General features: G+C 58.4%; 48 protein-coding genes and 2 tRNA genes (2 of these 50 only partly in view). 19 read left to right on the forward strand and 31 right to left on the reverse strand.

The annotated features are described in order from the left end of the window. Positions 1-1,819, reverse strand: partial view of a penicillin-binding protein 1B gene (gene mrcB / locus AC3IX4_RS24795; protein ID WP_489257971.1) — the 5' portion only. 503 nt of this gene lie to the left of the window's left edge; the window shows 1,819 of its 2,322 coding nt (coding positions 1-1,819); its start codon is at positions 1,817-1,819; its stop codon lies beyond the left edge, outside the window. A 116-nt stretch (positions 1,820-1,935) separates the two neighbouring features. Here mrcB and AC3IX4_RS24800 point away from each other — a divergent pair, with 116 nt between their 5' ends. Both AC3IX4_RS24800 and AC3IX4_RS24805 read left to right on the forward strand, forming a co-directional pair. Continuing rightward, entirely contained in the window at positions 1,936-3,498 is a 1,563-nt protein-coding gene (locus AC3IX4_RS24800) for a bifunctional aminoglycoside phosphotransferase/ATP-binding protein (RefSeq protein WP_489257972.1), read from the forward strand. A 229-nt stretch (positions 3,499-3,727) separates the two neighbouring features. Further along, on the forward strand, positions 3,728-4,000 hold the full coding sequence (locus AC3IX4_RS24805) for a TfoX/Sxy family protein (protein WP_489257973.1): 273 nt from the start codon (positions 3,728-3,730) through the stop codon (positions 3,998-4,000). A 192-nt stretch (positions 4,001-4,192) separates the two neighbouring features. Here AC3IX4_RS24805 and AC3IX4_RS24810 read toward each other — a convergent pair whose 3' ends face one another. From AC3IX4_RS24810 to AC3IX4_RS24825, 4 genes are read right to left on the reverse strand one after another with little or no spacing between them, the layout of a single operon-like run. Next, entirely contained in the window at positions 4,193-5,080 is an 888-nt protein-coding gene (locus AC3IX4_RS24810; protein WP_489257974.1) for a ChaN family lipoprotein, read from the reverse strand. 10 nt (positions 5,081-5,090) lie between these two features. Beyond that, positions 5,091-5,858, reverse strand: coding sequence for a heme ABC transporter ATP-binding protein (locus tag AC3IX4_RS24815; protein WP_489257975.1), 768 nt, complete (start codon positions 5,856-5,858; stop codon positions 5,091-5,093). Continuing rightward, positions 5,858-6,841 (reverse strand): FecCD family ABC transporter permease, encoded by a 984-nt coding sequence (locus tag AC3IX4_RS24820; RefSeq protein WP_489261360.1) that lies wholly within the window; start codon positions 6,839-6,841, stop codon positions 5,858-5,860. The genes AC3IX4_RS24815 and AC3IX4_RS24820 overlap by 1 nt, the downstream gene beginning before the upstream one ends. A 50-nt stretch (positions 6,842-6,891) precedes the next feature. Beyond that, positions 6,892-7,773 (reverse strand): heme/hemin ABC transporter substrate-binding protein, encoded by an 882-nt coding sequence (locus tag AC3IX4_RS24825; protein ID WP_489257976.1) that lies wholly within the window; start codon positions 7,771-7,773, stop codon positions 6,892-6,894. A gap of 159 nt (positions 7,774-7,932) precedes the next feature. On the opposite strand from AC3IX4_RS24825, the gene AC3IX4_RS24830 reads away from it, so the two are divergent. Further along, positions 7,933-8,262 (forward strand): Rieske (2Fe-2S) protein, encoded by a 330-nt coding sequence (locus AC3IX4_RS24830; RefSeq protein ID WP_489257977.1) that lies wholly within the window; start codon positions 7,933-7,935, stop codon positions 8,260-8,262. Here the strand turns inward: AC3IX4_RS24830 and sfsA are convergent. Further along, on the reverse strand, positions 8,248-8,958 hold the full coding sequence (gene sfsA, locus AC3IX4_RS24835) for a DNA/RNA nuclease SfsA (RefSeq protein ID WP_489257978.1): 711 nt from the start codon (positions 8,956-8,958) through the stop codon (positions 8,248-8,250). The two genes, AC3IX4_RS24830 and sfsA, sit on opposite strands and share 15 nt — an antisense overlap. After that, complete coding sequence (locus AC3IX4_RS24840; protein WP_489257979.1) at positions 8,958-10,130, reverse strand: pyridoxal phosphate-dependent aminotransferase; 1,173 nt, start codon at positions 10,128-10,130, stop codon at positions 8,958-8,960. The genes sfsA and AC3IX4_RS24840 overlap by 1 nt, the downstream gene beginning before the upstream one ends. Before the next feature lie 222 nt (positions 10,131-10,352). Between AC3IX4_RS24840 and dksA the strand changes: the two genes are divergently transcribed. From dksA to AC3IX4_RS24910, 14 genes are all read left to right on the forward strand, one after another. Beyond that, positions 10,353-10,793 carry an RNA polymerase-binding protein DksA gene (gene dksA, locus AC3IX4_RS24845; RefSeq protein ID WP_489257980.1) on the forward strand — a complete coding sequence of 147 codons (441 nt, stop codon included), beginning with the start codon at positions 10,353-10,355 and terminating at the stop codon, positions 10,791-10,793. A gap of 60 nt (positions 10,794-10,853) precedes the next feature. Next, positions 10,854-11,741, forward strand: coding sequence for a tRNA glutamyl-Q(34) synthetase GluQRS (gluQRS, locus tag AC3IX4_RS24850; protein WP_489257981.1), 888 nt, complete (start codon positions 10,854-10,856; stop codon positions 11,739-11,741). 154 nt (positions 11,742-11,895) lie between these two features. Next, the gene (locus AC3IX4_RS24855) at positions 11,896-12,072 is read left to right on the forward strand and encodes a hypothetical protein (RefSeq protein ID WP_003250005.1); all 177 of its coding nucleotides are present in this window, start codon (positions 11,896-11,898) and stop codon (positions 12,070-12,072) included. Next, positions 12,056-15,010, forward strand: coding sequence for a sensor histidine kinase (locus AC3IX4_RS24860; protein ID WP_489257982.1), 2,955 nt, complete (start codon positions 12,056-12,058; stop codon positions 15,008-15,010). The genes AC3IX4_RS24855 and AC3IX4_RS24860 overlap by 17 nt, the downstream gene beginning before the upstream one ends. Before the next feature lie 22 nt (positions 15,011-15,032). Beyond that, the gene (locus AC3IX4_RS24865; protein WP_489257983.1) at positions 15,033-16,478 is read left to right on the forward strand and encodes a sigma-54-dependent transcriptional regulator; all 1,446 of its coding nucleotides are present in this window, start codon (positions 15,033-15,035) and stop codon (positions 16,476-16,478) included. Positions 16,479-17,199: 721 nt separating this feature from the next. Further along, complete coding sequence (locus AC3IX4_RS24870; protein WP_489257984.1) at positions 17,200-18,591, forward strand: polynucleotide adenylyltransferase PcnB; 1,392 nt, start codon at positions 17,200-17,202, stop codon at positions 18,589-18,591. Continuing rightward, complete coding sequence (gene folK, locus AC3IX4_RS24875) at positions 18,591-19,073, forward strand: 2-amino-4-hydroxy-6-hydroxymethyldihydropteridine diphosphokinase (RefSeq protein ID WP_489257985.1); 483 nt, start codon at positions 18,591-18,593, stop codon at positions 19,071-19,073. Before AC3IX4_RS24870 ends, folK begins: the two co-directional genes overlap by 1 nt. 247 nt (positions 19,074-19,320) lie before the next feature. Next, positions 19,321-20,121: a 3-methyl-2-oxobutanoate hydroxymethyltransferase gene (panB, locus tag AC3IX4_RS24880; RefSeq protein ID WP_489257986.1), complete on the forward strand. Its 801-nt coding sequence runs from the start codon at positions 19,321-19,323 to the stop codon at positions 20,119-20,121. Next, positions 20,118-20,978: a pantoate--beta-alanine ligase gene (gene panC, locus AC3IX4_RS24885; protein ID WP_489257987.1), complete on the forward strand. Its 861-nt coding sequence runs from the start codon at positions 20,118-20,120 to the stop codon at positions 20,976-20,978. Before panB ends, panC begins: the two co-directional genes overlap by 4 nt. Before the next feature lie 102 nt (positions 20,979-21,080). Further along, positions 21,081-21,461 (forward strand): aspartate 1-decarboxylase, encoded by a 381-nt coding sequence (gene panD, locus AC3IX4_RS24890; protein WP_008153310.1) that lies wholly within the window; start codon positions 21,081-21,083, stop codon positions 21,459-21,461. Positions 21,462-21,540: 79 nt separating this feature from the next. Further along, complete coding sequence (gene pgi, locus AC3IX4_RS24895) at positions 21,541-23,205, forward strand: glucose-6-phosphate isomerase (RefSeq protein ID WP_489257988.1); 1,665 nt, start codon at positions 21,541-21,543, stop codon at positions 23,203-23,205. 105 nt (positions 23,206-23,310) lie between these two features. Continuing rightward, complete coding sequence (gene acs, locus AC3IX4_RS24900; protein ID WP_489257989.1) at positions 23,311-25,245, forward strand: acetate--CoA ligase; 1,935 nt, start codon at positions 23,311-23,313, stop codon at positions 25,243-25,245. Between the two features lie 47 nt (positions 25,246-25,292). Next, a complete protein-coding gene (locus AC3IX4_RS24905) occupies positions 25,293-26,159 on the forward strand; it encodes an oxygenase MpaB family protein (protein WP_489257990.1) in 867 nt (288 codons plus the stop codon). A 127-nt stretch (positions 26,160-26,286) separates the two neighbouring features. After that, a complete protein-coding gene (locus tag AC3IX4_RS24910; RefSeq protein WP_489257991.1) occupies positions 26,287-29,223 on the forward strand; it encodes a DUF748 domain-containing protein in 2,937 nt (978 codons plus the stop codon). 231 nt (positions 29,224-29,454) lie between these two features. Here the strand turns inward: AC3IX4_RS24910 and AC3IX4_RS24915 are convergent, their stop codons facing one another. The 16 genes from AC3IX4_RS24915 to rlmE form a co-directional block, all read right to left on the reverse strand. After that, positions 29,455-29,814, reverse strand: a complete 360-nt coding sequence (locus tag AC3IX4_RS24915) for a BON domain-containing protein (RefSeq protein WP_489257992.1) — start codon at positions 29,812-29,814, stop codon at positions 29,455-29,457. 370 nt (positions 29,815-30,184) lie between these two features. Beyond that, a complete protein-coding gene (pnp, locus tag AC3IX4_RS24920) occupies positions 30,185-32,290 on the reverse strand; it encodes a polyribonucleotide nucleotidyltransferase (protein ID WP_489257993.1) in 2,106 nt (701 codons plus the stop codon). Between the two features lie 251 nt (positions 32,291-32,541). Continuing rightward, on the reverse strand, positions 32,542-32,811 hold the full coding sequence (gene rpsO / locus AC3IX4_RS24925; RefSeq protein ID WP_489257994.1) for a 30S ribosomal protein S15: 270 nt from the start codon (positions 32,809-32,811) through the stop codon (positions 32,542-32,544). A gap of 114 nt (positions 32,812-32,925) precedes the next feature. Then, positions 32,926-33,843: a tRNA pseudouridine(55) synthase TruB gene (gene truB / locus AC3IX4_RS24930; RefSeq protein ID WP_489257995.1), complete on the reverse strand. Its 918-nt coding sequence runs from the start codon at positions 33,841-33,843 to the stop codon at positions 32,926-32,928. A gap of 3 nt (positions 33,844-33,846) precedes the next feature. Further along, positions 33,847-34,248 carry a 30S ribosome-binding factor RbfA gene (gene rbfA, locus AC3IX4_RS24935; protein ID WP_489257996.1) on the reverse strand — a complete coding sequence of 134 codons (402 nt, stop codon included), beginning with the start codon at positions 34,246-34,248 and terminating at the stop codon, positions 33,847-33,849. Positions 34,249-34,366: 118 nt separating this feature from the next. After that, the gene (gene infB / locus AC3IX4_RS24940) at positions 34,367-36,862 is read right to left on the reverse strand and encodes a translation initiation factor IF-2 (protein WP_489257997.1); all 2,496 of its coding nucleotides are present in this window, start codon (positions 36,860-36,862) and stop codon (positions 34,367-34,369) included. Between the two features lie 27 nt (positions 36,863-36,889). Next, positions 36,890-38,371 (reverse strand): transcription termination factor NusA, encoded by a 1,482-nt coding sequence (gene nusA, locus AC3IX4_RS24945; protein ID WP_489257998.1) that lies wholly within the window; start codon positions 38,369-38,371, stop codon positions 36,890-36,892. A gap of 59 nt (positions 38,372-38,430) precedes the next feature. Continuing rightward, positions 38,431-38,889 (reverse strand): ribosome maturation factor RimP, encoded by a 459-nt coding sequence (rimP, locus tag AC3IX4_RS24950; protein WP_489257999.1) that lies wholly within the window; start codon positions 38,887-38,889, stop codon positions 38,431-38,433. A 133-nt stretch (positions 38,890-39,022) separates the two neighbouring features. Next, positions 39,023-39,099: transfer RNA gene (locus AC3IX4_RS24955), tRNA-Met, on the reverse strand. Between the two features lie 96 nt (positions 39,100-39,195). Continuing rightward, positions 39,196-39,281, reverse strand: a tRNA-Leu gene (locus tag AC3IX4_RS24960). Between the two features lie 20 nt (positions 39,282-39,301). Next, positions 39,302-39,688 carry a preprotein translocase subunit SecG gene (secG, locus tag AC3IX4_RS24965; protein WP_489258000.1) on the reverse strand — a complete coding sequence of 129 codons (387 nt, stop codon included), beginning with the start codon at positions 39,686-39,688 and terminating at the stop codon, positions 39,302-39,304. A 4-nt stretch (positions 39,689-39,692) separates the two neighbouring features. Next, on the reverse strand, positions 39,693-40,445 hold the full coding sequence (tpiA, locus tag AC3IX4_RS24970; RefSeq protein ID WP_489258001.1) for a triose-phosphate isomerase: 753 nt from the start codon (positions 40,443-40,445) through the stop codon (positions 39,693-39,695). A 66-nt stretch (positions 40,446-40,511) separates the two neighbouring features. Then, the gene (gene glmM, locus AC3IX4_RS24975) at positions 40,512-41,849 is read right to left on the reverse strand and encodes a phosphoglucosamine mutase (RefSeq protein ID WP_489258002.1); all 1,338 of its coding nucleotides are present in this window, start codon (positions 41,847-41,849) and stop codon (positions 40,512-40,514) included. 16 nt (positions 41,850-41,865) lie between these two features. After that, positions 41,866-42,717, reverse strand: a complete 852-nt coding sequence (gene folP / locus AC3IX4_RS24980; RefSeq protein WP_489258003.1) for a dihydropteroate synthase — start codon at positions 42,715-42,717, stop codon at positions 41,866-41,868. A gap of 8 nt (positions 42,718-42,725) precedes the next feature. Continuing rightward, the gene (ftsH, locus tag AC3IX4_RS24985) at positions 42,726-44,636 is read right to left on the reverse strand and encodes an ATP-dependent zinc metalloprotease FtsH (protein ID WP_489258004.1); all 1,911 of its coding nucleotides are present in this window, start codon (positions 44,634-44,636) and stop codon (positions 42,726-42,728) included. 211 nt (positions 44,637-44,847) lie between these two features. Continuing rightward, on the reverse strand, positions 44,848-45,471 hold the full coding sequence (gene rlmE, locus AC3IX4_RS24990; protein ID WP_489258005.1) for a 23S rRNA (uridine(2552)-2'-O)-methyltransferase RlmE: 624 nt from the start codon (positions 45,469-45,471) through the stop codon (positions 44,848-44,850). A gap of 100 nt (positions 45,472-45,571) precedes the next feature. Between rlmE and AC3IX4_RS24995 the strand changes: the two genes are divergently transcribed. Beyond that, entirely contained in the window at positions 45,572-45,880 is a 309-nt protein-coding gene (locus AC3IX4_RS24995) for a YhbY family RNA-binding protein (protein WP_489258006.1), read from the forward strand. Positions 45,881-45,892: 12 nt separating this feature from the next. On the opposite strand, the gene AC3IX4_RS25000 is transcribed toward AC3IX4_RS24995, so the two are convergent. The 8 genes from AC3IX4_RS25000 to grpE all read right to left on the reverse strand — a co-directional run bounded on the left by AC3IX4_RS25000 (position 45,893) and on the right by grpE (position 56,274). After that, positions 45,893-46,339 carry an MFS transporter gene (locus tag AC3IX4_RS25000; RefSeq protein WP_489258007.1) on the reverse strand — a complete coding sequence of 149 codons (447 nt, stop codon included), beginning with the start codon at positions 46,337-46,339 and terminating at the stop codon, positions 45,893-45,895. Continuing rightward, positions 46,317-46,793 (reverse strand): transcription elongation factor GreA, encoded by a 477-nt coding sequence (gene greA, locus AC3IX4_RS25005; RefSeq protein WP_489258008.1) that lies wholly within the window; start codon positions 46,791-46,793, stop codon positions 46,317-46,319. Before greA ends, AC3IX4_RS25000 begins: the two co-directional genes overlap by 23 nt. Further along, positions 46,790-50,011: a carbamoyl-phosphate synthase large subunit gene (gene carB, locus AC3IX4_RS25010; RefSeq protein WP_489258009.1), complete on the reverse strand. Its 3,222-nt coding sequence runs from the start codon at positions 50,009-50,011 to the stop codon at positions 46,790-46,792. Before carB ends, greA begins: the two co-directional genes overlap by 4 nt. Positions 50,012-50,146: 135 nt before the next feature. After that, a complete protein-coding gene (carA, locus tag AC3IX4_RS25015) occupies positions 50,147-51,283 on the reverse strand; it encodes a glutamine-hydrolyzing carbamoyl-phosphate synthase small subunit (RefSeq protein ID WP_489258010.1) in 1,137 nt (378 codons plus the stop codon). Between the two features lie 264 nt (positions 51,284-51,547). Next, entirely contained in the window at positions 51,548-52,351 is an 804-nt protein-coding gene (gene dapB / locus AC3IX4_RS25020) for a 4-hydroxy-tetrahydrodipicolinate reductase (protein ID WP_489258011.1), read from the reverse strand. Positions 52,352-52,365: 14 nt separating this feature from the next. Then, the gene (gene dnaJ / locus AC3IX4_RS25025) at positions 52,366-53,490 is read right to left on the reverse strand and encodes a molecular chaperone DnaJ (protein ID WP_489258012.1); all 1,125 of its coding nucleotides are present in this window, start codon (positions 53,488-53,490) and stop codon (positions 52,366-52,368) included. Between the two features lie 193 nt (positions 53,491-53,683). Beyond that, on the reverse strand, positions 53,684-55,603 hold the full coding sequence (dnaK, locus tag AC3IX4_RS25030; RefSeq protein WP_489258013.1) for a molecular chaperone DnaK: 1,920 nt from the start codon (positions 55,601-55,603) through the stop codon (positions 53,684-53,686). A 101-nt stretch (positions 55,604-55,704) separates the two neighbouring features. After that, positions 55,705-56,274 carry a nucleotide exchange factor GrpE gene (gene grpE, locus AC3IX4_RS25035; RefSeq protein WP_489258014.1) on the reverse strand — a complete coding sequence of 190 codons (570 nt, stop codon included), beginning with the start codon at positions 56,272-56,274 and terminating at the stop codon, positions 55,705-55,707. Positions 56,275-56,504: 230 nt separating this feature from the next. On the opposite strand from grpE, the gene recN reads away from it, so the two are divergent. After that, a protein-coding gene (recN, locus tag AC3IX4_RS25040; RefSeq protein WP_489258015.1) for a DNA repair protein RecN crosses the window boundary here: on the forward strand, positions 56,505-57,671 show its 5' portion. Its footprint extends 507 nt past the window's final position; only the first 1,167 of its 1,674 coding nucleotides appear in the window; it begins with the start codon at positions 56,505-56,507; its stop codon lies off the right edge, out of view.

A 57,671-nucleotide genomic window follows, 5' to 3' on the forward strand; every position in this document is an offset into this window, starting at 1 on the left:
AACGCTTGAGCGGTTCGCCTTCTGCCGTCAACACACTGCGAATACCGCGCATCGGAGTGGTAAACCCGCCGTTGGCGAGCGTCTGATACATGGTTGCCACTTCCATCGGTGACAACCCGCCAGCCCCCAGCAACATGGACGGGAATGCCGGCCACTCACGCGTTACACCCAAACGGCCAAGCGTCTTGAGTACATTCGGCACGCCCAATTCAAGACCCAGCTTGGCAGTCGAAAGGTTGTAGGAATGCGCCAGCCCCTGATACAGGAAAACCGTGCCGTGAGCGCGGCGATCATAGTTCTGTGGCTTCCAGACTTGCCCATCGGCCCCTTTGACCGAGAAGGGTTCATCCTGGACCCAACTGGTGAGCGTGTACTGGCTAGGCTTTTCCAGAGCCGTCAGATACACCGCAGGCTTGATCAACGAGCCGATCGGCCGCACAGCATCAATTGCACGGTTGAAACCTGCATAACCCGCCTGGCGACTGCCGATCAGCGCTTGAACCTCCCCTGTTTCCGGGTTGGTCACAACCATTGCCGCCTCGACATCGTCGGCGCCTTTTCGAGTGCCCAAGCGCTTGAAGGTCTCGCTAAGGGCGGCTTCCGATTTCATCTGCAGGATCGGGTCGAAGCTGGTAAAGATTCGCAGGCCTTCTTCAGTCAAGTCCTCATCGCGATAGTCTTGGCGCAACTGACGTTTGACCAGGTCCAGAAACCCAGGAAAGGAGCTGTCGGCAAGGCTGCCACGCTTGGTGACGCCCAGTGGTTTTGCCTTGGCGGCGGCCACTTCGGCGGGCGTTGCAACCCCCTGCTCGGCCAGAAGATCAAGCACCAGGTTACGCCGTTCGAGGGCGCGTTCTGGATTGCGCCGCGGGTTGTAGGAGGAAGGCCCCTTGACCATCCCCACCAACAGAGCCACTTGATGCAGCTTCAACTCGGACAGCGGCTGGCTGAAGAAGAACTGGCTGGCAAGACCGAAGCCGTGCACGGCGCGCTGACCATCCTGCCCAATAAACACTTCGTTCAAATAGGCTTCAAGGATTTCGCTCTTGTCGTAATGCAACTCGAGCAACATGGCCATCATGGCTTCTGTCAGTTTGCGGCTGAGGCTACGCTCGCTGGTCAAGTAGAAGTTCTTGACCAACTGTTGTGTCAGCGTACTGCCGCCCTGGCGCATATGCCCCGAGGAAGCGTTGACCCAGAAGGCGCGCGCGATCGACTTGGGCGATACACCGAGGTGGTGATAGAAGTCGCGGTCTTCGACGGCCACCAGGGTATCAAGCAAAAACGGTGGCACCTGATCGATCTTGATCAGGATTCGATCTTCGAGATTTTTCGGGTACAGGCCGCCGATCAGCAACGGCTCCATGCGTACCACGTCCAACTTGGCCCCGGCCGGCGAGCTCATTGCGGCAACATAATCACCGGAAAAACGCACGCGAACGGACTGTGCCGGCTCCATCCCCTCATAGAACTGGAAGCCACGGGTATTGAGATCGACCGTGTTGCCGTTCACCGCGGCGGCCCCCGGGCCACCCGCCACGCTTTCGCGGCGATAGCCCAGCGCATCGAGCTCGGTCAAAAAATCGGTCTTGCTCAGCTTTTGTCCGACGAACAGCTCAAGAGGCCGGGCATAAACCTTGGCAGGAATGGTCCAGCGCTTGCCGGAGAACTTCTCCTGCACCACGGCGTCGAGGTAAACCGCAAAGCCGGCCAGCACGACAAGCCCGACAAGGCTTAGCTTCAAAGCCCAGCCTAACCAGGTGCGCAGACCGCCAGAGGGGCGTTTTTTGGGGGTACGGGGGGATTGAGTACGAGTCATGGCGGCGGATTATACGCACTTTATTGGTCGTCGACAGACGCCCTCCAGCGGTTTGCACAGATCAATCGAGCAGCCATAATGGCCGCCTCGTATCACTTGTCCCTGAAGGATCATCCGTGAGCCAAGCCCTGATCGCTGCCCTGCAAAACCCGGCCCTCTTCCCGCATCCCGTCGAAGGGTTCCAGGTCATTGAGACGCACATTTCCTGGGTGCTGCTCACCGGCACCTACGTGTACAAAATCAAAAAGCCCGTCAATTTCGGCTTTCTCGACTTCACCGATCTGGCGAAACGCGAGCACTTTTGCAAAGAAGAGCTGCGCCTGAACCAGCGCCTGACCCATGACCTTTACCTGCAGGTGCTGCCGATCACCGGCAGTGTCGACGCCCCCGTGCTGGGCGGCGAAGGGCAGGCCATCGAATACGTCCTGCAAATGCGCCAGTTCCCTCAGAGCCAATTGTTGAGCACGCTGCAGGCCAATGGTGAGCTCAATGGTGGTCATATCGACCAAATGGCGACCCAGATTGCCCGCTTCCACCTCGATGCACCTCAAGTCCCACAGTCCCATGAACAAGGTACGCCGCAAGCCGTCATGGCGCCGGTCGAACAAAACTTCGAGCAGATTCGGCCATTTTTGACCGACAAGGCTGACCTGCAACAACTCGATGCGCTGCAAGCCTGGGCCCGCAGCAGCTTCCAGCGCCTGGAAACACTGTTGGTAGAGCGCAAGGCGCAGGGCTTTATCCGCGAATGCCATGGTGACATTCACTTGGGCAATGCCACGATCATCGATGGCCAGGTCGTGATTTTCGATTGCATCGAATTCAACGAGCCGTTCCGCTTCACCGATGTTTACGCCGACGTTGCGTTCCTGGCCATGGACCTTGAAGATCGCGATCTTAAATGCCTGGCTCGACGCTTTGTCAGTCAGTACCTGGAGCTGACCGGGGACTATCAGGGCCTGGAGCTGCTGAACTTCTACAAGGCCTATCGTGCGCTGGTGCGCGCCAAGGTGGCCCTGTTCAGCATGCCCGCCGATGCCACGGGTGTACAGCGCGCCACCACTCTGCGCCAGTACCGCAACTATGCCACGCTGGCCGAAAGCTATAGCGCCATCCCGTCTCGCTTCCTGGCCATCACCCATGGTGTATCAGCCGTCGGCAAGAGCCATGTGGCCATGCGCCTGGTGGAAGCCCTGGGCGCCATCCGCCTGCGCTCCGATGTCGAGCGCAAGCGCCTGTTCGCAGAACAGCCCGCTCAAGCCAAGGGCCAGTTGCATGAGGGTATCTACAACGCCGATGCCAGCGAAGCCACCTACAAGCGTCTGCACGAAATCAGCGATAAGGTCCTGCGTGCGGGTTTCCCAGTCGTGATTGATGCGACTTACCTGAAACACGATCAACGACAGGCTGCCGCTGCAGTGGCTGAAACCACCGGCGTGCCTTTCCTGATCCTGGATTGCAACGCACCACAGGCGGTCATTGAAAGCTGGCTGAAACAGCGCCAGAGCGATGCAGTAGACCCTTCCGACGCCACCCTTGAAGTGATTGCTGCGCAACAAGCGGGTCGAGAAGCCCTGCACGCCGACGAATTGCTGCACGTGAAGCGAGTGGAAACCAACGCCAGCGGTAGCCTGGACGAACTGGTCAAGCAGATCCGACAACGCCTGCCAGGCCTGTAAACGTAAAAAGGCGTGAATCATTCGTCGATTCCCGCCCGAGGTCCGGCCCCGCTTCAGTGCAATACTGAGTAAATGGGGGCCGGTTACCCCGCTGCCGCGAGCCTGGAATTACAGTTCATCGTCCGTCCAGATGGCATTTCGCCGCGTATTTTCGAACTGCCGCTACACTGCTCAAAGACTTATCCACAAACGAGCATCCCCATGAGTTCAGGCGTCGCAAGGAGGCTTGATGAACGATGAACTTCAGCACCTGAAAAATCTCGGCAAGACTTCCGCGCAATGGCTACATGCTGCCGGCATTCATAGCGCATCGGACTTGCGGCGCCTGGGCGCGGTGGACGCCTATCGAGCCGTGCGGACCCGGGGGTTCCGAGCCTCAAAGGTGCTGTTGTATGCCATCGAAGGCGCGCTGCTCGATGTGCATTGGAATGATATCCCCCCCGAGCGCAAGGAAGCCCTCAACAAGCAACTCGACGCCCTCTCCTCACGGCAGAAAAACTGATTGGAGAAGAAGCAGAAAATACGCATTGACTTCTAAATGATAATCGTTATGATTATCACAACTGGTCGCGAGACTGGTCGATATCTGAAAGACCTTGGTTCGGACTCTCAGATTATCTCCTCATCAGGCTAATCACGGTTTTTGACCCGGCAGTTTTGCCGGGTCTTTTTTTGCCCGCCAGAAATGCACTCGTTACCTTTTACGCATCGAGGCGCAGTAGTCCTGATCCGGCAGCGCGGCCGTGTACCAGACAAAGTCCGCCATTTTCGACGTAACCTTCTCACCGCCAACCTGGGCGAGCATCAAGACCAACCCACCCTCATCTGCCGCCAGGTCGAGTAAATGAGTGGGTACTCCCATATCCTTGCGCACGTGATACCCACCTGCCAGCAGCATCGTAGGTTTTGGGGCTGATACGACGCGCTGCGCGATACGCCGGTCTCGTTGCTGCTGCACAGCCAACATTGCAGGCATGTGCGCCTCAGGCAGCAGTCCGCAATGTGATTGGCGAATCTGTTCCAACAGCGCCTGCCTGACCGGCTTGGCTGTTGAATTCACGCCCTCAAGCGTTGGTGGATTCTTGAAAATCTGTCGGATTTCGCTGTCATCCAAGTTCGCAGCCACCAGCGGATACGGTTGGGTCAAGGCCTCTTGGACGATGGGGCCGTACATCGCCCAATCCCACCCTTCCTGCCAATCCAGAGCAACGGGAAGATCGTTCGGCTTCTTGAAGCTACCTGCTTGCTTGGCTTCATCCACATTGGCCTGTTGCGAGGGCGTGAGCATCTCCATCAGCAGGCTGCCTTGCGGCCGTCGTTGCTCCAGCGCCTTGAGCAACCAGAGCTGCAAGGCATGATGGTCCGGGTTGTCGTGTTGTTCGCCGACCAATACCCAGGGCGCAGCGGACAAGCGTTCGATCAATTGCCCAGGCGTCATCGCCTGCCCGCTGGCAAGGTCCTCGACCTTCCCCAGATCCGCATGCTCCCGCCCTTCAGGGCTTTGCCACGACGGTAGAGGCGCTTGTGCCTGGCAGCCGGTGACCAGTACCGATAACGCCAAGACTTGAATCAGTCTGAACATAGGTCGCTCCCTAGCGGGCAATGATCAGCGGATGACCGCGCTCCGGGTGCGGCTGCACCAAGACGTCGAGCCCGAAAACTGCCTTGAGTGAGTCAGGCTGTAGCACGTGCTCAGGTGTGTCCAGTGCACGGGCACGGCCAGCCTCCAGCAGCAATATCCGATCGCAATAGCGCGCTGCAAGGTTTAGGTCGTGCAGGATGACGAGCACTGCCGCGCCACGATTGGCGAACTCACGCACCGTATTCAAGGTGGTGTGTTGATGCAGCGGGTCAAGCATCGACGTGGGCTCATCGAGCAGCAAGGTGCGTTTCTCATCACCCGGCCATAGTTGCGCCAGCACGCGAGCGAGGTGAACACGCTGGCGCTCGCCCCCGGACAACGCCAGGTAGTTGCGCCCCACCAGATGAGTGATATCAGCGGCCTGCAGCGCTGCGTCGACAATTTCACCATCACGCACCTGCCCGGTGCGATGGGGCAAGCGGCCCATGCCAACCACCTCCTCAACCTTGAAGGCAAAGCCCAGGGTCGAACTTTGCGGCAGCACTGCCAGGCGCTGGGCCCGCTCACTGGCTGGCCAGTCGCTCAAGTTTCGACCCTCGAGCAGCACGCGTCCCTGATGCGCGTGCAACTCCCCACACAAAGCCCCCAACAAGGTGCTCTTGCCTGCGCCATTGGGGCCGAGCACGCCCATGACCTGCCCCGGCTGGAGCGCCAAGGTAATATCGCTGAGCACCGTCGTGCTGCCGCGAACGACCTGCAATTGTTCAGCACACAGCATCACGGACGCCCTCTGACCAGAAGAAACAAAAAGAACGGGGCGCCAATAAACGCGGTAACAATCCCGATCGGCAATTCCGCGGGTGCCAGCGCCAGCCGCGCAATCAGGTCAGCAAACAGCAGTAACGAGGCACCTGCCAGCACCGAAGCCGGTAACAACACCCGATGGTCTGGCCCAGACAGCAAGCGAACCAGATGCGGCACCACCAGACCGATAAAACCAATCAACCCCGCCGCCGCCACCGCTGCCCCCACGCCCAGCGCCGTACAGAAGACCAGTTCGCGCTTGAGTGCTTCCACTTCAATGCCCAGGTGACGCGCTTCCGACTCACCGAGCAACATTGCATTGAGCGCTTGCGCGCGACGCGGCAACCACAGGGCAACCGCGACAGCAATCAACACCAGCGGCCACAGCCGTTGGTAACTCGCGCCGTTGAGGCTGCCCAAGTTCCAAAAGGTGAGCGTGCGCAATGTCGCATCGTCAGCCAGGTAGGTAAACAGCCCCACTGCAGACCCGGCCAACGCCGTCAGGGCAATACCGGCCAATAACATCGTTGCAACGCTGGTCTGGCCATCACGTCGCCCTAGCCGATACACCAGCGCCGTCACGCCCAGGCCACCCAGAAACGCACACAGTGATAGCAGGTAGGGCGCAAAAGCGTCGTTGATCCCGCCAAACCACGCGCCACCGACGATCGCCACGGCAGCGCCCAAGGCCGCGCCACTGGACACACCGACCAGGCCCGGATCAGCCAAAGGATTACGGAATAACCCCTGCATGGCCACCCCGGACAAGGCCAGCACCGCCCCCACGGCCAATCCAAGCAGCGTTCGAGGCATGCGAATTTGCCCCAGAATCAACTCGGCCTGCTCAAGGCCTGCACCCTCGACGGGGAATCCCAGCAGTCGAAGTGTCACTCGCACAGTGTCCATCAGCGGCAGGCTAACCGGGCCTAACGCCAGTGATAACCAGATCGCGAACAAGCACAACACGCCCAGGCCGATAAACAATGAGCGTGGCTTGACCAGCCGGTTCATGGCGCGGTCTTGAGTGCGGCAGTCGGGTAAAACGCAGCCGTCAGCGCTTTGAGACTTTGCGGTAGGCGCGGCCCAAGCCCGCCGACCAGCAAGGTTGGGTCCAATTCAATCAGGCGACCTTCTTGCAACGCCCGGGTAGACACCAGCGCCGGGTTTTCCTTGAGCAGCGCCGCCCTGGCAGCGTCGCCTGTGAGGGTGCGATCGGCAAATACAATGACATCCGGGTTGAGTGCGGCAAGCGCCTCAAGGGAGAAATTCTTGTACCCACTGCTGGTCGCCAAGTTGCGCCCGCCCGCTTGGGTCAATAGCCAATCGGCTGCAGTGCCCACCCCAGCTACCATGGGCTTGGAACCCGCATGCCCAAGCAGCAGGAGAACACCTGGCGCCTTCGCTTTGGTTTGTGCCAGATCAACCTGTTGCTTCAATACACTCAATTGTTGCCGGTACTCATCAAAGCGCCTGCTTGCCCGACCTTCGTCGCCCAACAGCGCTCCCAGGTGCTGTAAATTGGTACGCAATGCCTCCAGACTGGCTTCACTGGAGAATCGTTCAATCTTTACACCCGCACCTTGAATTTGCGCCAGTACGGGGGGCGGCCCCATTTCGTCGGTCCCCACCAGGATGTCCGGGCGCAGACTTAATACTCCTTCTGCGGATAACTGCCGTTGATAGCCGATACTGGGCAATGTGCTGAGTTTTTCGGGATGCTGGCTGGTGGTATCGACGCCTACCAATTTGGCCTCGCCGCCCAACTCAGCGACCCACTCAGTCAAGGCACCCCCGGCGCTCACCCAGCGCGACGGCAAGGTTTCAGCCTGCACGCTTGCGTTAAACAGCAGGGCAAGGCTCAAAGCTAGGGTGCTCGCGCTCAGGTGCATGGGTCGGGCTTCCTTCAGGGGGGAGATGAGTCACTAACGGGCGGTGTTCAAGATAGCCGACAAAGGCTATAAATCGCTCGATGGAGCCAAGGCGGGCTATTTGATAATTGTTAGCATTTGGGCGTCAAGCGCGCTCGGTATCTAGACGGATTAATGACGATGCACTTTCTCTGCCGATCTGACGTGCTAGGCGAAGCACAAAGCCGCGGGTTTCAATGGCGTGACCTGAACCTGCTGTTGGTTCGACGCCACGGTATCGTCTATGCCTATCGCAATCGCTGCCCCCATCGCGGGGTGTCTCTGGAATGGCAGCCTGACCGTTTCCTGGATGACAGCGCCAGCCTGATCCAATGCGCCAGGCATGGCGCATTGTTTTTGGTGGAGTCAGGAGAGTGTGTCGCCGGCCCGTGCGAGAGCGAACGTTTAACGGCACTGAGCTGCCGGGAAGACAGCCAGGGTATCTGGCTCGATACGTCAAAGATCGAGTAATACCGCAAGCTTGCGATCGATATGGATCTGCCTGGCGTCCAAATGCACGGCATAGGCCAACACCTCGACGCCGTCGGCTACGGCACTGAGTAACGCCTGGGTGTAGGCCGGATCAATTTCACTCGCCGGGCGGACAGCCTCGACACCGGTGAGGTTCACGCAATACAGCTGCACTGCACGTACGCCTTGCCTGGCCAGTGCTGCCAACTCGCGCAAATGCTTGGCACCGCGCTGGGTCACGGCATCGGGAAAGGCGGCCACAGCCGTTTGATCAAACCCCAGCGTTACACTTTTGACTTCGACGTAGGCTGGCCCTGCCGGGTAGTCCAGGCGAAAATCCACGCGACTGCCCTCCTCGCCGTAGGCTACCTCCCGCTTGAGCGCCGTAAAGCCTGCGAGCTCCGGGATCCGGCCTTGGCGCAAGGCTTCCTCGACCACTGCATTGGCCCGGCCCGTATTCACGCAGGCCAGGCGCCCTTGTGGGGTTTCGCTGATTTCCCAGGTGCCGGGCAACTTGCGCTTGGGGTCATTGGAGCGGCTGAACCAGATCTTCCCTCCCTCACGCATGCAATTGAACATCGAGCCCGTATTAGGGCAATGAATGGTCAGCTGTTCACCACTGGGCAGCTCAATATCAGCCAGAAACCGTTTATAGCGCCGCAACAAGCGGGCTTCTTCAAGGAGAGGAAACAGCATCAGCCTTGCCAACTCCGCAGGCCACGGGCAATCCGGTCAACCGCTTCCTGCAGCCGCGGCAGGCTTTGAGTGTAAGCAAATCGAACATGATGGCCGGCCTGGTTGCGACCAAAATCCAGCCCTGGGGTAAACGCCACATGCTCGGTTTCAAGAAAGTGTCGGCAGAACGCATAGGCATCACCGCCGAACTGGCTGATATCGGCGTACAGATAGAACGCCCCCTCGGGTTCCACGGCGATACCGAACCCCAGCGCCCGCAAGGCCGGCAGCAAAAAGTCCCGGCGTCGTCCGAATTCAGTACGCCGCTCTTCGAGAATTTCCAGAGTGGCCGGCTCGAAGCAGGCCAATGCGGCATGCTGGGCCATGCTCGGCGCACTGATGTAGAGATTCTGCGCAAGCTTCTCAAGTTCCGGGACGGCTTGTGGCGGTGCCACCAGCCAGCCCAGGCGCCATCCGGTCATGCCGAAGTACTTTGAAAAACTATTCAGCACAAAGGCGTTGTCGTCGACTTCAAGCACGCTGGCGGCATCTGTGCCGTAGGTCAGGCCATGGTAAATCTCGTCCACGACCAGATGGCCGTTCCGAGCGTTGATCGCCCGGGACAAGCTGGCCAGCTCCTCGCGTGACAACAAGGTCCCCGTCGGGTTGGCAGGCGATGCGACCAACGCACCGACGGTGTCCTGATCCCAGTAGCGCTCCACCAGATCAGCCGTGAGTTGATAACGCACGTCAGGCCCCACGGGTACCAGTTGCGCCGCACCTTCGACCAACCGCAGGAAATGGCGATTGCACGGATAGCCAGGGTCCGCCAGCAGCCAGTGTTTACCTGGATCGACCAGCAAGCTGGTGGCCAGTAACAAAGCCCCCGAACCGCCCGGCGTGATGAGAATGCGCTCAGGGTCGATCGAGAGGCCGTAGCGCTGTTGGTAGAAACCCGATATCGCCTGGCGCAGGGCCGGCAGGCCACGCGCAGCGGTGTAACGGGTTTGCCCGCTGGCCAGCGCTGCCTGGCCTGCGGCGATAATAGGTGGCGCGGTGGTGAAATCCGGCTCCCCGACCTCAAGGTGGATCACATCATGCCCGGCCGCCTGCAACTCGTTGGCACGCGCCAGCAGGGCCATGACATGAAAGGGCTCGATGGCGCGGCTACGCGCACTGTAGGGCTGGGCCATGAGCCCTCCTTCAATTGGGTGTAAACTTAACATTCTACCGAACGATCACAGTGAACGGGCGAGCTAGACCAAGGTCCAAGGTCAATCGGCAGGCACCGATCACCAGGAGTAGCGCACCCTGATTCGATCTGGTAAGTTCGGCGGCTTGCAGTCGCAGGGCCGACGGGTGTCGGAGAGGGAGCATCCTGCGCAATGGATCAGTAAAGTGAGAGGCGGTCATTCATGTCCACCAAAGAAAAAAACAGCAACCCATCTGTCTCCGGCTTCACTCCATACGTTGTTTCGAAAGGTGAAGAGTACATGGGCGCGCCCATGCGCGAGCACTTCACCAAGATCCTGAACAAGTGGAAACAGGAACTGATGACTGAAGTCGACAGAACCGTGGACCACATGAAGGATGAAGCCGCAAATTTCCCGGACCCGGCAGATCGTGCCAGCCAGGAGGAAGAGTTTGCCCTTGAACTTCGCGCCCGTGATCGCGAACGCAAACTGATCAAGAAAATCGACAAGACCTTACAGCTCATTCAAGACGAAGAGTACGGCTGGTGCGAAAGCTGTGGCATCGAAATCGGCGTCAAGCGCTTGGAAGCCCGTCCAACCGCTGATATGTGCGTCGATTGCAAATCCTTGGCCGAGATCAAGGAGAAACAGGTCGGTAAATGACCTGTCCCGATGGGGCGCTGCGGCGCCCCATTTCATTTGTGCTTTTGTGTATCTCTTGTGATGAACGCCCCCGCCTATACCGGCCGCTTCGCGCCGACTCCCAGTGGTTTCCTGCATTTCGGCTCGTTGGTGGCAGCGCTTGCCTCCTGGCTGGACGCCCGTGCCGCGGGCGGGCGCTGGCTAGTGCGCATGGAAGACCTTGACCCTCCACGTGAAGCGCCGGGCGCCCAAGCTGCCATCCTGCACACGCTTGAGCAATATGGCCTGGAATGGGATGGCGAAATCGTCTATCAAAGCCAGCGCCATGACGCCTATGCCGAAGTTATCGATCGATTGTTCAGGCAAGGGCTGGCGTACGCCTGTACCTGTTCGCGCAAGCAACTGGAAAACAGCCACGGTATATACCCAGGCTATTGCCGCAACGCTTGCCACACTCAGGAAGACGCTGCCATTCGGTTGCGAGTCCCTGAGCTGACTTACCATTTCGTCGACCGTGTCCAGGGTCGCTTCGAGCAGCACCTGGGCAAGGATTGCGGCGATTTTGTGATTCGTCGTCGCGATGGCCTGTATGCCTACCAACTGGCTGTCGTACTGGACGACGCCTGGCAGGGCATTACCGATATCGTTCGCGGCGCTGACTTGCTCGACTCAACGCCACGCCAGCTGTATTTGCAGGAACTGCTGGGGTTTGCCCAACCGCGCTATCTGCACGTTCCGCTGATCGTGCAACCGGATGGCCACAAACTCGGCAAGTCTTACCGTTCACCACCGCTGCAACCGCATGAAGCCTCAGCCCTGTTGCTCCGGGCCCTGCGAGCACTGGGGCAACCCTCCGAGCCCGGGCTTGAGCTCGCAACACCTGCTGAAATCCTGCGCTGGGCAACACCGCGCTGGAATGCCGGGGCGATCAGTCGCAGCCTGACACTGGCTGAAGCTGACTTGCACTGAGGGCAGCACAAAACCCTGATTTATCAGTTCTTTGCGACAATCGGCCAAAGTCCGTTTGCAGTCCGACTGCCATCCGTTACCATCGCCGCACCTTTTTTGCCCATACGCACAATAATAAGTCGAAGCACGCAGCGGTTTTAACCACGAGGCCAGTATGTATATCTATCGATTGGTCCTGCTCCTGGTAGTGGGGATATACCTGTTCTCTCCCGCCATCATGGATTGGTGGATCGAGCCGACAGGCGCCTGGTACCGCCCCTACCTGCTCTGGCTGATTCTGATCGTCGTGACCTTTATCCTGCAGAGCCAACGTGATGCCGATGAGCTTTAGCCTGACCCAGATGATCCTGATCAGCGCCGCCTACTTGCTGGTGCTGTTCGGCGTGGCCTGGATCAGCGAACGGGGAATGATCCCGCGGGCGATCATTCGCCACCCCCTGACCTACACCCTGTCGCTGGGGGTCTACGCCAGTGCCTGGGCTTTCTATGGCACAGTTGGCTTGGCTTACCAGTATGGCTATGGCTTTCTGGCCTGCTACCTGGGGGTATCTGGCGCGTTCCTGCTGGCGCCGGTGCTTTTATATCCCATTCTCAAGATCACCCGGACCTACCAGCTTTCCTCCCTGGCAGACCTGATCGCCTTCCGCTTTCGAAGCACATGGGCCGGCGCCCTGACCACCGTCTTCATGTTGATTGGGGTGCTGCCGCTGCTGGCCCTGCAAATCCAGGCGGTGGCCGACTCCATCAGCATTCTGACCCGAGAGCCGGTACAACACCGGGTGGCGCTAAGCTTCTGTGCACTGATTACCTTGTTCACCATCTTCTTCGGCTCGCGCCATATCGCCACGCGCGAGAAGCATGAGGGCCTGGTGTTCGCCATAGCGTTCGAATCAGTCATCAAACTGCTGGCCCTGGGCGGCATTGGCCTTTATGCCCTGTATGGAGTTTTCGACGGTCCGCATCAACTGGAACTCTGGCTGCTACAGAACCAGACCGCCTTGGCGGCGCTGCACACCCCGCTGCAGGAAGGCCCCTGGCGCACCCTGTTGTTGGTGTTCTTCGCCTCGGCGATCGTGATGCCGCACATGTATCACATGACCTTTACCGAAAACCTCAACCCGCGCTCGCTGGTCAGCGCCAGTTGGGGCCTGCCCCTGTTTCTGCTGCTGATGAGCCTGGCCGTACCGCTGATTCTCTGGGCCGGCCTGCGCCTGGGCGCCACTACCAGCCCCGAGTACTTCACCCTGGGCCTGGGTATTGCCGCCAACAGCAAGTCACTGGCCTTGCTGGCTTACGTAGGTGGCCTGTCTGCCGCCAGCGGCCTGATCATCGTGACGACCCTGGCCTTGTCTGGCATGGCGCTTAACCATCTGGTACTACCGCTCTACCAGCCACCGGCAGAAGGCAATATCTATCGCTGGCTGAAATGGACACGCCGAGCGCTGATCGTCGCCATTATCATGGCGGGTTACGGCTTCTACCTGCTGCTGGGCGCCCAGCAGGACCTGGCCAACCTCGGCATCGTCGCCTTCGTGGCAACCCTACAGTTTTTGCCTGGCGTACTGTCGGTCCTGTATTGGCCGACCGCCAATCGTCGCGGCTTCATTGCCGGCCTGCTGGCAGGGATCACGGTCTGGATGATCACCATGCTATTGCCCTTGGTAGGCAATCTGCAGGGCTTCTATATCCCGTTGCTGAACATGATCTACGTGCTCGACGACACCAGCTGGCACATGGCGGCCATCGCCTCCCTGGCAGCCAACGTCCTGTTGTTTACCTTGATTTCGCTGTTCAGCGATGCAAGCCCCGAGGAAGTCAGTGCCGCCGAAGCCTGTGCCGTGGATAACGTGCGCCGACCTCAACGCCGTGAACTGCATGCTGCCTCGCCGCAGGAATTTGCCACTCAACTGGCCAAACCCCTGGGTGCCAAGGCCGCACAGAAAGAAGTGGAGCAAGCGCTACGCGACTTGTACCTGCCCTTCGACGAGCGCCGCCCCTATGCGCTGCGCCGCCTGCGAGACCGTATCGAAGCCAACCTGTCCGGCTTGATGGGCCCCAGCGTTGCCCAGGACATGGTCGAGACTTTCTTGCCGTACAAGTCCGGCAGCGACAACTATGTCACCGAAGACATCCACTTTATCGAAAGCCGCCTTGAAGACTATCACTCGCGCTTGACCGGCCTGGCTGCCGAGCTTGATGCCTTGCGTCGCTATCACCGCCAGACCCTGCAAGAACTGCCCATGGGCGTTTGTTCCCTGGCCAAGGATCAAGAGATCCTGATGTGGAACAAAGCCATGGAGGAGCTGACCGGTATCGCGGCCAAGCATGTCGTTGGCTCACGCCTGACCACCATTGGCGAACCATGGCGTGGCCTGCTGCTGGGCTTTATCAATGTTCCCGATGAACACTTGCATAAGCAGCGCCTGGGCCTGGATGGCCAGACCCGCTGGCTGAATCTGCACAAAGCGGCCATCGATGAGCCGCTAGCGCCTGGCAACAGCGGCCTGGTATTGCTGGTCGAAGACCTCACCGAAACACAGATGCTGGAAGACAAACTCGTCCACTCCGAACGCCTGGCCAGCATCGGCCGCCTGGCCGCAGGTGTAGCCCACGAAATCGGTAACCCGATCACCGGCATCGCTTGCCTTGCCCAGAACCTGCGTGAAGAACGAGAAGATGACGGTGAAATCATCGAGCTGAGCAGCCAGATCATCGAACAGACCAAGCGCGTTTCGCGCATTGTCCAGTCGCTGATGAGCTTCGCCCACGCCGGCAGCCACCAACAGAATGACGAGCCCGTTTGCCTGGCTGAAGTCGCTCAGGATGCCATTGGTCTGCTCGCGTTGAATCGGCGCAACTTCGAAGTACAGTTCTTCAATTTGTGCGAACCGGATCATTGGGTGGAAGGCGATCCACAGCGCCTGGCCCAAGTACTGATCAACCTGCTGTCCAATGCGCGTGATGCATCACCGGCAGGCTCAGCGGTGCGGGTCAAAAGCGAGGCAAGCGAACATACCGTCGACTTGATCGTCGAAGACGAAGGCAGCGGTATTCCGAAAAACATCATGGACCGGCTATTCGAACCGTTCTTCACCACCAAGGACCCGGGCGAAGGAACCGGACTGGGGCTCGCTCTGGTCTATTCCATCGTTGAAGAGCATTATGGACAGATCACCATCGACAGCCCGGCCGATATCAACAGCCAGCGTGGCACCCGCATTCGTGTGACCCTGCCCCGCCATGTCGTAGCGACGTCCGCTGTGAACTGAGACCGTCGAGAGAATTGAATCAATGCCGCATATTCTGATCGTCGAAGACGAAACCATCATTCGTTCAGCCTTGCGCCGGCTGCTCGAACGCAACCAGTATCAGGTCAGCGAAGCGGGCTCGGTACAAGAAGCACAGGATCGGTTCAGCATTCCGACATTCGACCTGATCGTCAGTGACCTGCGCCTGCCTGGCGCTCCCGGCACCGAGCTGATCAAGTTGGGCCAGGGCACCCCCGTGCTGATCATGACCAGCTACGCCAGCCTGCGCTCTGCCGTGGACTCGATGAAAATGGGCGCGGTCGATTACATCGCCAAGCCTTTTGACCACGATGAGATGCTGCAAGCTGTGGCGCGCATTCTGCGTGACCGCCAATCCATGCCCGCAGCCCCCACTGCCGAACGCGGCAACGGCAAGGCCAATGGCACGGGTGAAAAAGCAGGCAGCGAGAGCGCCAATGGCGAAATTGGCATCATCGGCTCCTGCCCACCGATGCAAGACCTGTACGGCAAGATCCGTAAAGTCGCTCCGACCGATTCGAATGTATTGATTCAGGGCGAATCGGGCACCGGTAAAGAATTGGTGGCCCGCGCCCTTCACAACCTCTCTCGGCGCGCCAAGGCACCGATGATTTCAGTGAACTGCGCAGCGATTCCCGAAACCCTGATCGAGTCCGAACTGTTCGGCCATGAAAAAGGCGCCTTTACCGGTGCCAGCGCCGGTCGTGCAGGCTTGGTCGAAGCGGCGGATGGCGGCACCTTGTTTCTCGATGAAATCGGTGAACTGCCGCTTGAAGCCCAGGCGCGCCTGCTGCGGGTACTGCAGGAGGGTGAGATTCGCCGGGTGGGCTCGGTGCAGTCGCAAAAAGTCGACGTACGCCTGATCGCTGCCACCCACCGGGACCTGAAAAGCCTGGCCAAGGTCGGTCAGTTCCGTGAAGACCTTTATTACCGCCTCCACGTGATCGCCCTGAAGCTGCCCGCGTTGCGTGAACGTGGCGCCGATGTCAACGAGATCGCCAACGCCTTCCTGGCACGCCAGAGCGCGCGCGTAGGCCGTACTGATCTTCGCTTTGCACCCGATGCCGAGCAGGCTATTCGTCACTACTCCTGGCCGGGTAACGTGCGTGAACTGGAGAATGCCGTCGAGCGCTCTGTCATCTTGTGCGAAAGCCCGGATATTTCTGCCGAGCTGCTGGGCATCGACATTGAACTGGGTGATCTGGAAGACGTCGACGACGCCTTCGCCAGCCTGCCGTCGCAAAGCTCCAGCGGCAATAACACCAGCCACGACCCTACCGAGGATCTATCCCTGGAAGACTACTTCCAGCATTTCGTCCTCGAACACCAGGACCACATGACTGAAACGGAGCTCGCCCGCAAACTGGGCGTGAGTCGCAAGTGCCTGTGGGAACGTCGTCAACGCTTGGGAATCCCGCGGCGCAAGACCGGGGCAACCAGCGAAAGCTGAGTCGTTTCAGCCACTTGCGCAGGGTAACGGGGCAACACGCGCAGTTGATTGCAAACTGTTACCTCCATCGCAGAACGTAACAAGGGCCGGGGCTAAAGGTAACGAATCCCCGGCTTTTTTTTGCCCTTCGCTCACCCCTGAAACCGTCCAAACCATTGTTTTTAAAGGATTTGCAAAAGTTGGCACAGCTCCTGCTATATGTTTGGTACAAGAACAATAACAAGCAACGAACAAGACAATAAAAATAAGACGAATCGACTCACGCACAATAAAAACAACACGGCGGAGGCGCAGCTAACTGATTCTTTTGGAGAGGCGTTGTATTTGGGGCTTGCCCCATGATCAGGCAGAGAACAACAAAAAACTGCGCTAAAGCAGTGCCCGCACTGATTGGATCGAATGATCATACCAACACAGCGACCAAAGCAATCCGTTTGCTCTTGACTCCCGGTTAGGGAGACCATCCACAAGCAAAAGCTTTGTGGAATGGGCGCTCAAACAAAAACAAGAAGCCCAAGAAAAACAAAAATAGAGCACGCAACTACTTCTTGGGGAGCTTCGGCTCCCCTTGTGGTTTCTGCGTTTCTATCCCGCTCCACCCCCTCTGCAACACCCTCCTTCGCAGCGTCCTACACCATTCGCCGACTAAATGCTAGAATCCCCGCCTATCATGCGGTCATTCTTCGTTATTGGCCGAACATTCCTTCAAACAGTGCATCCCATGCTGAAGAAGCTGTTCCAGTCGTTCCGTACACCCGTGCGTCGTGCACAACACCGCACCACGCCAGAGGTGCTCAATAGCGGCCAACATTCCCTGCAACGCGGCCAGTTCAGCCGCCATGCGGTGAGCATCGTCGAACGCCTGCAAAATGCAGGTTACCAAGCCTACCTGGTAGGCGGCTGCGTCCGTGACACGCTGCTGGGTATCACCCCCAAAGACTTCGACGTCGCCACCAGCGCCACCCCTGAGCAAGTACGGGCCGAGTTTCGTAACGCCCGTGTCATTGGCCGGCGCTTCAAGTTGGTCCATATCCATTTCGGTCGTGAAATCATCGAGGTGGCCACCTTCCGCGCCCATCACCCGCAGGAAGAAGAAGAAGAAAACAGCCATCAATCTTCCCGCAACGAAAGCGGACGCATTCTGCGTGATAACGTTTATGGCACCCTGGAAGAAGACGCCCAGCGCCGCGACTTCACCATCAACGCCCTTTACTACGACCCCGTCAGCGAACGCATACTCGACTACGCCAATGGCGTACACGACATTCGCAATCGCCTGATCCGATTGATAGGCGACCCGCAACAGCGTTACCAGGAAGACCCGGTACGCATGCTGCGTGCCGTGCGCTTTGCGGCCAAGCTGGATTTTGGCATCGAAAAACACACCACGCTGCCGATCAAGCCAATGGCCTCGCTGCTACGCGATATTCCTGCTGCCCGGTTGTTTGAAGAAGTCTTGAAGCTGTTTATGTCGGGCCATGCCGCCGACACGTTCGAGATGCTGGTTGACCTGCAACTGTTCGATCCGCTGTTCCCTGCCACCGCCCAAGCGTTGGAAGATCACCCGACCTACACCCACACCCTGATCAGCGAAGCATTGATCAGCACGGATCTGCGCGTGAAGCAGGGCAAGCCGGTAACGCCTGCCTTCCTGTTTGCCGCCCTGCTGTGGCCTGCATTGCCTGAACGCGCGCTGCGCCTGCAAAGCCGTGGCATGCCGCCGATTCCGGCCATGCAGGAAGCCACTCACGAGCTGATCAGCGAGCAATGCCAGCGGATCGCCATTCCCAAGCGCTTTACCCTGCCCATCCGCGAGATCTGGGACATGCAAGAGCGCCTGCCTCGCCGTAGTGGCAAGCGCGCCGATCTTTTGCTGGATCATCCGCGTTTCCGTGCAGGCTATGACTTTTTGCTGCTGCGCGAATCGGCCGGCGAAGAAACCGGCGACCTGGGCCAATGGTGGACCGAGTATCAGGAATGCAACGACAGCGAGCGTCGCGACATGATTCGCGAGCTGGGCAATAAAGACGAGACCGGCACCGCGCCGCGCAAGCGTCGGCGTAGCAGCAGCAAACGCAAACGCAGTGATACTGATTCGGGCCTGTTTGAGTGATGATTGGCGAACGCGCTTATATCGGGTTGGGCAGCAACCTGGCAGACCCGGCAGAGCAACTACGCTCAGCCTTTGAATCCTTGAGACAGCTGCCATCGTCACACCTTGCGGGCGTTTCCTCGTTCTATGTCAGCGATTCGTTGCTTGCAGGACAGCCGCGGTACACCAATGCCGTGGCGGCATTGGATACCGGGCTTGAGCCATTGCAGTTGCTCGACGCCCTGCAGGCAATCGAAAACGATCAAGGCCGTGAGCGCCTGGAGCGCTGGGGCCCTCGGACACTGGACCTCGATATCCTGCTTTTTAGCGATCGACTGATCGATGAGCCGAGATTGAAGGTCCCGCACTACCAAATGCAACTGCGTCCCTTCGTGCTCTACCCCTTGGCCGAGCTCGCGCCCGCCACGTTGCAACTGGCCGACGGCCGGTATCTGCAAGAAATGCTGGCCGATTGCCCATTTGTTGGTCTAGAGCGCCTGTAAATACTGCATTGAAATCGGTAACGCATGTAACACCGCACCGGTAACAATGCAGTAACACAGGTAATTGACTTCAGGCCCCCTCCTCACGACTATAGGCCTCCCGCTGCTCGCACCGCGCAAAATGGCGCTGGAAGAGTCGGAACAGTCGCTTTCAATACACCAGAAACATTGGCGTTCTGTTCTGTAAAACCCAAGAACCTGTGTAGAACGCAGGCGTTTCATGGCGCCCGACTGAGGATTACAGTTCATGCCTGACATTACCCTGACCACCTTGCAGAGCCTCAAACTCAAGGGTGAGAAAATAACCATGCTGACCTGCTATGACGCGACCTTCGCGCACGCAGCCAGCCAGGCCGGTGTAGAAGTGCTGCTGGTCGGCGATTCTCTGGGCATGGTCCTGCAGGGGCACGACAGCACGCTGCCCGTCACCACCGCCGAAATGGCTTATCACGTCGCCTGTGTCAAACGGGGTAATCAAGGTGCCTTGATCCTCGCAGACTTGCCTTTCATGGCCTATGCCACCCATGAGCAAACCTTCGCCAACAGTGCCGCACTGATGCAAGCCGGTGCGCATATGGTCAAGATCGAAGGCGCTGGCTGGCTGGGCGAAAGTGTGCGCCTGCTCGCCGAGCGAGGCATTCCGGTCTGCGCCCACCTTGGGTTGACGCCACAAGCGGTGAATATCCTCGGTGGCTATAAGGTTCAAGGCCGCCAGGAAAACCAGGCACGGCAGATGCGCGCCGATGCCATCGCCCTGGAGCAGGCGGGCGCCGCCATGCTACTGCTCGAGTGCGTGCCCAGCGAGCTGGCCGCTGAAATTGCCCAGGCGGTGAAAATTCCTGTGATCGGCATCGGCGCAGGCTCTGCTGCGGACGGCCAGGTGCTGGTCATGCACGATATGCTCGGTTTGTCGTTAAGTGGCCGCGTTCCCAAGTTCGTGAAAAACTTCATGACCGGCCAAGCCGATATCCAAGGCGCCCTGCGCGCTTATGTCAAAGAAGTCAAAGACGTTACTTTCCCAGGAACCGAACACGGATTCAGCGCATGAACACTGTCAAGACCGTCCGCGAACTGCGTGCAGCCGTTGCGCGCGCGCGAAGCGAAGGCAAACGTATCGGCTTTGTCCCGACCATGGGCAACCTGCACAGCGGCCACGCGGCGCTGGTCACCAAGGCTGCCCAGCGGGCCGACTTTGTAGTCGCCAGTATTTTCGTCAACCCGCTGCAGTTCGGCCCCAACGAAGACCTGGACACGTACCCGCGCACCATGGCCGCCGACCAGGAAACACTGCTCCAGGCTGGCTGCCACCTGCTATTTGCCCCCACTGTCGAAGAAATGTATCCCGATGGCATGGGTGTGCAGACGCGCGTCAGCGTCCCCCATCTGTCCGAAGGCCTCTGCGGTGCCAGCCGCCCAGGCCACTTCGAAGGCGTGGCGACCGTCGTCAGCAAGCTGTTCAACATGGTCCAGCCGGATCTGGCTGTGTTTGGCCAGAAAGACTTCCAGCAACTGGCGGTGATCCGTGCCCTGGTACGCGACTTGAACCAGCCCGTACAGATTATTGGCGAGCCTACCGTAAGGGCCACCGACGGTCTTGCTCTGTCCTCTCGCAATGGCTACCTGAATGAGGATCAACGTGCGGTGGCCCCAGCCTTGTACCGCTCGTTGAACGCCATCGCAGAGGCAATCGGGGCGGGTGATCGTGATTTCCCCACGCTGATCGAGAATGCCAGACAGCAACTGATCGCCACAGGCTTTCGCCCGGATTACCTGGAGATCCGCCAGGCAATGACCCTGCAACCCGCCACCCGCGAGGACCGCGACCTGGTGATTCTGGCCGCTGCCTATCTTGGCCCCACTCGCCTGATCGACAACCTGCATCTGAATCTCGACGCCAAGGCCTGAGTCTATATTGCCCGGGGTTTGCGCTTCGGGCACACTCTCGCGGCTCGCGGGGTTGTGGGTCGTTCCCAGCCTTTGTACGAGTCCCTGACAGAGGAGACATTCATGCACGCAATCATGCTCAAGGCCAAGCTGCATCGCGCAGAAGTTACCCACGCCGTGCTCGACTACGAAGGCTCTTGCGCCATCGACGGTGAATGGCTGGACCTCTCGGGCATCCGCGAGTACGAACAGATACAGATTTACAACATCGACAATGGCGAGCGATTCACCACTTACGCCATCCGTGGCGAAGAAGGCTCGCGGATGATTTCGGTCAACGGCGCCGCTGCGCACAAAGCCAAGGTTGGCGACCGAGTCATCATCTGCGCCTATGCGCACTACAGCGAAGCTGAGCTGCTGAATTTCAAACCCCGCATGCTGTATATGGCGCCAGGTAATGAACTGAGCCACACCAGCAACGCGATTCCAGTTCAGGTTGCCTGACCAAGAGCAAACCGCTCAGCGCAACCTGAGCGCGCTTTTCGTGTCCAAAGCCGTTCAAGCAAAAAGGAAACCTGCAGCAATGGCGTACTACCGCACCCCTCACGACGTTACCACCCTGCCCGCTTGGCAGGCGCTAAGCCAACACCGCCAAGCCATGCAGGACTTCAGCATGCGCGAAGCATTTGCGGCTGATCCACAACGCTTCCATCAATTTTCCCTGAGCAGCTGCGGCTTGTTCCTGGACTATTCGAAAAACCTGATCACCACCCAGACCCGCGACATGCTGGTGCAGTTGGCCAATGACGTCGGCCTGCAGGACGCGATCAAGTCGCTGTTCGCCGGCGAGATTCTCAATGCGTCCGAAGGCCGCCCGGCACTGCATACCGCGCTGCGCCGCCCGGTGGGTGACAAATTGAATGTCAACGGCGTGAACGTCATGCCGGAAGTGCACAAGGTGCTGAACCAGATCACTGAACTGGTGGTGCGCATTCACGATGGGCTGTGGCGTGGCTACACCGAAAAGCCAATCACGGACGTGGTGAACATCGGCATTGGTGGCTCGTTCCTGGGGCCGGAACTGGTGTCCGAAGCCCTGCTGCCCTATGCGCAGAAAGGCGTACGTTGCCATTACCTGGCCAATATCGATGGCAGCGAATTCCATGAGTTGTCGGCTAACCTTAAGGCCGAAACAACCCTGTTCATCGTGTCGTCGAAGTCGTTCAACACGCTTGAAACCCTGAAGAATGCCCAGGCTGCCCGTAGCTGGTACCTGGCCCAGGGCGGATCGGAAGCGGAGTTGTATCGCCACTTCATCGCCGTCTCCAGCAACAACGCTGCCGCCATTGCCTTCGGTATTCGTGAAGAAAACATCTTCCCGATGTGGGACTGGGTGGGTGGCCGCTATTCGCTGTGGTCTGCCATTGGCTTGCCGATTGCGCTGTCCATCGGCATCGCGAACTTCAAGGAACTGCTGTCTGGCGCCCACTCCATGGACCAGCATTTCCTAAACACTCCCTTTGATCAGAACATGCCGGTGCTGCTGGCACTGCTGGGCGTCTGGTACGGTAATTTCTGGGGCTCGCAGAGCCACGCGATCCTGCCGTATGACCACTACCTGCGCAACATCACCAAGCACCTGCAGCAACTGGACATGGAATCCAATGGCAAGAGCGTTCGCCAGGACGGCTCGCCGGTCAATCACGACACCGGTCCCGTCATCTGGGGCGGCGTCGGCTGCAATGGCCAGCATGCCTATCACCAACTGCTGCACCAAGGCACACAACTGATCCCGGCAGATTTCATTGTGCCGGTGGTGAGCTTCAATCCGGTCGCCGATCACCACCAGTGGCTTTACGCCAACTGCCTGTCTCAGAGCCAGGCGTTGATGCTCGGCAAGACCCGCGCCGAGGCTGAAGCCGAACTGCGTGAAAAGGGCATGGATGAAGCCGCGATCCAGAAACTGGCGCCGCACAAGGTGATTCCGGGCAACCGCCCAAGCAACACCCTTGTGGCTGAACGCATCAGCCCGCGCCGCCTTGGCGCGCTGGTGGCGATGTATGAACACAAGGTGTTCGTACAGAGCGTTATCTGGGGCATCAATGCCTTTGACCAATGGGGCGTGGAGCTGGGCAAGGAGCTGGGCAAGGGCGTCTACCAACGCCTGACCGGCGAGCTCGAAGCAGCCGCCGACGATGCCTCGACTCAGGGCCTGATCAATTTCTTCCGCAGTCGTCACCGCGGTTGATTGCCCTGGCCGCTACCTCCCCGGTAGCGGCCACATCCCCCCTTGATCCGCCCGAACGCAGGGTGCACCCTTAGGCTTGTTGCAAAACAAGAATAAGGACCCCTCATGTTCGATATCAGTGCCTATCCAAAAGCCGATGCCGTCAGTCTGGCGGCGCAGCTCAGCCAGGCTGACTATCAGCGTCTGTACCAGCAGTCGATCAAGCAACCCGAGCAATTTTGGGCCGAGCAGGCCAAGCAGCTGGACTGGATCAAGCCTTGGCAACAGATTCGTCAGTTCGATATGAACACCGGTGCTGCCAGCTGGTTCAAGGGCGCCCAGTTGAATATCAGTGTCAACTGCATCGATCGCCACCTCGAGAAGCGGGGAGATCAAGTCGCAATCGTCTGGGAGGGTGACAACCCTGCAGACGCCAAGAAAATCACCTACAAAGATCTCCATCAACAGGTTTGCCGGCTTGCCAACGTGCTCAAGCAACGCGGGGTCAAGAAAGGCGACCGGGTGTGCATCTACATGCCGATGGTGCCGGAAGCGGCCTATGCCATGCTGGCTTGCACACGTATAGGCGCCATTCACTCCGTGGTGTTTGGCGGGTTCTCACCGGATGCCTTGCGTGACCGTATCCTCGACGCCGACTGCCGCACCGTCATCACCGCCGATGAAGGCGTACGCGGGGGCAAGAAAATCGCCCTCAAGGCGAATGTCGACAAGGCGCTGGCAAGCTGCCCGGATGTCAGCACCGTGCTGGTGGTAGCCCGCACCGGTGGCGAGGTGCAATGGCAAGAAGGCCGCGATGTGGCCTATCAAGGCGCGGTGGACGCGGCCAGTGACGATTGCCCGCCTGAAGCCATGGACGCCGAAGACCCTCTGTTCATCCTCTATACCTCCGGCAGTACCGGCAAGCCCAAGGGCGTCTTGCACACCACCGCAGGCTATCTGCTGCAGGCGGCCATGACGTTCAAAATGGTCTTCGATTACCGCGAGGGTGAAGTGTTCTGGTGTACCGCCGACGTCGGCTGGGTCACCGGTCACAGCTATATCGTCTATGGGCCGCTGGCCAATGGCGCGATCACCCTGATGTTCGAAGGGGTGCCAAACTACCCGGATGCCTCGCGGTTCTGGCAAGTGGTGGACAAGCATCAGGTCAATATCTTCTACACCGCTCCGACTGCCCTGCGCGCACTCATGCGTGAAGGCAGTGGCCCGCTCAAGAGCACATCGCGCAAGAGTCTGCGGGTGCTGGGCAGTGTCGGTGAACCCATCAACCCCGAAGCCTGGGAATGGTATTTCAACGAGGTGGGCGAACAGCGCTGCCCCATCGTCGATACCTGGTGGCAGACCGAAACCGGCGCAGCCATGCTGACCCCACTGATAGGCACTCGCCGAGTCAAGCCGGGTTGCGCGACTCAGCCCATCTACGGCGTGGAACCGGTGCTGCTGGATGAAAAGGGCAAGCCGTTCGAGGGGCCGGGCAGCGGAATCCTGGCCATCAAATCCAGCTGGCCTGGGCAGATCCGCAGCGTGTATGGTGATCATCAACGGATGATCGATACCTACTTCAAACCGTTCCCAGGCTACTATTTCACCGGAGACGGCGCTCGCCGGGACGAAGATGGTTATATCTGGATCACCGGCCGCATTGATGATGTCATCAACGTGTCCGGCCATCGCATCGGCACCGCTGAAGTCGAAAGCGCGCTGGTGCTGCACGACAGCATCGCTGAAGCGGCCGTGGTCGGTTACCCTCACGACCTCAAGGGCCAGGGCATTTATGCCTTTGTCACGCCGATGAACGGCGTCACCCCAGACGATGCCTTGAAACAGGAATTGTTGACGCTGGTCAGCAAAGAAATCGGCAGTTTCGCCAAACCCGAACTGATTCAATGGGCACCCGCTCTGCCCAAGACCCGCTCCGGCAAGATCATGCGCCGGATTCTGCGCAAGATTGCCTGCAATGAACTGGACAGCTTGGGGGACACCTCCACCCTGGCTGACCCAAGCGTGGTCCAGGGGCTGATCGACAAACGCCTGAACCAATGACCTCACCGGGCGCCAGTCAATGGCGCCCGGCCTCAACATAAGTCGCCATGGAACTCATTCGCCGTCGTATCGAAACACAAGTACTGAGCCTGACCGGCCTGTCGCTCGGCCAACTGGATCTGGAGAACCCCAAGGGCGATCCTGGCCTGTTTGGCCCTGACTCGGTGAGCTGGCAAGTCCATGGCGATTTCACCAGCATGCTCATCGGTGGCATCAGCGCCTTATTGCTGCAAATGTTGCATCCTCTCGCCCTGGCGGGTGTCTGGGACCACTCCAATTTTCGCCAGGACATGCTCGGTCGCCTTCGCCGCACCGGGCAATTCATCTCCGGCACCACCTTTGGCGCCACCGACGATGCCAATTGGCTGATCAACAAAGTCCGCACCATTCACCTGCAAGTGGTGGGTACCACCGAAGACGGGCGCCCTTACGCCGCCAGCGACCCCGACCTGTTGACCTGGGTGCATGTGGCGGAAGTCAGCAGCTTCCTCGCGGCCCACCTGCGTTACCGAAACCCGCACCTGAGTGGCGCGGAGCAGGATCGCTACTACGATGAGATCGCGCTGGTGGCCGAACGCTTGGGCGCACGCGACGTGCCCCGATCTCGCCAAGCCATTGCCGGCTACCTGCAGCGCATGCGCACGCATTTGGTCTGCGATCACCGCAGCCGCGAAGTCATCCGCCTGTTGCTCGATGCCCCTGCCCCCAGCCGCCTGGCCAAGCCCTTCGGAGCCTTGATGATGCAGGCGGGGATCGATCTGCTGCCACTGTGGGCCAGCACCCTGATCGAGCGTAAACCTGGGCCGGTACATCGCCACCTGATTCGCGCCAGCATCAATGCCACCGCGCCCATTCTGCGTTGGGCGGTACGCGATGGGTCGGTTCATCGTGCCCGCAGGCGCATGAGCGTCTAACGACATGTAAGCCATATATCACGCCAGGAATGTCATCTTTCCTACAGTCGCCGTAGCCAATACTTCGGAACTGAAATCGCGTGCCATACTCCAAGCACTTCTTTGTCCGAGCCAGATGACGCCTCACATGCCCAAAGGATTGAAACGCGCCATTGGCGCCTTGTTGACTGTCTTGGCCCTCTACAGCCTGCTTGGCTTTCTGATACTGCCAGGGATTGGTCTGCGAATTGCCAATCAACAACTGACCAATTATGCGACCACGCCCGCTCATCTTGAGCGCTTGGAGTTCAATCCATTCAGCCTGGAACTGACGCTGTGGGGCTTGCAGATCGGTGAGCCAGGCAAGGAACAAGTCGCTTTCGAACGCCTGTACGCCAACCTGCAACTGGACAGCCTGTGGACAAAAGCCTTGCACTTGGCCGACGTCGAACTGGATAAGCCGCGTACCGAAATGCTGTTCAACAAAGACGGCACATTGAATCTGGTTGGGCTATTCAAGCTTCCTGCCAGTGAGCCCAAGCCAGAAGACCCCGAGAGCAAGCCGTTCCCCCTGCGTATCGACCAGATCAAGCTGGCCGGTGGGTATCTGCACTTCAAGGACATGCGCCCTAGCGAGCCAATCGAGTTCCTCTACGACGACATGAACCTTGCGCTGAAAAACCTCAGCACCCTGCCCGATGACAACGCCGACATGACCCTGGTGGCTATCGGCCCTGGAGGTGGACGTGTCGACTGGAGTGGCCGGATCAGCCTGGTGCCCATCACTTCCGAAGGCACACTCAAGATCACTGACGGCAAGATGAAAGTCTTCTGGCCGTATGTTCGCGATGCACTCCCCCTTGTGCTTGAAAAGGGTGTCTTGAACTTCAGCACGGACTACAAGCTGAACCTCTCCAAAGACACCCAATTGCTGCTGGAGAACGCCTCTATCAGCATCGCACCCTTTGCCATCAAGGCCCCCGATGGACGCCCCCTGGCGCGCCTGGAGCGCCTGGATGTCAGCGAAACCTCGGTTGACCTGGCCAAACAGTTGGTCACGGTTGGCAAAATACGCAGCCAGAAGCTGGAAACCTGGGCCGCGCGTGAGGCAGATGGCGAGCTGGATTGGCAAAAACTGTTTGCCAGCCAGCCGAACAAACCTGCGCCCGAGGAAAAAACGGCCCCGCCGACTGCCGACGACAAACCCGAAAATAAACCCGTGCCGGCCGCCCCTGGCAAGCCTTGGCAAGTGCTGTTGCGTGATGTCCAGCTACGTAATTACCAGGTTCACCTGACCGACCGTCAGCCCAAGGAGCCAGTGGCGCTGGAGTTGGGCCCACTGAATGTCGATTTGCAGAATTTCGACAGCCTGAACAAGTCCCCTTTTACCCTCAAGATTGATAGCGGCCTGGGTAAGCAAGGCAAATTGCAGGCGTCGGGGGAGGTGAATCTGGCCCCCATCAGCGCAAAATTCAAGGTCAGTACCCAGGACATCGACCTGCGAGTCGCGCAGGCGTATATCAGCCCACTCATCCGTCTTGAGCTGCGTAGCGGCATGCTGGGCAGCGATCTGAATGTCGACCTCAAAAGTACTGAGCCACTGGCACTGGTCGTCACTGGCAAGGCCCAGGTCAACCAGTTGCATACCCTGGATACGCTCAAGGAGCGTGACTTCGTGAAATGGCAGCAACTGCAACTCGACGGCCTGGAGTATCGTCACGGCGAGTTGATATCGATCGCCAAGGTCTCGCTGCAACAGCCCTACGCGCGTTTTATGATCAACGAGGACCGCACCACCAACGTCAGCGACCTGCTGATCCCGCAACCCTCCGAGACCAATCCCAAAGCCGCGGCCAAACCAGCTGCCAGCCAGGAAAAGCCCCTGGGCGTGCACATCGGCGCCATTAGCATCAATGACGGTTCTGCCAACTTCGCGGACTTCAGCCTGACGCCGAACTTCGCCACCGCCATGCAACAACTCAACGGTGAAATTGGCACCATCGATAGCCGCCAGCGCAAGCCGGCCAAGGTCGATGTCAAAGGCAAGGTTGACCGCTACGCCCCCGTCACCATCAAAGGCAGCCTGAACCCATTCGACCCGCTGGCCAGCCTGGATATTGCCACCCGCTTTCGGCGTGTCGAGCTGACCACCCTGACGCCTTACTCAGGCAAGTTCGCGGGCTATCGCATCCGCAAGGGCCGCTTGAACCTCGATTTGCACTATGTGATTACCAAAGGCCAGCTCAAGGCCGAGAACAAAGTCGTGGTCGAACAGTTGCAACTGGGCGAAAAAGTCGACAGCCCTGATGCGGTCGACCTGCCCATCCGCCTGGCCATTGCCTTGCTCAAGGACACTGAGGGCAAGATCTCCATCGAGCTACCGGTCTCCGGCAACCTCAATGACCCCCAATTCAGCGTAATGCCGATCGTCTGGCAAACCCTTAGAAATCTGGTGTTACGCGCCGCCCAGGCGCCGTTCAAGTTCATTGGCGGGCTGATCGATGGCGGTGGTGCGCAAGACCTTGGCACCGTGGCCTTTGCGGCCGGTTCGAGCGAACTGAGCGGGGATGCTCAATCAGCACTCACCAAGCTTGCGACAGCACTCAAGGCACGCCCTGCCCTGCGTCTTGAAATCGAAGGCACCAGCGCCCAGAGCAGTGACGGCCCACTGATTGCCGAGCAACGTCTTGAGCGCGAATACCAGAGCACCTACTACAAGATCCTGCAACGGCGTGGCGACAAGGTCCCGGCCCAAGCGGCGCTGCTGCAGGTTCCAGATGACGAAAAAACGCCGATGCTTGAAGGGATCTACCGTGCCCGCCTAAAGCAGCAACCACCGGCCGAATGGGAGCAATTGGACAAAACCGGGCGTACCGAAAAATTGCGTGAAGCGGTACTCAAGTCCTGGGCTGAAAGCGCCCTGTTGTTGCGCCAACTGGGGCAGGCCCGGGCCAGCACCATCAAGGATTTTCTGGTGGACAAAGGACAACTGGCTGACGACCGCGTGTACTTTATCGATGCCTCCCTGGGACAGGCTGAGTCCGATGGCCGTGTTATCACGCCGCTGCACTTGGATAGCGAATGAAACGGGGGCGCATGCCCCACTGTAGGAGCCAGCCTTGGCTGCGATAGCCTCACCGGGGTGCACCAGGCAAACCGCGGTGAGGCTATCGCGGCTAAAGCCGGCTCCTACCCCAAATCGTGGGTGCAATACCTTAACGCTCAATAAAAAACCCCGATGAAGAACATCGGGGTTTGATGAAGGTGACCAAGTCCTTTTGGTCTTCGCATGAACCTTCTGATACTGGCGAAATCCTTATTCGGATTTCAGGCCATCGGCCGAAACCGCCATCACGCCTTTAATTTTCTTGGTGATAGCAATAGCCATATCTTTCTGTGCATCGGTCACGGCGACGGTTGAAGACAGGGAAACTACGCCTTTGTTGGTCTCCACCTTGATGTCGCTGCCTGGAATCCCTTTTTCAGTCATCAGGTCAGCTTTGACCTTGGTGGTGATCCAGGTATCGGAGGTTGCTTCTTTGGCTTTGGTGACTTCACCAGCAGCAACCATCATGGGAGCCTGAGTAGTCTGGGCAGGCTGTTGGGCGAATGCCGCGTTGGCCAGAGTCAGGGTCAGGGCAGTGGCAGTAGCGGCAGCAATGGCGATCTTCTTCATACGAGTCACTCCTGTTTTTCGAAAGTCTGCGCCTCTGGTGGAGCCTGGCGTCAGGGTAACTAGGTTGTTGCAGGGCTTGTGCCAACCTTTCGAATAGTATTTTTACCTTTAATTTCAATAATTTAAAAATACATCCAGTTCCGCCGTTCGTGCATATTGCATGCTCAGCCTTAATTCTGCGTGCAAGATGCAAGTCCACCCGTAATCCTCGGCCTCATTCCTGCAGCCACAAAAAAAGGACCCCAAGGGGTCCTTTTTAACTGCTGGCAAATCTTTGTAGGAGCCAGCCTTGGCTGCGATGGGTCCACCACCGTGTATCAGGAGAACCGCGCGGTCTTCATCGCGGGTAAACCCTGCTCCCTACAGATCTTTAAACGCCCGATGCCTTGGCCGCTGCTACGTCCTTGATGGACAGCTTGATACGGCCGCGGTTGTCCACGTCCAGTACCAGTACTTCTACTTCCTGACCTTCCTTGAGGATGTCGGTCACTTTTTCGACGCGCTGATCGCTCAGCATCGAGATGTGAACCAGACCGTCCTTGCCTGGCAGGATGTTCACGAATGCGCCGAAGTCGACGATGCGCTCAACCTTACCGACGTAGATCTTACCGATCTCGGCTTCAGCAGTGATGCTCAGAACGCGCTGACGCGCCGCTTCTGCTGCTTCCTTGGTTTCGCCGAAGATCTTGATCGAGCCGTCGTCTTCGATGTCGATCGAAGCCTTGGTTTCTTCGCAGATCGCACGGATGGTCGCGCCACCTTTACCGATGACATCACGAATCTTGTCGGTATCGATCTTCATCGCGATCATGGTCGGAGCGTTTTCGGACAGCTCGCTACGGGACTGAGCGATGATCTGGTTCATCTGACCGAGAATGTTCAGGCGCGCTTCCAGGGCTTGGCCCAGAGCGATTTCCATGATTTCTTCGGTGATACCGTTGATCTTGATGTCCATCTGCAGCGCGGTAACACCTTTGGAGGTACCGGCTACCTTGAAGTCCATGTCGCCCAGGTGGTCTTCGTCACCCAGGATGTCGGTCAGAATGGCGAACTTCTCGCCTTCTTTGACCAGACCCATGGCGATACCCGCCACCGGAGCCTTCATCGGAACACCAGCGTCCATCAGTGCCAGGGATGCACCGCATACCGACGCCATGGAGCTGGAGCCGTTGGATTCGGTGATTTCCGATACCACACGGATGGTGTAAGGGAACACGTCGGCAGCTGGCAGCATGGCCTGGACCGAACGGCGAGCCAGACGACCGTGACCGATTTCACGACGACCAGCACCGCCCATGCGACCGCACTCACCCACCGAGAACGGAGGGAAGTTGTAGTGCAGCATGAAGGGGTCTTTTTTCTCGCCTTCCAGGGTGTCCAGCAGCTGCGCATCACGCGCAGTACCCAGGGTCGCGACGACCAGGGCCTGGGTTTCACCACGGGTGAACAGTGCCGAACCGTGAGTCTTGGGCAGAACGCCGACTTCGATGTTCAGCGGGCGAACAGTACGAGTGTCGCGACCGTCGATACGTGGCTTGCCGTTAACGATGTTTTCGCGAACGGTGCGGTATTCGATCTCGCCGAAGATTTCTTTCACTTCACCGGCAGAAGGCTGGCCTTCTTCACCAGAGAACTTGGCGATGGCCTGGTCACGCAACTCGCCCAGGCGAGCGTAGCGATCAGCCTTTACGGTGATGGTGTAGGCCTGGGAAACGGCTTCACCGAGTTCGGCACGAATCGACGACAGCAGCGCGGTGTTGGCAACGGCTGGCTTCCAGTCCCAGGTAGGCTTGGCAGCTTCGGCGGCCAGCTCTTTGACAGCCTGGATAACGACCTGGAGTTCGTCGTGGGCGAACAAAACAGCGCCCAGCATCTGGTCTTCGGTCAGCTCTTTGGCTTCCGATTCAACCATCAGAACGGCGTCGGAAGTACCGGCGACGACCATGTCCAGGCTCGAAGCGGCCAATTGCTCGTAGGTTGGGTTCAGCAGGTAGCCGGTGCTTTCATGGAAAGCAACGCGAGCGGCGCCGATCGGGCCTTCAAACGGAATGCCGGAGATGGCCAGCGCAGCGGAAGTACCGATCATCGCAGCGACGTCTGGATCAGTCTTCTTGCTGGTCGAAACGACGGTGCAGACAACCTGCACTTCGTTCATGAAACCTTCTGGGAACAGCGGGCGGATCGGGCGATCGATCAAACGCGAGGTCAGGGTTTCTTTCTCGGAAGGACGGCCTTCACGCTTGAAGAAACCACCAGGGATCTTGCCGGCAGCGTAGGTCTTTTCCTGATAGTGAACAGACAGAGGGAAGAAGCCCTTGCCTGGATCGGCTTGTTTAGCGCCAACCACGGTCACCAGTACGGTGACGTCATTATCAACGGTGACCAGCACAGCGCCGGAGGCTTGACGGGCAATACGGCCCGTTTCGAGGGTTACGGTCGACTGACCGAACTGAAACTTCTTGATTACCGGGTTCACGGCTTCCTACCTTCTTTAGTGGCTCTGGGGGAACTGGCTTCTTGCGAAATTCTTGGGCAGAAAGGGGAATCGGCCCCTTTGACCGTCCAGATAAAACTTGAGGCTGGAAGCCTGCCCTGCAAAAGCGATAAACGCTCAAGCAAGACAGGCAACCAACCTCATAGATACGCGCGGCGCGTTCATCAAGCCAGGCGATGAAGCCTGGACTCGAGGAGCCGAACCCGCCACGCACACCACTGGCCGGGCCGCTATTAGCGACGCAGGCCCAGACGACCGATCAAGGTGCTGTAACGAGTGGTGTCTTTGCCTTTCAGGTAGTCCAGCAGCTTACGACGCTGGTTAACCATACGGATCAGACCACGACGGGAGTGGTGGTCTTTGCCGTTGGCCTTGAAGTGGCCTTGCAGCTTGTTGATGTTTGCGGTCAGCAGTGCAACTTGCACTTCTGGCGAACCGGTGTCACCGGCTGCTTGCTGATAGTCGCCAACGATCTGTGCTTTTTCTTCAACGCTGAGTGCCATCTGGCTTCTCCAAAATCAAGGGAACCGAAGTCTCGGTTTCCAATAGGCCAGGGACAAAACCCTGTATTTAAAAGTGAGGGGTGACCGTGCCTATTAACAGCCATCCTCGTTCGGTCATTCCGACCGAATCAGTCGACGCGGCGCAATACGCCCGTCTTCGCTCACTTCACCGATACCGATGAAGCGACCATTGTGATCTTGTACCCGAACCATGCCGAACTTCGGCGCGTCGGGGGCGCGCACTGGCTGCCCATGCAACCAATAGAACGCGCTGTGCTCGGAAAACTGCAGCAAAGGCCAGTCTTGCAAACCGCTGTCCGAAGGCAGCAGGAACTGGTCGAGCGCTTCATTACCGCCTTCGGCATGCACCCGCTCAAGCTCTTCGAGCGTGACGGTCTGTGCCAACGAGAAAGGGCCTGCCTGGGTTCTGCGCAATTCTGCGACATAAGCCCCACACCCCAACTGCTCGCCGATATCCTCGACCAAGGTGCGGATGTAGGTACCCTTGGTGCAATCTACCGATAGCCGTGCACGGGTGTCTTCACACTCGAGCAGCTCCAAGCGGCCAATAGTAACAGAACGCGGTTCACGCTCCACTACTTCACCTGCACGGGCCAGCTTGTACAACGGCTGACCATCGCGCTTGAGGGCGGAGTACATCGGCGGTATCTGACTGATTTGACCACGAAATTGTGGCAAAACGGCTTCGATATCGGCACGACCAACGGTCACCTCGCGAGTACGCAAAACTTCGCCTTCTGCGTCCGCGGTGTTGGTGGTAACACCCAGTTGCATAACCGTTTCGTAGCCCTTGTCGGACTCGAGCAGATATTGGGAAAACTTGGTGGCCTCGCCAAAGCACAACGGCAGGACACCGGTCGCCAATGGATCGAGGCTTCCGGTATGCCCTGCCTTTTCGGCATTGAGCAACCAGCGAACCTTCTGCAGCGCGGCGTTGGATGTGAAACCCAAAGGCTTGTCGAGCAGAATGATACCGCTGACATTACGACGAATACGCTTGACCTGTGCCACGGGTTACTCCTTGGCTTCCAGGTTCGAGCCGTTTTCCTGGTGCTGGCTGTCTTCAGCCACGGCGCGCTCGATCAGTGCCGACAGATGGGCACCGCGGGCGACGCTTTCATCGTAATGGAAGTGCAGTTGAGGAACGCTGCGCAGCTTCATTTCCCGAGCCAGCTGCATGCGCAGGAAGCCTGCGGCAGAGTTCAGCACTTTCAAGGTTTGTGCGATGTCTTGGGCAGTGTCCTGCCCCATCACGGTAATGAAGATCTTGGCATGACCCACATCGCGGCTTACATCGACCGCAGTGATGGTGACCAGGCCAACGCGAGGATCCTTGACTTCGCGGCGGATCAGTTGGGACAGCTCACGCTGCATCTGATCACCGATTCGCTGGGTACGGCTATATACTTTTGCCATGTCTCACCTGTAACTAAAGCGGCAAACGCCCGGCGAGGCGGAAGCCTGACCGGGCGTTGCGTTCAGAACCCGGGGGTGCGCCAAGGGCGCAACCCACCTGATTCCTTGAGCTCGCGACTTAAAGCGTACGAGCCACCTGGACCTTCTCGAAGACTTCGATCTTGTCACCGACCTTGACGTCGTTGTAGCTCTTGACGCCGATACCGCATTCCATGCCGGCACGCACTTCGGACGCATCGTCCTTGAAGCGACGCAGCGATTCGAGTTCGCCTTCGAAGATAACAACGTCTTCGCGCAGTACACGAATCGGACGGTTACGGTGGACCGTACCTTCAATCACCATGCAGCCTGCGATCGCGCCAAACTTCGGCGAACGGAACACGTCACGCACTTCGGCGATACCCAGGATGTTCTCGCGAACATCGCTGCCGAGCATACCGGTCAGGGCTTTCTTGACGTCTTCGATGATGTCGTAGATTACGTTGTAGTAACGCATATCCAGACCTTCCTGCTCGACGATCTTGCGCGCACCGGCATCGGCACGAACGTTGAAGCCGAACAGCACCGCGTTGGACGCGAGCGCCAGGTTAGCATCGCTCTCGGTGATACCACCGACACCGCCTGCCACGACCCGTACTTGTACTTCGTCGTTGCCCAGACCGCCCAGGGAGCCCTGCAGGGCTTCGAGAGAACCACGAACGTCGGCCTTGAGGACGATGTTGAGGGTCTTCTTCTCTTCCTGGCCCATGTTCTCGAAAATGTTTTCGAGTTTGCCAGCATGAGCGCGAGCCAGTTTGACTTCGCGGAATTTGCCTTGACGGAACAGAGCCACTTCACGGGCTTTCTTCTCGTCAGCGACCACGCTCAGCTCGTCACCAGCGTCCGGCGTACCGTCCAGGCCGAGAATCTCGACTGGGAACGACGGGCCGGCTTCTTTAACAGGCTTGCCGTTTTCGTCAAGCATGGCACGCACGCGGCCATAGTTCGAACCGCACAGGACCATGTCGCCTTGGCGCAGAGTACCGTCCTGGACCAGCACGGTGGCTACCGGGCCACGACCCTTGTCCAGACGCGACTCGACCACGACACCACGACCAGGCGCGGATGGAGTGGCCTTGAGCTCGAGGATCTCGGCTTGCAGCAGGACAGCTTCCAGCAGTTCGTCGACGCCGGTACCCATCTTGGCGGAGACCTGGACGAAAGGTGTGTCGCCACCCCATTCCTCGGAAGTCACGCCATGAGTCGACAGCTCGCTGCGAATGCGATCCAGGTCTGCACCTGGCTTGTCGATCTTGTTCACCGCAACAACCAGCGGTACGCCAGCGGCGCTCGCATGCTGTACGGCTTCAACGGTTTGCGGCATCACGCCGTCGTCCGCTGCAACCACCAGGATCACGATGTCGGTCGCCTTGGCACCACGAGCACGCATAGCGGTAAACGCCGCGTGGCCTGGGGTGTCGAGGAAGGTGACCATGCCGCGATCGGTTTCAACGTGGTATGCACCGATGTGCTGGGTAATACCACCGGCTTCGCCAGCAGCAACCTTGGCACGACGGATGTAGTCGAGCAGGGAGGTCTTACCGTGGTCAACGTGACCCATTACGGTCACAACCGGCGCACGAGCAAAAGTCTCGCCTTCGAACTTCAGGGACTCGGCCAGGGAATCTTCCAGGGCGTTGTCGCTGACCAGCGTAACTTTGTGACCAAGTTCTTCAGCAACCAGCTGGGCAGTTTCCTGGTCCAGTACCTGGTTGATGGTCACCGGAGTGCCCAGCTTGAACATGAACTTGATGACTTCAGCGGCCTTGACCGACATCTGTGCCGACAATTCGCCCACGGTGATGGTCTCACCGATGGATACGTCACGCACGACAGGGCCGGTAGGGCTCTGGAAGCCGTGAGCATTACGCTTCTTCGGCTTGCCCTTGCCACGACCACCACGACGGAAACCATCGCTTTCTTCGTCGGTAGTGCGCGGAGCAGCCCGTGGAGTCGGCGCTTTCTCTTTAACGGTGGCGCGGTGCGGCGCAGCCTTGCGAGGCTCGTCGCGACGATCATCGTTGCGCGGTTTGTCCGGGCGACGCAGTTCGTCTTTCTTGCGCTCTACCGCCGGAGCTGGAGCAGGTTCTACTGCGTCAACCACAGGCACTGTAGGTGCCGGAGCCGGCGCTGCAGCTGCTGGCTGCGAAGCTGCCTGGGCAGGCTGACGACGCGCTTCATCCTGAGCACGCAGACGGGCTTCTTCATCAGCCTTCTGGCGTGCAGCATTTTCAGCGGCGCGACGTTCGTCCTGCTCGCGCTTCTGCTCAGCCTGGATTTCTTCCGGGCTGCGCTGCACGAATACTTTCTTCTTGCGTACTTCTACGCTGATGCTCTTGCTGCCAGCCACACGCAGGGTGCTGGTGGTTTTGCGCTGCAAGGTAATCTTGCGCGGCTCTTCCGCCTTGGCTTTGTGGCTGCTTTTCAAATGAGCCAGCAGAGCCTGCTTCTCATTGTCGGTCACAACTTGTCCGGCGTCGGTGTGTGGCAAACCTGCCTCACGCATCTGCTGCAACAGGCGCTCTACCGGTGCGGCGACCTCTTTGGCCAATTCTTTCACCGTGACTTGCGTCATGCACTTCTCTCCTCAGGCCGCGCCTACTTACTCGAACCAGTGGGCTCGGGCGGCCATGATCAACTTGCCGGCACGTTCTTCATCAATGCCGTCGATGTCGAGCAGGTCGTCAATAGACTGCTCGGCCAGGTCTTCGCGGGTAATCACGCCGCGCACCGCCAGTTCCATCGCCAAATCCTTGTCCATACCCTCAAGAGAGAGTAGGTCTTCGGCTGGATGGGCGTCTGCCAGCTTTTCCTCGGTAGCGATGGCTTTGGTCAACAAACGGTCCTTGGCCCGAGCACGAAGCTCGTTGACGATGTCCTCGTCAAAACCATCGATGTTGAGCATTTCTTCCAACGGTACGTAGGCAATCTCTTCCAGGCTAGTGAAGCCTTCGTCGACAAGCACCTGGGCCAGCTCTTCGTCGACTTCCAGCTCGTCGATGAAGTTGCGCAGGATATCGCCGGTTTCAGCTTGCTGTTTGGCCTGGATGTCCGATTCGGTCATCACGTTCAAGGTCCAGCCAGTCAACTGACTGGCCAGGCGTACGTTCTGACCGCCGCGACCAATTGCCTGGGCCAGATTGTCCGCACCGACGGCGATGTCCATGGCATGGGCATCTTCATCAACGATGATTGCCGCCACTTCAGCCGGAGACATAGCGTTGATCACGAACTGAGCAGGGTTGTCGTCCCACAGGACGATGTCAACACGCTCACCACCCAACTCACCCGATACCGCCTGGACGCGCGAACCGCGCATACCGATGCAGGCACCTTGTGGGTCGATGCGCTTGTCCTTGGAGCGAACAGCGATCTTGGCACGCGAACCCGGGTCACGGGACGCAGCCATCACTTCAATCAGACCTTCAGCAATTTCCGGCACCTCGATGCGGAACAGTTCGATCAGCATTTCTGGCGCAGTACGCGACAGAATCAGCTGAGGTCCACGGTTCTCGGTGCGGATTTCCTTGAGCAGCGCACGAACACGTACGCCAACCCGGAAAGTTTCGCGAGAAATAATATCTTCGCGTGCCAGCAAGGCTTCGGCGTTATTGCCCAGGTCAACGATGACATTGTCACGCGTTACCTTTTTCACCGTGCCGGAGATAATTTCGCCCAGTCGCTCGCGGTAGGCGTCCACGACTTGAGCACGTTCGGCTTCACGGACTTTCTGCACAATCACTTGCTTGGCAGTTTGAGCCGCGATACGACCGAACTCGATCGATTCGATTTTTTCTTCGATGACGTCGCCGACTTTGGCTTCAGGATAGGTTACCTGAATCTTGCTCGGCCAGGTCTCGATCGCTGGATCATCAAGATCGTCTTCTTCGACGACCGTCCAGCGACGGAAGGTTTCGTAGTTACCAGTGTGACGGTTGATTTCCACACGCAGGTCGACTTCGTCTTCAAAACGTTTTTTGGTCGCGGTGGCCAGAGCCACTTCCAGCGCCTCAAAAATTACGCTAGCCGGTACACCCTTTTCATTGGATACCGACTCAACAACCAGCAGTACTTCTTTGCTCATCGTACGCCTCGCCTTTCGCAAGCCCTTGGATCCGCGTGATCCGCAGGATCTGGCACGTCTCAGTCAAATCGGGGAATAATGTTGGCCTTGTCGATCAAATCGATCGGCAACAGAAATTCATGGTCATCAACCTGCACCACGACGTCCTGCTCCTCTACCCCACGCAGAAGGCCCTGAAAATTGCGACGCCCTTCAAAAGGCGAGCGCAGCTTGATCTTCACTTGTTCCCCGGCGTGCGCGGCAAACTGCTCAAGAGTGAACAGCGGGCGTTCCATGCCAGGAGAAGAAACTTCAAGGGTGTATTCAGAAGCGATAGGATCTTCGACGTCGAGAATACCGCTGATCTGACGACTGACAATTGCGCAGTCATCAACCAACACGCCGCCTTCTTTATCGATATAAATACGCAACAGTGAATGACGGCCTTGAGCGGAAAACTCAATGCCCCAGCATTCGTAGCCAAGGCCCGTGACCACCGGGGCCAACAAGGCCTGCAACTGTTCTAGCTTGCTCGACACCTGAACCCCCTCGTGCATGCTTGTGCAAATAAAAAATGGGCAAAGCGCCCATCCCGGAAAACGCCGCTGAATAACGACGCCATAAAAACTGTCCAGCTAACAAAAAGCCCCTGAAAAGGGGCTCCGCTAAAACTGGTTGCGGGGGCTGGATTTGAACCAACGACCTTCGGGTTATGAGCCCGACGAGCTACCAGACTGCTCCACCCCGCGACAAAGCTGGGGCGAAAGTATACGACCGAACCCCGTCAGGGTCAATCTAACCTCCACCTACAAGAAAGCCCGCTACTGCGGGCTATCTTGCTTAATTGGTACCGAGAAGGGGACTCGAACCCCTACACCCTATGGGCACAACCACCTCAAGGTTGCGTGTCTACCAATTCCACCACCTCGGCAAAACTACATTTGAAACCCTTTACTTCTGCTCTGGATTCGCTGGGACGTCAGTAGGAGCTACTTCAGTCTTTTGCTGTTCCTGGAGCACCGGAACATCATCTGTTGCCGGTTTTTGCTTCGGTACTTCCAACACTGCTGGATCTGGCAAACCTACTTGAGTCAGCTCGTGAGCTTTCTCTTTAGCAAAGTAACCTAACCCTAAGCTGGTCAAGAAGAAACTGGCGGCAAGTATAGCAGTAAACTTACTAAGAAAGGTAGAGGAACCTTGGCTTCCGAACACAGTATTTGATGCACCTGCTCCGAAAGACGCGCCAGCATCCGCACCTTTACCCTGCTGCAGCAAAACCAGAGCTACTACGCCCAGCGCACCCAGCAGATGAAAAACGACTACGACTGTTTCCAGCATTTTCTCAGTTTCCCGCGGCGCGACAGATCGCACCGAATTCATCTGCATCCAGGGAAGCTCCACCAACAAGCCCCCCATCGATATCCGGCATGCCGAACAGTTCGACCGCATTGGCCGCCTTCACGCTGCCGCCGTATAGAAGCCGCACGCCTTGTGCGACCTCGGCATTCTTTGCTGCCAGTTGCGCGCGAATGGCCGCATGCACATCTTGCGCTTGCTGCGGCGTTGCCGTCAGCCCGGTACCAATGGCCCAGACCGGCTCATACGCCACAACCGCTCCAGCAAAAACCTCGACACCAAACGCTTCGATAATGCTGTTGAGCTGACGCCCAACCACTTCAAGCGTTTCACCTGCCTGGCGCTGCTCAAGGGTTTCCCCTACACACAACACCGGTATCAGGCCAGCCGCTTGAGCCACTGCAAACTTGCGGTTGAGCATTTCATCGCTCTCGCCCATCTGGCGACGCTCCGAATGACCCACCAACACCAGCTTGCAGCCTACATCAGCAAATTGCTCCGGCGAAACCTCACCGGTCAAGGCGCCCTGCTTTTGCTCGACTGCGCAGTTCTGGGCGCCTACTGCAACCCCTGCACCCAGCAGACCTTCGATCGCTTGATCGATGTACACGCTAGGCGGAAAAACCGCTACATCAACACCGCCAGGCAGGGCCTGATTACCTAGGCCCTTGATCAGCTCAGCGACGCTGGCGCGGGTACCGTGCATTTTCCAGTTACCAGCTACCATAGGGCGACGCATGCTGTACCTCGTCGGTCAAAGTGGGCGCAGATGTTACCCAACCGAATCACGACTGGCAAGCCAAAATCAGACACAAACTTCACTTACCAGCTTTGCCAGCTCTTCGGCGTAGCCTCGGACCTGGTTTTCGTCATCCCCTTCGACCATCACACGCACCAAAGGCTCTGTACCGGACTTGCGCAGCAATACTCGACCACGCCCCGCCATTGCCTCGGTGACGCGCTCACAAGCCGCCTTGACCGCTGGATGCTCAACAGGATCGACACCACCACCAAAACGCACGTTGATCAGCACCTGGGGGCATTTACGCAGCCCCTGACGCGCCTGCGCCAGGGTCTCCCCACGACGCTTGAGCGACATCAGCACCTGCAGCGCAGCAATGATCGCATCACCCGTGGTGGTGTGATGGCAGCACAGCACATGCCCGGAATTCTCACCGCCGATCTGCCAGTTACGCTCCAGCAGCTCTGCCACCACATATCGGTCACCGACCTTGGCGCGCACAAACGGGATCGACAGATCCTTCAAGGCAAGTTCCAGGCCCAGATTACTCATGAGCGTACCCACAACCCCGCCCTGCAACTTGCCACGCTCATGCAGGTCACGAGCAATCATGAACAACAGGTCGTCGCCATCGACAATGGCGCCCGTGTGATCGACCATCAGTACTCGATCGCCGTCACCATCGAATGCGATACCCAGGTCGGCATGCCCCACCAACACCGCAGCCTGCAGCGACTCGATATGAGTGGAGCCGCAGTTGTCATTGATGTTCAGCCCGTTAGGCTCGGCGGCCAGCACGGTAACGCTGGCACCCAGCTCACGGAACACGCTTGGCGCGACCTTGTAGGTAGCACCATGGGCGCAATCGACCACGATCTTCAGACCCGCAAAAGTGGTGCCGGTCGGCACACTGCTCTTACAGAACTCGATATAACGACCAGCGGCATCATTGATGCGCGACACTTTGCCAAGCTTGCTCGATTCAACGACCGTCATCGGGGCATCCAGCAACTCCTCGATCATCAACTCGACTTCGTCAGGCAATTTGGTACCTTCGCCCGAGAAAAACTTGATGCCGTTGTCGTCATGAGGGTTATGCGAAGCGCTGATGACAATCCCGGCTTCGGCATGGAAAGTACGGGTGAGGTAGGCAATGGCCGGTGTAGGCATTGGCCCAAGCAGCATCACGTCTGCACCGGCGGCGGACAGGCCAGCCTCTAGCGCGGATTCGAACATATAGCCCGAGATACGCGTGTCCTTGCCGACCAGTACTTTGCAGGCGCCCTGGCTACGAAACGCCATGCCCGCTGCCCAACCAAGCTTCAACATGAAATCTGGAGTAATGGGGAACTCGCCGACACGACCACGGATGCCGTCGGTACCGAAATATTTTTTGCTCATAAATGCTCCATCATTCTTATTCAGCGGCGTTGACGGCTGCGATCATGCGCACGACATCGACTGTTTCGGCCACATCGTGGACCCGTAGGATTTTTGCGCCCTTGACCATCGCCAGCGCCGCAAGCGCCAAGCCACCATACAAGCGTTCACCCACCGGGCGCTGCAAGGCCAGGCCGATCATGCTCTTTCGCGACACACCTACCAACAGCGGCCTCCCCAGATCATGAAGGGCTTCCATATGCTTGAAAAGACTTAGATTGTGCTCCAGGGTCTTGGCAAAGCCAAAGCCCGGATCAAGGATGATGCGCTCCGGACCAATGCCCGCCGCCGCGCACGCACCCATGCGCTCTTCAAGAAATAGGCCTACTTCAGCGACCACATTTTCATACTGGGGATCATCCTGCATATCGCCCGGCTCCCCCAGCATATGCATAAGGCAGACAGGCAACCCGGTATCCGCAGCGGCATCCAGTGCGCCATCGCGACGCAACGAACGCACATCGTTGATCAAGCCGGCACCCAAGCGCGCCGTCTCGCGCATAACCGCAGGCGTTGAGGTATCGACCGAAATAATGACATCCAGTTCGCGACTGATCGCCTCGACCACAGGCGCCACACGCTCCAGCTCCTCAAGAGGGGAAACCACCCGCGCACCCGGCCGGGTCGACTCGCCACCCACATCAATCAGCGTAGCCCCGGCAGCGACCATCGCCGCAGCATGGCGCAAGGCATCATCGATATGAGTAAAGCGACCACCGTCGGAGAAAGAATCGGGGGTAGCGTTGAGAATGCCCATCACATGGGTATGGGCCAAATCAAGAACCCGGTTGCCGCAAGGCAACCGGGTTGGGTACTGCTCGAATGTCATCTGGAACCTTAGAGTTGAGCCGCTGGGCCACCAATCGGGGTTTCCGGGCGATCGCCTTGTACCGCAGTGGTACCGGAAGAACTACCCGAGCCACCTTCCCAATCACGCGGCTCACGAGGCTCTCGGCCCGCCATGATGTCGTCGATCTGCTCGGCATCGATCGTCTCGTACTTCATCAAGGCATCCGCCATTGCATCGAGCTTGTCGCGGTTTTCAGTCAGGATCTGCCTGGCGGTGCCATAGCACTGGTCGATGATGCTGCGCACTTCGGAATCGATCAGCTTGGCGGTCTCACCGGAAACGCTGGTGTGTTGCGAGCCCACACTGCGCCCCAGGAACACTTCGCCTTCTTCCTCGGCGTACATCAGCGGCCCCAGCTTCTCGGACAAGCCCCACTTGGTCACCATGTTACGGGCGATCTGGCTGGCTCGCATGATGTCGTTGGACGCGCCGGTAGTCACACCGTCGAAGCCAAGCGTCATCTCTTCGGCAATACGGCCGCCATACAACGAGCAGATCTGGCTGATCAGCGCGCGCTTGGAGAGGCTGTAGCGATCTTCCTCTGGCAGGAACATGGTCACACCCAGTGCACGGCCGCGCGGGATGATCGAGACCTTGTAGACCGGATCGTGCTCAGGCACTACCCGGCCAACGATGGCATGGCCTGCTTCGTGATAAGCAGTGTTCTGCTTCTCTTTCTCGGACATCACCATGGATTTGCGCTCTGCGCCCATCATGATCTTGTCCTTGGCCAGTTCGAATTCCTTCATCTCGACCAGACGCTTGCCACCGCGAGCGGCGAACAATGATGCTTCGTTGACCAGGTTGGCAAGGTCAGCACCGGAGAAGCCTGGAGTACCGCGAGCAATGACACCCGGGTTGACATCTTCACCCATCGGCACTTTACGCATGTGGACTTTCAGAATCTGTTCACGACCACGGATGTCCGGCAAGCCAACCACTACCTGACGGTCAAAGCGACCTGGACGCAGAAGCGCTGGGTCAAGCACGTCAGGACGGTTAGTGGCAGCGATGACGATGATGCCATCGTTCATTTCAAAGCCGTCCATCTCAACCAGCAATTGGTTGAGGGTTTGCTCACGTTCATCATGACCGCCGCCCATGCCGGCACCACGATGGCGACCCACGGCATCGATTTCGTCGATGAAGATGATGCAAGGAGCATGTTTCTTGGCTTGTTCGAACATGTCACGAACACGGCTGGCGCCCACACCGACAAACATTTCGACGAAGTCGGAGCCGGAGATGGTGAAGAAAGGAACCTTGGCTTCACCCGCAATGGCCTTGGCCAGCAGGGTCTTACCCGTACCTGGCGGTCCAACCATCAGCACGCCGCGCGGAATACGACCGCCCAGGCGTTGGAACTTGCCTGGATCGCGCAGGAATTCGACCAGCTCACCGACTTCTTCCTTGGCTTCGTCGCAGCCAGCAACGTCAGCCAGGGTCGTCTTGACCTGATCTTCTGACAACAGGCGCGCCTTGCTCTTGCCAAAGCTCATTGGGCCGCCCTTGCCGCCACCGCCACCTTGCATCTGGCGCATGAAGAACATGAACACGGCAATGATGACGAGAATCGGGAAGCTGGCAACCAGCAACTGGGTCCAGATGCTCTGCTGCTCAGGCTGCTTGCCTTCTACAACGACATGATTGTCGACCAGGTCGCCAATCAGGCCATTGTCCTGAATGGCAGGACGAATGGTTTTGAAGTTATCGCCATCAGTACGCTTACCGGTGATGACATAACCGTCGACCGCAACGCGCTCGACCTTGCCATCCTTGACTTGCTGAATGAAGTCGGAATAGTTGAGGGTCTGCGGCTCGTTCGGACTGGAGAAGTTGTTCATCACCGTCACCAGGACCGCCGCGATGATCAACCACAGGATCAAATTCTTTGCCATATCGTTCAATTCGCTACCCTCTGAAGCCGGCTGACGGCGCAGCCGTGCCTCGCATGATATTCACCGGCGTAACTTACTACATTACCTACACATCTGCAGGTGCCGTCTGTAACCCTTTGTGAACCTAGACTACACGATGTTCATCCAGGTCAGACAGCACCGCCGATTGGAAAAAACTATCGAAAACCCAGGTAACTACCAGCCTACCGCTTTACTCGCCTCGATATCCCCGCGCCAGCAAGTACTGTTCGCGAGAGCGATCCCGGGAAGAATCGGGCTTGATCATCTGGACCTTGTCGAATTTCTTACGAGCGTCTTTCAGATAAACATCAAACCCTTCGCCCTGGAACATCTTGATCAGAAAATCACCACCAGGCTTAAGCACCCGAGCGGCCAGATCAAGCGCCAACTCACACAGGAACATCGCCTTGGGTATATCCACCTCGGGCGTACCACTCATATTGGGGGCCATATCGGAAATCACAAGGTCTACGTGCGAATTACCGACAGCCTCCAGAATTTTTGCCAACACCTCATCTTGGGTAAAGTCCCCCTGGATAAAGGTGACATCCGCAATACTGTCCATTTCCAGGATGTCAGAAGCAATCAGGCGGCCCTGGCCACCGATCAGACGACTGGTTACCTGTGACCAACCACCCGGCGCAGCACCGAGGTCAATAACGCTCATCCCCGGACGAATGATTTTGTATTTTTCCTGTATTTCCAACAGCTTATAGCTCGCTCGCGAGCGATATCCGTCCTTTTGCGCCTTTTTGACGTAAGGGTCGTTGAAATGTTCTTTCAGCCAGCCAAGGCTTGTCTTGGAACGCGCCACTGGGCACCTCGTTAATAAGGGTCGTGATTAGTTGGGCGGATCCAAGGGCCCTCGGGTAAAATGGCCGCCGTTTTTACAAGATCAGACAAAGGGTCAGATTATGCCGCTCACTCAAGAGCAGAAGAAACAGTACAAATCCATTGGCCACCACCTGAAACCGGTTCTGATTGTGGCGGATAACGGATTGACTGAAGGTGTTTTAGCCGAATATGAACGGGCCCTGGGCGACCACGAGCTGATCAAGATCAAGCTCAACATCCTGGATCGCGAGGCTCGCCTTGCAACCATCGCCGAGCTGTGCAAGTCGGGCAAGGCAGATCTGGTGCAGGTCATCGGCAAAATGGCGCTGATCTACCGCAAGAACCCGAAGGTCAACAAGCAGCTGTCGAACGTCCATCGCTTCAACTGATGTTCGTCCCGTTCAGTGGCGCGCCTGGCGCGCCCTGCCCGGTGCGGGTTGCAGTACCAACAGCAGGCCAGTGAGGCCTAGCACCAAATAGCAGAAAAGCTGCCAACGCAGCTGATCTGGCGAGCCCAGGCGCAATGCCATGTAGCTCGCACACATCAACAACCCCAACAGCAGCAACTGCCCTCGCATGTCTCGCCATAGGCTTGTGATGCCGTAGGTTTGTACCAGTACCAGCGCCTGGACAGCTGCACAAAATGCCGCAAAACCCACCAGCAAAGACGCGATCAGGCTCCCGATATCCTCGACCAGAAGCGGCGCAAGGCCCACTTTGCCCAAGGCCGGCAAGAGCCCGAAATGGAACATCCACAGGCCGCCAACCCAGAACACCTGGGTCAGCTGCCAGATAGCCGAACCTGCGGCAAATCCGCGGTGACGACTAAAGGTGTTTGACTTCGACAATCTCGTACTCAATCAAACCGCCGGGTGTCTTGACCGTCACCACATCACCCTCTGCCTTCGCGATCAATGCGCGAGCAATGGGCGAACCTACCGACAATTTGCCGGCCTTGATGTCAGCTTCATCCTCGCCAACGATCTGGTAGGTCACTGTTTCATCCGTTTCGACGTTGGCGATGTCAACGGTCGTCCCGAAAATCACTTTGCCGCTGTGGGGAATCGTTGTGACATCGATCACCACCGCGTTCTGCAAACGACCTTCGATGTCACGGATACGCGCCTCGACCATACCCTGCTGTTCGCGAGCAGCGTGATATTCGGCGTTTTCCTTCAAGTCACCCAACTCCCGTGCCGTACCGATATCCTGGCTCAGCTTGGGACGGACAACCTTGGTCAGATGGGCGTGCTCTTCTTCCAGAGCGCGAGCGCCCTGGACGGTCATTGGGTATTTATTCATGCCTTCAGTCCTGCATGCAGATCCTGCAAGCGACGCACGGTCTTCTCAGGACCGAACTTCAGCGCTTCGCAGATAGCTTCACCGGCCGCAATGGTCGTGGTGCAGTAAATCTTGTGCTGCAGCGCATTGCGACGAATAGAGTAGGAGTCAGCGATCGACTGGCGACCTTCAGTGGTGTTGATGATCAACGACACTTCGTCGTTCTTGATCATGTCGACCACATGCGGACGGCCTTCGGTCACTTTGTTCACGCGGCGTACTTTCAAGCCAGCGGCCTCGATAACCTTGGCAGTACCGGCAGTCGCCACCACTTCGAAACCAAGGCTGATCAGGTCACGCGCTACGCCGGCAACCTGCGGCTTGTCATCATCGCGAACGCTGATGAAGGCAGTACCACCGGTTGGCAGGACTTCGCTGGCGCCCATCTGGGCTTTCGCGAAAGCTTCACCGAACGTATTGCCGACACCCATCACTTCACCGGTCGACTTCATTTCTGGGCCGAGGATTGGGTCGACGCCAGGGAATTTGGCGAATGGGAACACCGCCTCTTTCACGCTGTAGAAGTTCGGGATGATTTCTTGGGTAAAGCCGATCTCTTTCAGCGACTTACCGGCCATGACACGCGCAGCGATCATTGCCAGCGAAGTGCCGATGCACTTGGACACGAACGGTACGGTACGCGAAGCACGTGGATTGACTTCGATCACGTAGATCTTGTCGCCTTGCAGCGCCAGCTGAACGTTCATCAAGCCGACAACGCCCAACTCCAGCGCCATCTTCTTGACCTGCTCGCGAACTTCATCCTGCACGTGGGCAGGCAGCGAGTAAGGAGGCAGCGAGCATGCGGAGTCACCGGAGTGAACGCCCGCCTGTTCGATGTGCTGCATGATCGCACCGATCACCACATCCTGGCCGTCGCAGACCGCATCCACGTCCATCTCGATGGCGCAGTTGAGGAAGTGATCGAGCAGCACTGGGCTGTCATTGGACACTTGAACAGCTTCACGCAGGTAGCGCTTGAGTTCGTCCAGTTCGTAGACGATCTCCATGGCGCGCCCACCCAGTACGTAGGAAGGACGCACTACCAGCGGGTAACCGATCTTACCGGCAGCCTTGATGGCTTCGTCTTCGCTACGAACAGTGGCGTTTGGCGGCTGCAGCAGGTTCAGGCGCTGAACCATCTGCTGGAAGCGCTCACGGTCTTCGGCACGGTCGATAGAGTCAGGGCTGGTGCCGATGATCGGTACGCCGGCTTCTTCCAGGGCTCGCGCCAGTTTCAGCGGGGTCTGGCCGCCGTAGTGAACAATCACGCCTTTTGGCTTCTCGACACGCACCACTTCCAGAACGTCTTCCAGCGTCAGCGGCTCGAAGTACAGACGGTCGGAGGTGTCGTAGTCAGTGGAGACGGTTTCCGGGTTGCAGTTGACCATGATGGTCTCGTAACCGTCTTCGCGCAGGGCCAGTGCCGCGTGTACGCAGCAGTAGTCGAACTCGATACCTTGGCCGATACGGTTCGGACCACCACCCAGAATCATGATCTTGTCACGGTTCGATGGGTTGGCTTCGCACTCTTCCTCATAGGTCGAGTACAGGTAGGCAGTATCAGTGGCAAATTCGGCAGCGCAGGTGTCAACGCGCTTGAAGACCGGAAACACTTCCAGCTTGTGGCGATGACGACGCAGATTCTTGTCGGTGATACCCAACAGCTTGGCCAGACGCTGGTCGGAGAAACCCTTGCGCTTGAGGCGCAGCATCAGAGCCTTATCGATCGAAGACAGGGCGAGGGTCTTGACCTTCTCCTCATCCTTGATCAGGTCTTCCATCTGCACCAGGAACCAGCGGTCGATCATGGTCAGGTCGAAGATTTCATCGACGGTCATGCCCGCACGCATGGCGTCAGCGACGTACCAGATACGCTCGGCACCCGGCACGGTCAGTTCGCGCTTGAGAATGCTGGCCGCTTCTGGGCTCGCCAGGTCAACTTTCTCGTCCAGGCCGCAAACACCGACTTCCAGGCCGCGCAGTGCTTTTTGCAGAGACTCCTGGAAGGTACGGCCGATGGCCATGACTTCACCCACGGATTTCATCTGGGTGGTCAGGCGGGCATCGGCTTTCGGGAATTTTTCGAAGGCGAAACGTGGCAGCTTGGTCACGACGTAATCGATCGACGGCTCGAAGGACGCTGGCGTACGACCGCCAGTGATGTCGTTCTGCAACTCGTCGAGGGTGTAGCCGACGGCCAGCTTGGCAGCGATCTTGGCGATCGGGAAACCGGTCGCTTTCGAGGCCAGCGCCGAAGAACGCGATACACGCGGGTTCATCTCGATCACGACCATGCGGCCGGTGTCCGGGCAGATACCGAACTGAACGTTGGAACCACCGGTTTCAACGCCGATTTCACGCAGCACCGCCAACGAGGCGTTGCGCATGATCTGGTATTCCTTGTCGGTCAAGGTCTGGGCCGGTGCAACAGTGATCGAGTCACCGGTGTGCACACCCATTGGATCGAAGTTTTCGATCGAGCACACGATGATGCAGTTGTCCTTTTTGTCGCGGACCACTTCCATCTCGTACTCTTTCCAACCGATCAGCGATTCGTCGATCAGCAGTTCCTTGGTTGGCGACAGGTCCAGACCACGGGCGCAGATTTCTTCGAATTCTTCACGGTTGTACGCGATACCGCCGCCAGTGCCGCCCATGGTGAACGACGGACGGATGATGCATGGGAAGCCGAGCTTCTCGAGGACGGCGCTAGCCTCCTCCATGCTGTGGGCGATACCCGAACGCGGGCAATCCAGGCCAATAGCCTTCATGGCCTTGTCGAAACGCGAGCGATCTTCGGCCTTGTCGATGGTGTCGGCGTTAGCACCGATCATTTCTACACCGAACTTCTCCAGAACGCCTTCACGCTCCAGGTCCAGGGCGCAGTTCAGGGCAGTCTGGCCACCCATGGTTGGCAGCAATGCATCCGGGCGCTCTGCTTCGATGATCTTGGCAACGGTCTGCCACTTGATCGGCTCGATGTAGGTGGCGTCAGCCATGTCCGGGTCGGTCATGATGGTCGCCGGGTTGGAGTTCACCAGGATGACGCGGTAACCCTCTTCGCGCAGGGCCTTGCAGGCCTGGGCGCCGGAGTAGTCGAATTCACAGGCCTGGCCGATAACGATCGGGCCAGCGCCGAGAATCAGGATGCTTTTTATGTCTGTACGTTTTGGCATGGGTTGTCACTCAAATCCGCAGGTCAGTCGGAGCCCCTGAAAGGGGACCCGCCTTGAACATTCTCTGGCGGCACCTGGACTCGCTTGGGGTTGAACCCGCGGTCCAGGGCCTCGCTACTTAATCGAGACGAGCCGTCAGCGGCGCTTGGCCATGGCATCGATGAAACGGTCGAACAGCGGCGCCACATCGGTTGGGCCCGGGCTAGCTTCAGGGTGGCCCTGGAAGCTGAACGCGCTCTTGTCGGTGAGTTCCAGCCCCTGCAGGGTACCGTCGAACAGCGACTTGTGAATGGCGCGAACGTTGCCTGGCAGCGACGTCTCGTCAACCGCAAACCCGTGGTTCTGGCTGGTGATCATGACCACACCGGTATCCAGGTCCTGGACCGGGTGGTTGGCACCGTGGTGGCCATGGCCCATTTTCATGGTCTTGGCGCCGGCGGCCAGGGCCAGCAGCTGGTGCCCCAGGCAGATACCGAAAACAGGGATCTCGGTTTCCAGGATGTCCTTGATCGCCTGGATGGCGTAGTCGCAAGGCTCCGGGTCACCAGGGCCGTTGGACAGGAACACGCCGTCCGGGTTGAGTGCGAGCACTTCGTGGGCTGGCGTCTGGGCAGGTACGACGGTCAGGCGGCAACCGCGTGCGACCAGCATGCGCAGGATGTTCAGCTTCACGCCGTAGTCATAAGCGACCACGTGGAAAGGCAGCTCGGAGGCTTCAAGCGTCGGATGGCTATCAGTCTTGAGGTTCCAGACGCTGGAGCGCCACTCGTAGGAAGACTTGGTGCTGACGACTTTCGCCAGATCCATCCCCTTGAGGCCTGGAAAGCCTTGAGCAGCAGCGATGGCCGCTTCTTCACTGATGTTGTCACCGGCCATGATGCAACCGTTCTGCGCGCCCTTCTCACGCAGGATGCGGGTCAGGCGACGGGTATCGATGCCAGCGATGGCAACGACATTGTTGGCCTTCAGGTAGTCGGACAGGGACTGGGTGTTACGCCAGTTGCTCGCGACCAGCGGAAGATCTCGGATAACCAGGCCAGCTGACCAGACGCGATCAGACTCAGCGTCTTCAGGCGTGGTGCCGGTGTTACCGATATGAGGGTAAGTCAGGGTAACGATTTGCTGGGCATAGGAAGGATCGGTCAGAATTTCCTGATAGCCGGTCATTGCGGTGTTAAACACCACCTCACCAACGGTTTGACCGTCGGCTCCAATGGCTTCACCGCGAAAAATGCTGCCATCAGCAAGGGCGAGTATGGCTGGCTTAGTCAAGAAGACCTCCCGTAAAAAATGCCTGAAGGGGCGATCGCAGGTTGCAAAAAAGCGGAATGACGTATAGACACGTCACCCCGCTTCTTTATCGAATTATCTGCGCGCTTTTAGTGGACACACTAAAGCTGTAGCTTACAGAAAAAGGCTTTTTTGGTCTACCGCTAATAAGCCTAATAGGCAGGAGAATGCGACAGAACGTCGCCGTACTACAGAAATGAACAAGCGGTCGCGATTCTACACGACCGCTCGCTGGGGATCACACACTCAATGCAGTTCCAATACGTCCTGCATGTCGTACAGGCCTGGCTCGCGCCCATCCAGCCACAGCGCCGCTCGCACAGCCCCCTTGGCGAAGGTCATGCGGCTTGAGGCCTTGTGAGTGATCTCGACGCGCTCGCCTTCTGCGGCAAACAACACGGTGTGATCACCCACCACATCGCCTGCACGCACAGTGGCAAAGCCGATGGTCTGCCGATCACGCGCCCCGGTCTGGCCTTCACGGCCATACACGGCCACTTCCTGCAGGTTGCGACCTAACGCCTGAGCAACCACTTCGCCCATGCGCACTGCCGTACCGGACGGCGCATCAACCTTATGGCGATGATGTGCTTCGATGATTTCGATATCGACTTCATCACCCAGCACGCGAGCAGCCGTGTCGAGCAACTTGAGGCAAAGGTTCACGCCGACACTGAAGTTGGCCGCGAAGACGATCGGGATTTCTTTACCCGCTTCTGCCAGCAACTGCTTCTCTTCGACACTGAAACCGGTGGTCCCGATAACCATGGCCTTGCCCGCCTTGCGGCAGAACGCCAGGTTTTTCAGCGTGACCGTCGGGTGAGTGAAGTCGATCAGCACATCGAACTCATCAGCCACCTTGGCCAAATCACCGGAAAGCGGGACACCAATGCGCCCCAGCGCCGCCAACTCACCCGCATCAGCACCCACCAGCGTGCTATCAGGACGATCCACCGCCGCCGTCAGCCCCGCACCCGGCGCTTGCTGAATCGCTTCGATCAGCGTTTTGCCCATGCGCCCTGCAGCGCCCATCACAGCAATACGTCGCATACTCTAAATCCCTCTTACAAGTCGCCGAAGAAGCGCTTCACACCTTCAAACCATCCGTTGGCCTTGGGCGAATGCGAGCTGTCACCCTCCAGGGAATCGCGCAGCTCTTCAAGCAATTCGCGCTGCCGACGGCTCAGGTTGACGGGGGTTTCCACCGCCACACGGCACATCAGGTCACCAGCACCACCACCGCGAACCGGGGCAACACCCTTGCCGCGCAGACGGAACTGCTTGCCGGTCTGGGTACCCTCAGGAATCTTCAGCTTGACCCGACCATCCAGCGTCGGCACTTCAAGCTCACCACCCAAGGCGGCATCGGTATAGCTGATCGGCACTTCGCAATACAGGTGCTTGCCGTCGCGCTGGAAAATAGCGTGCTCACGGACATTGATCACCACATACAGATCGCCGGTCGGACCGCCCATCGCGCCCGCCTCACCCTCACCGGAAAGCCGGATACGGTCGCCGGTATCAACACCCGCCGGGACTTTGACCGACAGCGTCTTGTATTCCTCGACACGGCCTTCGCCATGGCAGGAATCGCAAGGGTCCGAGATGACCTTGCCCTGGCCATGGCAGCGCGGGCAGGTTTGCTGCACGGCAAAAAAGCCCTGCTGCATACGCACCTGGCCAATACCGCCGCAGGTTGGGCACGTCGAAGGGGCAGAGCCTTTCTTGGCGCCCGAACCGTCGCAGGGCGAGCAGTTGACCAGCGTTGGCACGCGAATGCTGACAGTGGTGCCGCGCACCGCTTCTTCCAGATTCAGCTCCAGGGTGTAGCGCAGGTCACTGCCGCGCTGAGCGCCGCCACGGGAACCGCCACGACCACCACCGAAGAAGTCACTGAAGACGTCGCCAAAAATATCGGAGAAATTGGCACCGCCAAAACCTGCGCCGCCGCCGCCCATGCTTGGGTCGACGCCGGCATGCCCGTACTGGTCGTACGATGAACGCTTGCTGGCATCAGACAGCACTTCGTAGGCCTCGTTGGCCTCCTTGAACATCTCTTCCGACGCTTTATCGTCAGGATTGCGGTCTGGGTGATGCTTCATCGCCAGGCGGCGATAGGCCTTTTTCAGGTCGGCTTCGCTCGAGCCGCGCTCGACTCCCAGTACCTCGTAGTAATCACGCTTTGCCATAAGTCTTTGCACTCTCAGGGACGTTCGGCAAATCTCCGCGCTTATCAGCGCCGTGCCGCCAGCATTAGAACCTTGCCAAATGCTGCAAAAATTCGTGTATTCCAGACACGCCAACGCGGGAGCAAGCCCCCGCGCGGCGACATCCTACCAGTCACCCGCAGAATGCGGGTGACTGACCGACCACAAGCGATACTTACTTGTTTTCTTTTACTTCTTCGAACTCGGCATCGACCACGTCGTCGTGCTTGCCAGCTTCTCCAGCGGCTGGCTTTTCGCCTGCCTGAGGCTGCTCGGCCTGTTCGGCGTACATTTTCTGAGCCACTGGCGCGGAAACTTTCGACAGCTCCTCGACCTTGGCGTCGATGGCGGCCTTGTCGTCGCCTTTGACAGCGGCTTCCAGAGCGACCACAGCAGCTTCGATGGCGGTTTTCTCTTCGGCGGTCACTTTGTCACCGGCGTCGGCAACCATCTTGCGAGTCGAGTGAACCAGCGCATCACCCTGGTTACGGGCAGCCGCCAGCTCTTCGAACTTGCGATCTTCCTCGGCGTTGACTTCAGCATCACGAACCATCTGCTGAATTTCTTCCTCGGACAGGCCGGAGTTGGCCTTGATCACGATGGACTGAGTCTTGCCGGTCGCCTTGTCTTTGGCGCCTACGTGCAGGATGCCGTTGGCGTCGATGTCGAAGGTCACTTCGATCTGTGGCACACCGCGTGGAGCAGGCGGGATGTCGGCCAGGTCGAACTTGCCCAGGGACTTGTTCTGCGCTGCTTGCTTACGCTCGCCCTGCAGCACGTGAATGGTCACGGCGCCCTGGTTGTCGTCGGCAGTCGAGAACACTTGCGATTTCTTGGTAGGAATCGTGGTGTTTTTCTCGATCAGCGCGGTCATCACGCCACCCATGGTTTCGATACCCAGGGTCAGCGGGCTGACGTCGAGCAGCAGGACGTCTTTCACGTCACCGGCCAGTACCGCGCCTTGAATCGCAGCACCCATGGCAACGGCTTCGTCCGGGTTGACGTCTTTACGTGCTTCTTTACCGAAGAAGTCAGTGACCAGCTTCTGCACCAGCGGCATACGGGTCTGACCGCCGACCAGGATCACGTCATTGATCGCGCCAACGTCGATACCGGCGTCTTTCAGCGCGATACGGCAAGGCTCGATGGTGCGCTGAACCAGGTCTTCTACCAGCGATTCCAGCTTGGCGCGCGAGATCTTCACGTTCAGGTGCTTAGGACCGGTAGCGTCTGCAGTGATGTACGGCAGGTTGACGTCGGTCTGCTGGCTCGAGGACAGCTCGATCTTGGCTTTTTCAGCAGCTTCCTTCAGGCGCTGCATAGCCAGCGGGTCACCCTTGAGGTTCATGCCGCTTTCTTTCTTGAATTCCTCGACGAGGTAGTCGATCAGGCGGATATCAAAGTCTTCACCACCCAGGAAGGTGTCGCCGTTGGTGGCCAACACTTCGAACTGGTGCTCGCCGTCGACTTCAGCGATCTCGATCACCGACACGTCGAAAGTACCGCCACCCAGGTCATAAACGATCACGGTGTGATCGCCCTTGGCCTTGTCCATACCGTAGGCCAGGGCCGCGGCGGTAGGTTCGTTGATGATACGTTTTACGTCCAGGCCAGCGATACGGCCGGCGTCTTTGGTCGCCTGGCGCTGGCTGTCGTTGAAGTACGCAGGCACGGTGATGACCGCTTCAGTCACTGCTTCGCCGAGGTAGTCTTCGGCGGTTTTCTTCATCTTTTTCAGGATTTCGGCCGAGATTTGCGGCGGAGCCATTTTCTGGCCGTTCACTTCCACCCAGGCGTCATTGTTATCGGCCTTGACGATCTTGTAAGGGACCATCTGGATGTCTTTCTGAACGACTTCTTCATCAAAACGACGGCCGATCAGACGCTTTACTGCGTACAGGGTGTTGTGCGGGTTGGTGACCGCCTGACGCTTGGCGGACTGGCCTACCAGGATCTCGCCATCGTTGGCGTAAGCGATGATCGATGGCGTGGTGCGCGCACCCTCGGCGTTCTCGATGACTTTGACGTTACCGTTTTCCAGAATGGAGACGCAGGAGTTGGTGGTCCCCAGGTCGATACCGATAATCTTGCCCATATTAACTCTCCCGAAACTTGAATTAGGTTGCCGCAGCAGTGGTGGCTAACTGCGGTAGCACTTTTACGCTTGACATCTAAATGGGGGCCGCTTGGCCGATTTCAAGCCTGTTCGTCGATCGACGGCGAAACCGGCGCTGGCGCCTTGCTGACCACGACCATGGCCGGGCGCAGCAAACGTCCATTGAGCTGATAACCCTTCTGAAACACCTTCAAGACGCTGTTAGGCTCAACATCAGCGCTTTCCTGCATGGCCATGGCCTGGTGCTGCTCGGCATTGAACGGCTCGCCATGCGGGTCCAGGGCTTCAAGGTTGTAACGCTTGAGGGTGTCATGGAACATTTTCAGGGTCAGTTCGATGCCTTCGCGCATGGGACGGATGCTTTCGTCATCCGGGCTGGACAGTTCCAGGCCACGCTCCAGGCCGTCGATGACCGGCAACAGGTCACCGGCAAATTTTTCCAGCGCAAACTTGTGCGCCTTTTCTACGTCCTGCTCGGCACGGCGGCGGACGTTCTGCAGATCGGCAGCGACCCGCAGCGATTGATCCTGGGCGGCGGCCAGTTGCTCTTCAAGCACTTGCACGCGCGCGCTCAGGTCTGCACCGCCGGCGGATTCGGCGGCCTGGTTAGCGTCTGGATTCTGTTCGTCCAGAATCTGTTCGTCAGCCATAGTGTTCTCCTTTGAATATCGTCAGCGAGCTCGACTCGCACGTCTGCCCCGGTATATGGGGCCGCAATTTCAAGCTTCAAGGGGTCAGATGACACAAGTACAGGTTTGCTCATGCCTCATTGCGATAAAAAATCCCCAGCTGCTGAGCGAATCGAGCTAAGCGACACCATTGTCAAGGCGAAACAAAACACTGTATAAATAACCAGACTTTACATCTGGGAGCCGCCCGCATGCTGGTGCACCTGTCCGTACATAACTACGCCATCGTCGAACACCTTGACCTGGAACTCGCTCGTGGCATGAGCGTCATTACCGGGGAAACCGGCGCCGGTAAATCGATCATGCTCGATGCGCTCGGCCTGACACTCGGTGACCGCGCCGACAATGGCGTCGTTCGGCCAGGCGCCGACAAGGCGGACATTCTGGCAACCTTCGACCTGGGCGACATCCCAGAAGCACGGGCATGGCTGGCAGAACGCGACCTGGAAAGCGACGGCCCGTGCATACTGCGCCGCGTCATTACCGCAGAGGGTCGCTCGCGGGGCTATATCAACGGCTCTCCCTGCCCGCTCGGCGACCTCAAGGCACTGGGCGAACTGCTGATTGATATCCACAGCCAGCACGAACACCAATCACTGCTCAAAACCGACACCCATCGCCGCTTGCTGGATGAATTCGCCGGCGCCACCGACCTGGCCCGCCAGGTTCAAATGGCCGCCCAACGCTGGAAGCAGACCCGCCAGGAGCTCGACCGCCTGGCCAACTCCGGCGAAGAGCAACGCGCTCGCCACCAATTATTGAGTTATCAGCTCGAAGAGCTCGACAACCTGGGGCTGGGCGAGAACGAACTGGAACAGCTGGAGCTGGAACACAAGAACCTGACCAATGCCGAAGCCCTGTTCGGCATATGCCGCCAGGTCATCGATCATTGCAGTGAAAATGATTCCGGCAATGTGCTCAGTGCCCTGACCGTCAGCCTTAATCGATTAACAGCCGTCAACAATTCACCCTCGGCACTCGATGAAGCGGCAAACCTGATTGCCAGCGCACAAATCCAGGTGGAAGAAGCCGTCGGCGAACTGAACCGCTTCCTGGATAACTTCGATGCCGACCCCGCTCGACTCCAGCAGCTCGAAGAGCGCCTGGACACTATCTATACACTCGCCCGCAAACATCGCATTCACCCCACGCAAGTCGCAGGTCTTCAGCAAAAACTGCTGGATGAGCTGGAAACGCTCAACGCCAATGACGAGTCGATCGAGCGCCTGGGTGATGAGTTGTCCGCCTACGCCCGCCACTATCAAGACAAGGCTCGCGAACTGAGCGACCTGCGTCGCCAAGCGGCAGACCCATTGGCAAAGGCCGTAGAACTGGAAATCCAGCGCTTGGGCATGCCC

It is taken from the genome of Pseudomonas sp. KH_021 (assembly GCF_057838865.1).

Excerpts from the sequence above, each read along its gene's own strand:
- AC3IX4_RS24805 (WP_489257973.1), top strand. The coding sequence starts at position 3,728 with ATGAACGATGAACTTCAGCACCTGAAAAATCTCGGCAAGACTTCCGCG.
- AC3IX4_RS24810 (WP_489257974.1), bottom strand. The coding sequence starts at position 5,080 with ATGTTCAGACTGATTCAAGTCTTGGCGTTATCGGTACTGGTCACCGGC.
- AC3IX4_RS24815 (WP_489257975.1), bottom strand. The coding sequence starts at position 5,858 with ATGCTGTGTGCTGAACAATTGCAGGTCGTTCGCGGCAGCACGACGGTG.
- AC3IX4_RS24825 (WP_489257976.1), bottom strand. The coding sequence starts at position 7,773 with ATGCACCTGAGCGCGAGCACCCTAGCTTTGAGCCTTGCCCTGCTGTTT.
- AC3IX4_RS24830 (WP_489257977.1), top strand. The coding sequence starts at position 7,933 with ATGCACTTTCTCTGCCGATCTGACGTGCTAGGCGAAGCACAAAGCCGC.
- sfsA (WP_489257978.1), bottom strand. The coding sequence starts at position 8,958 with ATGCTGTTTCCTCTCCTTGAAGAAGCCCGCTTGTTGCGGCGCTATAAA.
- AC3IX4_RS24840 (WP_489257979.1), bottom strand. The coding sequence starts at position 10,130 with ATGGCCCAGCCCTACAGTGCGCGTAGCCGCGCCATCGAGCCCTTTCAT.
- dksA (WP_489257980.1), top strand. The coding sequence starts at position 10,353 with ATGTCCACCAAAGAAAAAAACAGCAACCCATCTGTCTCCGGCTTCACT.
- gluQRS (WP_489257981.1), top strand. The coding sequence starts at position 10,854 with ATGAACGCCCCCGCCTATACCGGCCGCTTCGCGCCGACTCCCAGTGGT.
- AC3IX4_RS24855 (WP_003250005.1), top strand. The coding sequence starts at position 11,896 with ATGTATATCTATCGATTGGTCCTGCTCCTGGTAGTGGGGATATACCTG.
- AC3IX4_RS24860 (WP_489257982.1), top strand. The coding sequence starts at position 12,056 with ATGCCGATGAGCTTTAGCCTGACCCAGATGATCCTGATCAGCGCCGCC.
- AC3IX4_RS24865 (WP_489257983.1), top strand. The coding sequence starts at position 15,033 with ATGCCGCATATTCTGATCGTCGAAGACGAAACCATCATTCGTTCAGCC.
- AC3IX4_RS24870 (WP_489257984.1), top strand. The coding sequence starts at position 17,200 with ATGCTGAAGAAGCTGTTCCAGTCGTTCCGTACACCCGTGCGTCGTGCA.
- folK (WP_489257985.1), top strand. The coding sequence starts at position 18,591 with ATGATTGGCGAACGCGCTTATATCGGGTTGGGCAGCAACCTGGCAGAC.
- panB (WP_489257986.1), top strand. The coding sequence starts at position 19,321 with ATGCCTGACATTACCCTGACCACCTTGCAGAGCCTCAAACTCAAGGGT.
- panC (WP_489257987.1), top strand. The coding sequence starts at position 20,118 with ATGAACACTGTCAAGACCGTCCGCGAACTGCGTGCAGCCGTTGCGCGC.
- panD (WP_008153310.1), top strand. The coding sequence starts at position 21,081 with ATGCACGCAATCATGCTCAAGGCCAAGCTGCATCGCGCAGAAGTTACC.
- pgi (WP_489257988.1), top strand. The coding sequence starts at position 21,541 with ATGGCGTACTACCGCACCCCTCACGACGTTACCACCCTGCCCGCTTGG.
- acs (WP_489257989.1), top strand. The coding sequence starts at position 23,311 with ATGTTCGATATCAGTGCCTATCCAAAAGCCGATGCCGTCAGTCTGGCG.
- AC3IX4_RS24905 (WP_489257990.1), top strand. The coding sequence starts at position 25,293 with ATGGAACTCATTCGCCGTCGTATCGAAACACAAGTACTGAGCCTGACC.
- AC3IX4_RS24910 (WP_489257991.1), top strand. The coding sequence starts at position 26,287 with ATGCCCAAAGGATTGAAACGCGCCATTGGCGCCTTGTTGACTGTCTTG.
- AC3IX4_RS24915 (WP_489257992.1), bottom strand. The coding sequence starts at position 29,814 with ATGAAGAAGATCGCCATTGCTGCCGCTACTGCCACTGCCCTGACCCTG.
- rpsO (WP_489257994.1), bottom strand. The coding sequence starts at position 32,811 with ATGGCACTCAGCGTTGAAGAAAAAGCACAGATCGTTGGCGACTATCAG.
- rbfA (WP_489257996.1), bottom strand. The coding sequence starts at position 34,248 with ATGGCAAAAGTATATAGCCGTACCCAGCGAATCGGTGATCAGATGCAG.
- infB (WP_489257997.1), bottom strand. The coding sequence starts at position 36,862 with ATGACGCAAGTCACGGTGAAAGAATTGGCCAAAGAGGTCGCCGCACCG.
- nusA (WP_489257998.1), bottom strand. The coding sequence starts at position 38,371 with ATGAGCAAAGAAGTACTGCTGGTTGTTGAGTCGGTATCCAATGAAAAG.
- secG (WP_489258000.1), bottom strand. The coding sequence starts at position 39,688 with ATGCTGGAAACAGTCGTAGTCGTTTTTCATCTGCTGGGTGCGCTGGGC.
- tpiA (WP_489258001.1), bottom strand. The coding sequence starts at position 40,445 with ATGCGTCGCCCTATGGTAGCTGGTAACTGGAAAATGCACGGTACCCGC.
- glmM (WP_489258002.1), bottom strand. The coding sequence starts at position 41,849 with ATGAGCAAAAAATATTTCGGTACCGACGGCATCCGTGGTCGTGTCGGC.
- folP (WP_489258003.1), bottom strand. The coding sequence starts at position 42,717 with ATGACATTCGAGCAGTACCCAACCCGGTTGCCTTGCGGCAACCGGGTT.
- ftsH (WP_489258004.1), bottom strand. The coding sequence starts at position 44,636 with ATGGCAAAGAATTTGATCCTGTGGTTGATCATCGCGGCGGTCCTGGTG.
- AC3IX4_RS24995 (WP_489258006.1), top strand. The coding sequence starts at position 45,572 with ATGCCGCTCACTCAAGAGCAGAAGAAACAGTACAAATCCATTGGCCAC.
- greA (WP_489258008.1), bottom strand. The coding sequence starts at position 46,793 with ATGAATAAATACCCAATGACCGTCCAGGGCGCTCGCGCTCTGGAAGAA.
- carB (WP_489258009.1), bottom strand. The coding sequence starts at position 50,011 with ATGCCAAAACGTACAGACATAAAAAGCATCCTGATTCTCGGCGCTGGC.
- dapB (WP_489258011.1), bottom strand. The coding sequence starts at position 52,351 with ATGCGACGTATTGCTGTGATGGGCGCTGCAGGGCGCATGGGCAAAACG.
- dnaJ (WP_489258012.1), bottom strand. The coding sequence starts at position 53,490 with ATGGCAAAGCGTGATTACTACGAGGTACTGGGAGTCGAGCGCGGCTCG.
- dnaK (WP_489258013.1), bottom strand. The coding sequence starts at position 55,603 with ATGGGCAAGATTATCGGTATCGACCTGGGGACCACCAACTCCTGCGTC.
- grpE (WP_489258014.1), bottom strand. The coding sequence starts at position 56,274 with ATGGCTGACGAACAGATTCTGGACGAACAGAATCCAGACGCTAACCAG.